Genomic DNA, 56,489 nt, shown 5'->3' with positions numbered 1-56,489 from the left:
GAACACCGGCGTGTGGGTCGCGTCGAGCTCGTCCGTGCGGAACGTCTTGCCGGGGCACACCACGTAGATGCCGCGGCCCTCGTCGAGCGAGTCGCGACGCTCGAGCGCCGCGCGCACCTGGACGGGAGAGGTGTGCGTCCTGAGAAGCAGCCCCGACGACGGCGGGTCGATGAAGAACGTGTCCTGCATCTCGCGCGCCGGGTGGTCCGGGTCGAAGTTGAGGGCGTCGAAGTTGAACCACTCCGCCTCCATCTCCGGGCCCTCGGCGACCTCCCAGCCCATCGACACGAACAGGTCGCACATGCGCTCCTGCATCGTCTCGATCGGGTGGCGCGCGCCGGGCTGCTGGCGCGAGGTCGGCAGCGTGACGTCCACGGCCTCCTCGACGAGCACGCGCGCGTCGCGCTCGGCCTCGAGCTCCGCGGTGCGCGCCGCGAGCGCGCGGCCCATGGCGGCGCGGGCGCCACCCATGGCCTTGCCGGCGGCGGCCTTGTCGGACGGCTCGAGCCCGCCGATCTGGCGGTTGGCGAGCGTCAGCGGCGCCTTGTCGCCGGTGTGGGCGAGCCGCGCCTCCTTGAGCTCGTCCAGGGTGGATGCCGCGGCGAACGCGGCGAGCGCGGCCTCGACGGCGGCGTCGACGCCGGCGGCGTCGAGCGGGGAGAGATCAGTCATGGGTGGCCCTTCACAGCCTCGAAAACAACCGGGGGAAGTCTAGCGGGAGCGCGGGCACGTCCGGCGGCTGGGCGCGGGACGATGCGGGCGCGGGGCATGCCGTCAGGCCCGGGGGGTCTCCCCGGGCCTAGAGAAAGAGGCGCACGGCGGCGCGACGCGTGACGCGGGCCAGGCTCGTGCTCATGACGCCACGGTAGCAGGACGATGCGTGGACCCGGTAGGACTGGCGGGCAGCCTCAGGCGTGGGAGCCCTCGTACGCGACGCCCTTGGTGGTGCGCTTGCCCGCCATCATCGCGTCGTCCGCGGCGCGCACGAGGGTCGGCAGGCGGTACTCGCCGGCGGTGGTGTCGACCCAGCCCGCGCTCACGCCCACCTCGAAGCGGTCTCCCACCGCCCGCTCGAGGGTCATGTGCGCGCTCGTGCGCAGCCTCTCGACCGCGGTGGCGGAGTCGTCGTCCGCGGCCAGCCACAGCACCGCGGCGAACTCGTCGCCACCCAGGCGGCCCACCACGTCCCGCGGGCCCGACGCCCGGGCGAGGCCGTCGGCGACGGCGCGCAGCGCATCGTCCCCCAGCTCGTGCCCGGCGCCGTCGTTGATGGACTTGAAGTTGTCGAGGTCGAAGACGGCGACCGCGACGACGGTGCCGCGCCGGCTCGCGGCCTGGAGGACGTCGTTGCCGCGCACCTCGAAGTGGTGGCGGTTGCTCAGCCCGGTGAGGGCGTCGGTGCGGGCGCGCACGGAGACCTCGCCCGCGGGGCGGCGCAACGCCCACAGCAGGAGGCTCATGATGAGGGTCACCACCACGATGACGACCGTGTAGAGGAGCATCGTGTGGTCGAGCGACGCGATCGCGGGCAGCACCTGCTCCGCGTCGACCGCGACCGTGAGGACCCACGGCAGGCTGTCGCCCACGGGGCGCTGGTACGTCACCACGTCGCCCATCGCGACGGTGCCCCGCGACGCCTGCTCGGTCGCCGCATCGTCCGGCAGGCCGAGCCCCGGGACGCCGGCGAGCGGCACGCCGTTCTCCCCCACCACGGAGGCGTCGCCGTAGCTGGTGGCGGGCGCGCTCAGGAGGAGGCGGGAGAACACCTCGGCGTCGAGGCGCACCGACACGACGGCGACGGTGGTGCCCGCGGCGTCGCGCGCCGCCATGGAGGCGTGGACCACGGTGCGGCCCACCTCGGGCACCTGCTCGGGGTCGCTCCAGACGACCCCGGTCGACCAGCGCGCCTCATCGAGCCACGCGCGCTCCGGGCGGGCGCGCCGCGGCGCCTCGCCGAGCGGCTCGGTCGGCTCGAGGGTCTCGTCGAGGACGGTCACGTCGGTGGTGCCGTCCGCGGCGATCGTGCGGAACACGAAGCCCGGCTGGCGGCGGTCGAGCTCGGCCTCGGAGCCGTCCTCCGCTGCCACGGTGATCGCGGCGATGGTGGACTGGCCGTCCATGAGGCGGCCGAGCTCCTCGAGCATGCGGTCCGGGTCCCCGAGGATGGTGCCGTCGACGCCGATCGCGCCGGCGACCGTCCGGACCGTGGCCTCCGCGGGACGGGTCGCGCCCTCGAGCTGCACCGCGGTCGCGTCGCCGACGAGCGTGGTGCCCTCGATCGCGGCGTGAGCCGAGTCCGCGCTCACGCTCTCGCGCACCACCACGGTGGTGAGGCCGATGATGACGAGCGCCGCCACCACGACGCCGAACGCCCACGGCAACGGGTCCGAGGGGCTGCGGACGGCGAGGCGGCGGGACATGTCCGGGGCTGGTGTCGGCTAGAAGAGGAGGTTCGGCACGCCGATCAGGGTGAGCGCCATCGCCATCACCACCGTGTTGATCACCGGCAGCCCGAGGCGCAGGCCCATGGGCATGTGCGGGTTCTTCACCAGGATGATGTTGGTGAGGAGCATCAGCACCGTGAGGATCGCGCCGACGAAGCCCCACAGGATCAGGACGACCGGCGCGAACATCGCGATCTTGACCGCGGGCTCGACGTGGGCGCCCATCTTGAGGATCGGCTCGCCGTCGAAGCGGAGGGTCTGGAAGCCCGGGATGACGCCGTTCGAGGACAGCGCGCCCGTCCTGCCGTTGCGCAGCGGGACGTCCCAGCGGCCCTTGCGGCGCTTCACCACCTGGCCGTCGATGCGGACCTTGTAGAGGATGCCCAGGACACCGTCGACCTCGACCTTGCCGCGCGCTCCGGGGATGTCGAGCCGGCGCGTGTTCTCCATGGGGCCTCCCTCAGTTCCCGGGGAGACTACCAGCCGAGCGCGACGTCCCCGCGGAGCCGGCGCCCTCGTCGTCGCCGTGCCCCGCCGGAGCATCGTCCACCGGGCGGGAGGACGCGTCGTCCGCCGGCCCGTCCGGCGCATCGTCCCGGGACGATGCGCTGCCCGCCGCGTGCCCGTAGGCGTACGTGCGGCCCTTGCGGACGCGCTTGCCGGCGACGAGCGCATCGTCCGCGGCGGTCCTGAGGCGGCCGGGCTCGTGGCCGACGTCGCCGGTGGTCGCGAAGCCGGCGGTGGCGCCGACCCCGGATGCGCCGGCGAAGGACTCGTGGATCGCGGTGGCGACGTCGTCGCGGAGGCGGCGCGCGAGCTCGATCGGCGAGCCGCGCTCGCCCAGGCGCATGACGACGACGAACTCGTCGCCGCCGACCCGCGCCGCGACGTCCCGCACGCGGACCGACTCGAGGAGCGCGTCGCCGACCGCCGCGAGGACCACGTCCCCCGCGTCGTGGCCGTGGTCGTCGTTGACCTGCTTGAAGTTGTCGAGGTCGAGCGCGATGAGGAGGACCGCGTCGCCGGTGTGCTCGGCGGAGCGCAGGATCGCGCGCAGGCGGCGGTTGTACTCGTAGCGGTTGGCGAGGCCGGTGAGGGCGTCGGTGGCGGCGCGCACGCGCATCGTGCGGATGGGGCGCCACAGGCGCAGCGCGACGGCCGCGGCGACCAGGACCATGAGGATCGAGATGACGGTCACCCAGGACGATGCGCGCTTGAACTCGTCGATCGACGGGGTGAGGTCGGCGGTGCTGGCGTCGAGGTGGAGGACCCAGTCCAGGCCCGTGTCGGGGTCCATGGTGCGCTCGAGGCTGACCGTGTCGTCGCGGGTGCGGATGGCGTCGCCCTCGTCGTCGAGCGTGCTCGGGGCGACCGTGGGGAGCCCGAAGTCCTCGGCGCCGGGGAGGCCGTCGGTCTCGTCGAGGATGGCCTGGAGCTCGTCGCGGCGGGCGGTGGGGGCCGCGACGATCGCGCCGTCGCCGGTGAGGATGAAGGCGCGGGCGTCGGCGCCGATGGGGATGTCCTCGAGGAGCGCGCCCAGCAGATCGAGGTCGAGATCCGCACCCACGACCGCGGCGACCTCGCCGCCGACCCGCACCGCGGTGACCGGGGAGACCACGATCTCGTCGGTGCGGACGGAGATGTACGGGTCGGTCCAGACCAGGCCGTCCGCGGCGAGGGCGTCCTGGTACCAGGGGCGCGAGGCCGCGGTGTAGGCGACCGTGGTGGTCTCGGTGGCGGTCTCGGTGAGGTCGGCGTCGTAGTCGACGACCTCGACGGCCGAGCCGCCGGCTGCGAGCGGGGTCACGTCGAGGCGCGTGTAGCCGGCGTCGGCGCCCGCGAGCGCGAGGAGGTTGCCGTCGGTGTCCGCGACGAAGATGGTGCCGACCGCGGGCTCGCGGTCGAGGCGGTCGGCGAGCGCGCGGACGAGGGCGTCCTCGTCCATGGTGCCGCCGTGGCGGACCAGCTCGGAGGCGGTGCCCTCGACCACGTCCTGAGCGGAGCCGGCGAAGTCGCCCACCCGCTCCGACATGAGGTCGCCGACGTACGTGTAGGTGTCCGCCGCGGCGGCCTGGAGGGCGCGGTCCGCGAGCACGGCGTTGAGGAGCGAGGTGGCCGCCTGGCCGATGAGGACCGTGGCAACGATGACCACGGCGACGATGACGCCGCGCGAGGGCGCCATCCGCCACCTCATGCTCCCGAACCACATGTCTCTATTGTCCGTTCCTTCCGGCGCTTGTCGGGCTGAACCAGGGGTGGTCTTCGTCACAGGGTGCCGTTGGAGCTTGGCCGTCGTCGCGCGCGACGCCTGCCTGTGTGTGGTCCCCGCCGCCTCGCTGTGCGTCGCCCGTGCCGCCGTCTCCCTGTGCGTCGCCCGTGCCGCCGTCCACCCCGTCGCGGCCCGCTCCCGCCGCCGTCCACCCCGTCGCGGCCCGCTCCCGCCGCCGTCCACCCCGTCGCACCCCTGGCCTCCGCGGTCCACGATTCGGCCCTGTGGAGAACGTCCGAATTGTCTGACCCTGGTGGTGGACTTGTCACATGGCGATCTCCACGGCCCGGCTCGAGACCTCGGTCGCCGGCGCGCGCGAGCTGGACGGCACGGACCCGGGGGCGCTGAGCAAGGACGCCCTGCTCGACGGCGAGGCCGTCGCCGCCGCGATCATGGCGGCGGCGAAGGTGGTCTACGCGTCGTTCGCCGCGGAGATCTCGCTGCGGTCCACGGGCGGGGCGATCGGGCTCGCGCGTCAGGAGGGCTACGCGTCCGCCGAGCGCATGATCGGGAGCCGTGCCGGGGTGTCGCCGGCCGAGGCGCGCCGGCTCATCGAGGCGGGGCTCGCGATGCTGCCGCCCGAGCCCACCCCGGATCCGGGGCCGGATCCGGATCCCGAGGACACGCCCGACCCTTCGCCGGACGACCCTGACGAGGGCTCGGGTGAGGGCTCGGGCGACGGACCGGACGACGACGAGGACCAGGATGAGGCGCCCCTCTCCCCCGTCGGCGAGGCGCTGCGCGCGGGACTCATCGGACCGGAGGCGGCGTCGCTCATCGTGCAGACGCTCGAGGGCATGGACGACGAGACGGCCATGGACGTCGAGGAGCGCCTGGTGAAGAAGGCTTTCCGGTTGGACATCCCGGACCTGCGACGTGCGTGCCAGCGTGAGCGCGAGGAGTACGACCACGCGCGCTTCCTCGCGGACGAGCGCCGCCGCCGGGAGGCGCGCCATCTGCTCGTGCGCCAGGACGCGGACGGAATGGTGACGCTCACGGGGCGTTTCGACGCCGCGACCGCGCTGCCCATCGTGGCGTGGCTCGACGCCCAGGTGAAGGACTCGTTCCAGCGTCGGCGCGACCGTGAGCTCGACGACAACCGCACCGCCGGCCAGGTCCGCGCGGACGCGCTCGCCGATCTCGCCCAGCACGGCCTCGACTGCTCGTCCATGACCACCGGCGTGAAGACCACCGTCGTGGTGCATGTGGACCTCGAGGACCTGCGCCGAGGCGCGGGGCTGGTCGAGACGGAGCACCTGTCGACGCGCCTCAGCATCGAGTCGCTCCGCGCGATGCTCGCGGATGCGGGCGTGATCCCGGCGGTCATGGGCGGCCCGTCGGTGCCGCTCGACCTGGGGCGCCGGGAGCGGCTCTTCACGCGCTATCAGAAGATCGCGCTGGCCCGCCGGGACGGGGGCTGCGCCTGGTGCGGGCGCCCGCCTGCCTGGTGCGACGCACACCACATCCTCGACTGGTCCAAGGGCGGCCGCACGGACCTGAGCAACGGGGTCCTCCTCTGCCGCTCGTGTCACGTGCAACTGCACGCCACGGGATGGGAGATCGTGGTGAGGGACGGCCAGGTGTGGTTCATCCCACCTCCCGACGTGGACCCGTCGCGGGAGCCACGCCTCGGAGGTAGCGCCCGGGTGTCGTCGGGCGATCCAGATCTCGGTAGCGGCGCGCGCTCGGGCAACGCACCTCCGGTGTCACCCACCGCGAGTCGTGGGGTGAGGGCGTCGACACCCACGCGGGGTGCGCCGACGGGGTTGTTCTGAAGGGCAGGCGCACGTAGGTTCGCGCCATGAGGCGAGCGGCGGCGGCGAACATGTGGTCGAATACCTGGGCGATCATTGCGATCGTCCTCGCGGTTCTGGCACTGACGCTGGTCGTGTGGAACCCCCGCATCGGCGGGACCTCGTACGGCGACTCCTACCGCTGCCTTGCACCCTGGGACACCGTGCTCAACGGCGCCTTCAACACGCCCGGCGGGGACCCGCCGCCGGACGCGCTCGACGTCGCGGCGCGCTGCCGCACCGCCGGGTCGCTAGCCTTCGCCGGGGCTGCCGCCGCGGCGGCCGGTGCGGCCGCCTCGCTCATGGCAGCGATGACGCTTCGCGTCGCGGGCCATGGTCGTGCGGCGCGCCACGCGACGCGCCGCACGAAGACCCGGACGCCCGCGGAGTCAGGCACCTGAGGGGAGCGCACGAGGCATGCGCTACAGGCTCTCCTCAGCCCGTCGGGGGAACAGCTCGGGAGAAACCGCTCAGGAGAAACAGCTCAGGCTCGCTGCGCGGTCGCCGAGGCGTAGAGGCAGACCGCCGCGGCCGTGCCGAGGTTGAGGCTCTCCGCATGGCCGTGGATGGGGATGCGCACCACGGCGTCCATGAGCGCGAGCTCGTCGGGGCGCAGGCCCCACGCCTCGTTGCCGAAGACCCACGCCGTGGGACCGGCGAGCGAGTCCGAGCCGCCCGCGCCGGCACCTGCCGTCGGGTCGCCGAGCAGGTCCTCGCCCGAGCCGTCGGCCGCGAGGACGGTGAGACCGGCACCGCGCAGGGCCTCGACGGCCTCCGCGAGCGGGGCGCGCGCCACCGGAAGATGGAACAGGCTTCCCGCGGTCGAGCGGATCACCTTGGGGTTGCCGGGGTCGACGGACTCGCCGGCGAGCACCACCGCATCGGCGCCCGCGGCGTCGGCGCAGCGGATCACGGTGCCTGCGTTGCCCGGGTCGCGGACGTTGGAGAGCACCGCGACCAGCCTCGGCGCCGCGGCGACCACGTCGTCGAGCGACGTGCCCGTCGAGTCGAGGACCGCGACCACGCCCTGGGCGTCCGCGCTCATCGCCTCGAGGACCGCATCGGTGCCGAGGTGGACGTAGAGCCCCGCCTCCAGCGCCTCCGACGTGATCTCGGGGTAGCGGAGCGACGCGTCGGGCGAGAGGTAGACGTCGCGGACCCGCGGGGCGGCGTAGCGCACGGCCTCGCGCACACCCTGCGGGCCCTCGACGAGGAGGGCACCCGCCCGCGAACGCGCAGAACGCCCCGCCAGGGCCGCGACTCTCTTGACCCGTTCCGCCTTCGGATTCGAAAGCGTGACGGAGAGGTCTGCAGGCCCGGCGGGGCGTTCTGTCATGCGGCGGGTGCCTTCCTGGAGAGGCGTCTTACGCGGCGGGCGCGTTGACGTCGGCCGGGAGGGCCTTCTTCGCCGTCTCGACGAGGGTCGCGAAGGCGGCCTCGTCGTTCACCGCGAGCTCGGCGAGCATGCGGCGGTCCACCTCGATACCCGAGGCCTTGAGGCCCTGGATGAAGCGGTTGTAGGTCATGCCGTTCGCACGGGCCGCAGCGTTGATGCGCTGGATCCACAGCTTGCGGAAGTCGCCCTTGCGCTTGCGGCGGTCGTTGTACGAGTAGACGAGGGAGTGGGTGACCTGCTCCTTCGCCTTGCGGTAGAGGCGCGAGCGCTGGCCGCGGTAGCCCGCAGCGCGCTCGAGGGTCGTCCGGCGCTTCTTCTGGGCGTTGACCGCCCGCTTGACGCGTGCCATTTCAGTTCTCCTAAAGGTACGTGTGAGAGGGCGGGGCTTACTTGCCCAGCAGCTTCTTGATCTTCTTCGAATCGGCGTCCGACAGGATCTGGTCCTGGGCCACGCGGCGCTTGCGCGAGGAGTGCTTCTCCTCGAACTTGTGGACGTTCATCGCCGAGGCGTGCTTCACCTTGCCGGTGCCGGTGAGCTTGAAGCGCTTCTTGGCACCCGAGTGGGTCTTGTTCTTGGGCATTGCTGCCTCTCCTTCTAGGTCTGGCTGGGCCCGGTGGAACCCAGCACGTTTCACGGGCGGCTGGCGCCCGAAGCCTGTGTGCGTCTCGCGACGGCTACTCGGCGGCGGTCTCCTCGACCTCCGCGGCGACCTCGTCGCCCACCTCGGCACCCTTGTGGGGCGCCTTGCGCTCGTCGCGCGCCGCCGCCTCGGCGGCCTTGCGCTCCTCGCGCACCTTGCGCTGCTCCTCCTTGGCCTCCGCCTTCTTCTTCAGCGGACCCAGGACCAGCGACATGTTGCGGCCCTCCTGGTTCGGCGCGTTCTCCACGACGCCGAACTCCTGGACCTCCTCCGCCAGCTTCATCAGCAGGCGGCGGCCCATCTCAGGACGGGACTGCTCGCGACCACGGAACATGATCGTGATCTTGACCTTGTCGCCACCCTTGAGGAACCGGACGACGTGACCCTTCTTGGTCTCGTAGTCGTGCTCGTCGATCTTCAGGCGGAACCGCATCTCCTTGATCTCGGTGTTCGCCTGGTTGCGACGTGCCTCGCGTGCCTTGACCGCAGCCTCGTACTTGAACTTTCCGTAGTCCATGAGCTTGACGACGGGAGGACGCGAGTTGGGCGCCACCTCGACCAGGTCGAGCTCGGCGTCCTGCGCCAGACGGAGGGCATCCTCGATACGGACGATGCCGACCTGCTCGCCCTTCGGACCGACCAGGCGGACCTCGGGGACACGGATGCGCTCGTTGATGCGCGGCTCGTTGATAGCGGCTCCTTACCGTTGCTTCCTGGAGACCTCCCGGCCGACACCTGCCCCAGAAACGGGAAAAGGCCCCTGCCCGAACACGAGCAGAGGCCACCGCAGCAACGACGGCCCGTCCATACGGCGGCCGCCGGAACCGAGACCCTGGTCCTCATGGTCCTAGGGTGGGAGGTGGACTCCACTTGCGTGTTGCGACACCTGCCGCAACCGGTCGATGCACCAGAATAGCAAGCATGAGCAGCAATGACCAGGCAGCAGGTCCCGGTCCCTCCGGATCGGACGGACCGGAGGCCCCCGACGAGCCCACCGCGACGCCCCTCGAACGACTTCCGGAGGACGATGCGGGGGTCACCGATGCGGCCCGCGACATCGCCGACGTCGGCGCCGTGGAACTTATCACCACCGTAAGCGTTCACCTCCTGAGTGCCGCCGCACTCCGGTGCGGTCTGGCGGAGGAAGGCGAGGACCTCAAGGACCTCGACGAGGCGCGGACGATCATCAACGCGCTTGCGGGACTCGTGACCGCCGCCGCACCCGATCTCGGGGACACTCACGCGCGCGTCCTCCGGGACGGGCTGCGAAGCGTACAGTTGGCATTCCGGGAGGCCTCGGTGGTCCCGGACAGGCCCGGGGACGGGCCCGGCGAGAAGTACACGGGGGCGGTCACGTAGTGACGACTGGGGAGGACAGCCGTCGAGACGGCGCGAGGGGTGACCTCGCGATCTCGGCGAGCCCTCCGGAGGGCCTCAGCAGGCCTCGCCTCCCCTTCCTCCCGGTGACGGACCCCGCCGCCGAGCCCACCGACCACGTCGACACCGACGAGATCCCCGTGGTGGGCGCGGCGTCCGACCCGTCCCGCGGATCGCTCCCGGCCGACCCGGTCCCCACCCCCGGCGGCACCCTGCGCATCGATGCCGCCCACCCGTTCGGCGAGGACGACGACGCCGACCCGGTGGTCGCCGACGAGGACGGGACCGACGACGCCCCGGACGTCGCGGCCGAGCACGCCGTCGCGCATCGTCCCCGCCCGGTCGGCCTCCTCATCACCGTCGCCCTCCTCACCGTGACGCTGCTCGCCGCCTCCGCCCTCATCGCCTACCTGTGGCGCGTGTCCGAGGCGTGGGAGGAGCGCGTGATCGAGATGACCGAGTACAGCTACGGCCTCGGCAGCGAGCTCGCGGACGAGCGCGGCACCCTCGCCACCACGCAGGAGCAGCTCGACCTCGTGTCGGACCAGCTGTCCGCGTCCAAGGACACGGTGAGCCGCCTGCAGGCCGAGAACGCCCAGTGGGGCGACGACGCCGCCTACGCGCAGGAGCAGATCGCGGGGCTGCAGGAGATCATCACGGACGCGACGTCCGTCGCGAACTCGCTCGGCCGGTGCATCCAGGGGCACGAGCAGCTCGCCGTGTACCTCGCGAACCCCGACGACCTCAAGCCCAAGGAGCTGCGCACCTTCGAGGAGAGCGTCGACGAGCTCTGCCAGGCCGCGGCCGATGCGAACCTCGTCTTCCAGCAGTCGGTGGCCCCGTGATCCGGACCCGGATCGCTGCACTCTCGCTGGCCGGCGCCTTGGCGCTCACCGGCTGCGCCGCGCTGCCCCAGGCGCCCGGCGCCATGCCCGACGACTTCGTGCCGGAGCCGTCCGCCTCGCCCGGCGACGTCGCCGTCGCGCTCTCCCCCGACGGCTTCTCCGCCGCGCAGCGCATGACGGTGCGCGTGCGCAACGTCGGCTGCGGGTTCATCGCGACCGGGACCGGCTTCGCGCTCGACGACCACACGCTCGTCACCAACCGCCACGTGGTGGCCGACGCCAAGCGCATCACCCTCACCACCTACGACGGCCGCTCGATCGCCGCGACCGCCGCCGCGACCACCACCGTCGCCGACATCGCGATCATCACCACCGAGGAGTCCCTGGGCTCGTCGTACGCGGAGCGCGCCGAGGAGGATCCCTCGGAGGGCGACGTCATCACGGTCGTCGGCTACCCCAACGGCGGCCGCCTCACCACGTCCGCCGGCGTCGTGCTCGGCGCCACCACCGACCCCCTCGACACCGCGGTCGGCACCGTGCTCGCGACGAGCGCGAAGGTCGAGCAGGGGTCGTCGGGCTCGCCAGTGCTCGACGAGGTCGGCCGCGTGGTCGGGGTCATCTACGCGAAGAACTTCTCCAACCAGAGCTTCATCGTGCCGATCTCGACGCTCAACACCCTCCTCAGCGAGGCGTCGCTGTTCGTGCCGGAGCCCACCTGCACGTCGACCAACCTGGGCGCCGCGTGAGCGAGCCGGACCCGCGCGCCGACGGGGCGGGCGCCGGCGTGCCCGATGAGGCGGCCGGGAGCGGCGTGCCCGCGCCCCCTCCGCCGCCCGCCGACCCCAACCCGAACCCCAACCCCACGCCCGCCCTCACGGACGTGCCCGCTGCCGCCCCCACGGACGTGCCTCCGCCCCCGCCGCCGCGCTCCCGGAGCCGCGGGCTCGCCGTCGGCCTCGCGCTCAGCCTGATCGCCGTGGTCGCGCTCGCCGTGCCGCTCGCGATGCTGGCCTCGGCCCGGTCGACGTGGGAGGGCCAGAACGCCGACCTCCGCGCCCATGTCGAGTCGCTCACCGACGAGGTGTCGGCCCAGAACGCCCGCATCGTCGAGCTCGAGCAGACCGAGGCGCAGCTCGAGACGCTCAAGGAGGAGTACTCGTCGGCGGTCAACCAGGGCGCCCAGGGCACCGAGCTCGTCGAGGAGCTCGAGGACATCGCCGACGCATACGAGAAGTGCGTCGAGGCCCAGGACGAGCACTTCGACGTCCTCCGCAACTCCGAGCTGTACGTGCAGTCGAGCATCGAGGAGTCCGAGCGGTCGATCGTCGAGTTCTGCGCCGAGGTGTCCGACGCGTACCGCGACTTCCGCGAGAAGCATGGCTGACCGGCGCCGCCTCGGCGCGGCCGCCCTCGCGCTCGCGTCCGGCCTCGCCCTCGCCCCCGCGCTCGCCGCCTGCGTCCCGCTCTCTCCCCCTCCGTACGCCACCCCGGCCCCGGTCGAGGCCACCGCCACCGCATCGTCCACCGACGGCTTCACCCACGCCGAGCGCATCGCGCTGCGCGTGTGGGCCATCAGCTGCGACGCCTACCGCAACGGCACGGCATGGATGCTCGACGAGACCCACGCCGTCACCAACCGGCACGTCGTCCGCGACACCACCCACATCGAGCTGACCGACTACCGGGGCCGCGAGTACCGCGCGGTGGCCGCCGAGTACTCCACCGACGACGACCTCGCGCTCATCACGATCGACGGTACCTTCCCGGAGGCGGGAACCGTGGGCGAGGACGAGCCCGCGCTGGGCGACGACCTCACCGTCACCGGCTACGCGCTCGGCGGGCCCCTCGCGTCCGTCACCGGGCCGTACGTCGAGCTGCGCGAGAACGAGCTCGACCCCGACGGCGCCGAGATCTACTTCCTCCAGCTGCTCGCGCGCGAGGGCAACTCCGGCTCGCCCGTGACGGACGCCGACGGCGACGTCGTGGGCGTGGTGTTCTCCTCGGACGGCGAGGAGTTCGCCGGCGCCGTCACCCTGCCGCGGCTCGAGGCCTTCCTCGCGGACGATGCGGAGCGCACCGAGGTCGACGCGTCCTGCTGACGCGCGGCGCCGGTCGCGACGGGGCTACACCTGCGCGAGCCGCAGCTCGACGCTGTCGACGCGCTGTGCGACCACGTTCGAGCGTGCGAGGTCGTGCTGGACGCGCTCGACCACGGCGTCCACCTCGGGCTGGGTGAGGCCCGGGACCAGGCGCAGGACGATGGCGACCTCGGCGCCGCGGCCGGCGACCGCATCGACGCCGCGCAGCGCATCGTCCAGCGTGACCGCCTCGGCGACGGCGGCGCGGATGTCCTCCGCCACCTCGCCGTCCACGACGGCGGGTCGCCAGGGCTCACCCTGCCCGAGCGCCCACACCGCGGGGCGCGGGATGAGCACGGTCTCCATGCCGGGGTTGAGCACGAGCGCGCTCCAGCCCTCGGCCACCGCGGCCAGCGCGGCGCGCGGCCCCTCGGCCGGGATGGGGCGGGCGCGGTCGCTCCACGCCTTGACGGCGTCGACGTCGGTGAACACGGGCAGCGCGGTGCGACCGTCGGGCATCTCGACGGCGACGACGCCGGTCGAGGCGACCTCGTCCTGCTCGAGGCCGTGCCGGCCGATGACGCGCTTCTCCCCCGACGCCATGACCGGGATGAGCACGCGCGCGTAGGCGAGCGCGTCGACCACGTCGGCGAGCGGCGTCTTGCCGTGCGAGAAGCGGATGAGGGCCTGCGCGAGGCGCGCGTCGGCGCTGCCGTCGTCGTCCGAGAAGATCGACTCCGGGATCTCCTTGCGGGGCTCGTCGTCGCTCATGGCCCCAGCCTAGAGGCACCCGCCGACGTGTCAGAGTCCGGCGAGGCCGTCGAGGTCCGCGATGATCGTGTCGGGACCGGTGAGCAGCCCCGGCTCGCCCTCGACCCGGGCCCAGCGGCAGCCGTACGCGTCGACGACGATGCGGGTGAGGTCGTCGCCGTCGGCCAGCGTGAGCAGGTACTCGGGCCCGAGCTCGAGCGTGCAGGGGCGCATGAGGTCCGCGGGCTCGAGCGCGTCGACCAGCTCCCGGACGCCGTCGAGGTCGTCGATGGGCGCGGGGCCCTCCGCGAGCGTCCACGCGTCGCCCAGCGCGTAGACGCACAGCCATGCGGAGTCGAAGGCGCCGATCTCCGGGGCTGCCGCTGCCGTCTCGGGCGTGCCGGGCTCCGGGGCGATCGTGTCGGGACAGGTGGGCGTCACGGTGGGGGCGGACGAGGCGCCCGGCGCGTCCGCCGCCGTGCACCCGGCGAGCAGCGCGGCCGCGGTCGCCGCGGTCACCGCCGCTGCCATGACCATGCCCGGCCCGCGCATCGTCGCCCCTCTCGCCACCTCCACCGTATCGAGGGGAGGCCTGCGGGGTGCGGCGGGAGCTAGGGGCGGCCGGCCACGTCGAGCGCCTGCGGCAGCGTGAAGTTGCCGTTGTAGAGCGCCTTGCCCACGATCGCGCCCTCGATGCCGGCGGCCGTGAGGGTGCGCAGCGCGGCGATGTCGTCGAGCGAGCTGATGCCGCCGCTCGCGACCACGGGCGCGTCGGTGGCCTCGCACACCTGCTGGAGCAGTTCGAGGTTGGGTCCGGACAGCATGCCGTCCTTCTTCACGTCGGTGACGACGTAGCGGGCGCAGCCCGCGGCGTCGAGGCGCGCGAGCACCTCCCAGAGGTCGCCGCCGTCGCGGGTCCAGCCGCGGCCGGCGAGCGTGGTGCCGCGCACGTCGAGGCCCACCGCGATGCGGTCGCCGTGGCGGTCGATCGCGCGGGCGGTCCACTCGGGGTTCTCGAGCGCCGCGGTGCCGAGGTTGACGCGCGCGCAGCCGGTGGCGAGGGCGCGCTCGAGCGACTCGTCGTCGCGGATGCCGCCGCTCATCTCGACCTTGACGTCGACCGCCTTGACGACGTCTGCCAGGAGGGACGCGTTGGAGCCGCGACCGAAGGCCGCATCGAGGTCCACCAGGTGGATCCACTCCGCGCCGCCGTTCACCCAGTCGAGCGCCGCCGACAGCGGGTCGCCGTAGCTGGTCTCGGAGCCCGCCTCGCCCTGCGTGAGGCGGACGGCCTGGCCGTCGGCGACGTCGACGGCGGGCAGGAGCTCGAGGCGGGGGGTGTCGGTCATGGCTTCCTCTCGGGAGGGGTGGACGATGCGAGGGTACCGGGGATTACAGCGTCTCGACCCAGTTGCGCAGCAGCTGGAGGCCGGCCTCGCCCGACTTCTCGGGGTGGAACTGCGTCGCCATGAGCGGGCCGTTCTCGACCGCGGCGACGAAGCGGTCCTCGTCGCCCTCGTGCCCGGCGGTCGACCACGTGACGAGCGGCGCCGCGAAGCGACCGGTGTCCTCGGTGGTGCCGAGCGGGAACTCGCGCGCGCCGTACGAGTGGACGAAGTAGAAGCGCTCGTCCTCGACGCCGCTGAAGAGCGTGGAGCCCTCCGGCGCCTCGACGGTCGCCCAGCCCATGTTGGGCACCACGGAGGTCTGGAGCAGCTCGACGGTGCCGGGCCACTGGTCGAGGCCCTCGGACTCGGTGCCGTGCTCGACGCCGCGCTCGAACATCACCTGCATGCCGACGCAGATGCCCAGCACGGGGCGGCCGCCGGACAGGCGCCGGCCGACGATCTGGTCGCCGCGCGCCTCCTTGAGGCCGTTCATGACCGCCTCGAAGGCGCCCACGCCGGGGACCACGAGGCCGTGCGCGTGCTCGGCGACCGTGCGATCGGAGGTGAGCTCGACGCGCGCGCCCACGTGCTCGAGGGCGCGGGTGGCGGAGCGGACGTTGCCGAAGCCGTAGTCGAAGACGCAGACGAGGGGCCGGGTCATGCGCCGATGTCCTTCCGAAGCGCGTTCGCCTCCTTGATGAGCTCGCGGTAGGCCTTGATGCGGCCGATGTGCGTGCTGTGGACCTTGTCCTCGTGGGTGTCGGCGATCTCCTCGAACGTGGAGGCACGCGTGAGGAGCGAGGTCACGACGCCGGGCGAGTCCGCGAGCGCCAGGCCCGCGGGGACCTCGCGCTCCATCGCCCCGGCCTTCCACACCTGCACGCGGACGTTCCCCTCACGGCTCTCCGCGACCAGGAACTCCGGCCCCTTGATGAAGCCCGACACCGCCCGGGCGGCCTTCTCCACGTGCTCCGGGGACGCATCGTCCAGCACCGCGATGGGGCCGCCGCTGGTCTCCAGGACGTGGCCGCGGATGCCGTTCACCGCGCACAGCGCGGTGAGGAAGCGGGGTCGCGGGATCGGCGTGAGGATGATCGCGACGTCGGTCACAGGGCTCCCTTGGTGGAGGGGATGCCCTGGACGCGCGCGTCCTTCTCCACCGCGAAGCGGAGGGCGCGCGCGAGCGCCTTGAACTGCGCCTCGACGATGTGGTGCGGGTCGCGGCCCGCGAGCACGCGCATGTGCACGCAGATGCCCGCGTGGTGGGCGATCGACTCGAGCGCGTGGCCCGTGAGCGAGCCCGCGAAGTTGCCGCCGATGAGGTGCGTGGCCTGGCCGACCGGCTCGCCCACGTGGACGAAGTACGGGCGCCCGGACACGTCGACGACGCACTGCGCCAGCGCCTCGTCCAGCGGCACCAGGGCGTCGCCGAAGCGGGAGATGCCGGCCTTGTCGCCGAGCGCCTGCTTGAGCGCCTCGCCGATGCAGATCGCGACGTCCTCGACGGTGTGGTGCGAGTCGATGTGCACGTCGCCGGTGGCGCGGACCGTGAGGTCCATGAGGGAGTGCTTGCCGAGCGCGGTGAGCATGTGGTCGTAGAACGGCACGCCCGTGCTGATCTCGGTGCGGCCGGACCCGTCGAGGTCCAGCTCGACCAGGACGGACGACTCGCTCGTGGTGCGCTCGATGCGACCGGTGCGGCTCATGCAGTGACCTCCAGCAGCGCGCTGCGGAACAGCGCCATCTCCTGCGGCGTGCCGATCGACACGCGCAGCCAACCCTCGGGGCCGGTGACGCGGATGAGGACCCCGCGCGCGAGCAGGCCCTGGAATACCCTCTCACGATCCTCGAACGGGCCGAACAGCGCGAAGTTCGCGTCCGTGTCCGCGACCGTCCAGCCCTGGGCGCGTAGCCAGGCGACGGTCTCGTCGCGCTCGGCGCGGATCTCGTCGACCTGGGCCTGGAGCTCGCGGTGGTGCGCGAGCGCCGCGCAGGCCGTCGCCTGGGTGACGGCGCTGAGGTGGTACGGCAGGCGCACCACGCGCAGCACGTCGATGAGCTCCTCGTGCGCGGCGAGGTAGCCGAGCCGGCCGCCCGCGAGCGCGAAGGCCTTCGACATGGTGCGGCTCACCGCGAGGTTCGGGTGGGCCGGCAGCAGCGACGCGGCGCTGGGGACGCCGCGGCGGCGGAACTCGGCGTAGGCCTCGTCCACCACGACGACGCAGCCGCCCTCGACGTCGCCCGCCGCCGCGAGCAGCGCCTCGACGTGCGCGAGCGGGAGCGCAGTGCCGGTCGGGTTGTTGGGGCTCGCGACGATCACCATCGCGGGTGCCGTCTCGCGGATCGCGGCCACCGCGGCGTCGATGTCGAGCGTGAAGTCGTCGCTGCGCGGGAAGGTGACGTACCCGGTGAGGGTGTCGCGCGCGTACTCCGGGTACATCGAGTAGGTGGGCGCGAAGCTCAGCACCGTGCGGCCCGGGCCGCCGAACGCCTGGTGCAGGTGGAGCATGACCTCGTTCGAGCCGTTCGCGGCCCAGATGTTGCGCGCCTCGAGGAAGTCGACGTGGCTCTCGGCCGCGAGGTACGCGGCGAGGTCCTGACGGAGCGAGAGGAAGTCGCGGTCCGGGTAGCGGTTGAGGCCCTCGGCCGCCTTGCGGACGGCGGTCGCGATGGCGTCGACGACCGAGTTCGGGGGCGCGTACGGGTTCTCGTTGACGTTGAGGCGCGCGGTGACCTCGAGCTGCGGCGCACCGTACGGCTCGAGCCCGACCAGGTCGGGGCGGATCGGCAGGGTCATGGGGCGATTCTAGTGAGCGCGCGCGGCGGGGCATGCGCCGCATCGTCCCTGCGCACCGCGCCCTCGCGAGGCCGCCCCCGGGTGCCCCTAGATCTGCCCCGCGAAGGTGAGGACCAGCAGCGCCGCGTTGAGCGCGACGATGAGCGCGACCACGGTCCATGCGACCACCTGGGTGGTGCGCGAGTTGACGTGCTCGCCCATGAGCTCGCGGTCGGAGGTGAGGCGCACCAGCGGGATCACCGCGAACGGGATACCGAGGCTGAGCACCACCTGCGAGATGACGAGCGCCCACGTGGGGTTCGCGCCCGCGCCGAGCAGCAGGAGTGCCGGGATGAGCGTCACCGAGCGGCGCACCCACACCGGGATGTGGCGGTGCAGGAGGCCGCCCATGATCGCCGAGCCCGCGTAGCAGCCCACCGAGGTCGACGCGAGGCCCGACGCGAGCAGGCCTACCGCGAAGGCGCCCGCGATGATCGGGCCGAGGGCGGACTCGATGGCGGCGTGGGCGCCCTCGATCGAGTCGGTGCCGGAGACGCCGCGCAGGCTGCCCGCGGCGAGCAGCAGCATCGCGATGTTCACCGAGCCCGCGATCACGAGGGAGGCCGCGACGTCCCACTTGCTCGCGTGCAGGAGGCGGCGCAGGCGGGGCTTGTCGTGGCCCACGCCGTGGCGGTCGCGCGCCAGCGAGCTGTGGAGGTAGATCACATGCGGCATCACCGTCGCGCCGAGCATCGAGGCGGCCAGCAGCACGGTGCCCGGACCCTCGAACCGGGGCACGAGGCCGGCGGCCGCGCCACCCCAGTCGGTGTCGGAGACCACGAGGCCCGCCATGAAGCCGATCGCGATGATCGCGAGCAGGAACATGATGACGAGCTCGAACTGGCGCTGGCCGTGCCGCGACTGGACCGCGAGCAGCGCAAGCGACACGAGCCCGACGATGAGGCCGCCGATCACCAGCGGCAGGTCGAAGAGCAGGTAGAGCGCGAGCGCGCCGCCGATCACCTCGGCGAGGTCCGTCATCGCGGCGACGATCTCCGCCTGACCCCAGTAGGCGAGGCGGCCGCGGCGGCCCAGGCGGCCGCGCAGCAGCTCGGGCATCGAGCGCCCGGTCACCAGGCCGAGCTTGGCGGACGTGTACTGGATGAGCACCGCCATGAGGTTCGACACGACGAGCACCCACACGAGCAGGTAGCCGTACTCGGCGCCCGCGGTGAGGTTCGCGGCGACGTTGCCGGGGTCGACGTAGGCGACGGCCGCGACGAAGGCCGGGCCGATCAGGGTGACGATGCGTCGGATGGGGCCGCGCGTGCGCTCGGCCTCCTCGCGGTTGCGCTCCACCAACGTGTTCGACACCCGTCGCTCCCCTCTCCTGCGGCCGGCCGATCTGCTGCCCGGCCCGGAGTGCCCGGACCGATGCGCGACGGCGGGTCGGGCGCCGTCGCACGAAAGTTAGGCTAGCCGAACTTTGACCGGGCGTGGGACGCGGCGGTGCGCGTCGTGCCGATGCGCGGCATCGTTCGCGCTGATGGCTCCGCGGGCGGGTGCGGGTGCGGGTGATACTCGGGGGACGATGCGCGGGCCCTGTCGGTGCCCCGCCCTACCCTGGTGGCCATGGTTCCCGAGGCCGCCCCCGTCACCGCCGCATCGTCCCTCCGCGACGACGCCGAGGCCGCGCTGCGGCGCCTGGTCGGGCGGGAGGACGCCGCCCTGCGCGACGACCAGTGGACGGCGGTCGACGCGCTCGTGTCGCGGCACGAGCGCGCGCTGGTGGTGCAGCGCACCGGATGGGGCAAGTCCGCCGTCTACTTCGTCGCGACGCGGCTGCTGCGCGACCGCGGCGCCGGGCCGACGGTGATCGTGTCGCCGCTGCTCGCGCTCATGCGCGACCAGATCACGGCGGCCGCGCGCGCCGGCATCCGCGCGGCGACGGTGAACTCCGCGAACGTCACCGAGTGGGGCGAGGTGCACGCCGCGATCGCGCGCGGCGAGATCGACGTGCTGCTGTGCTCGCCCGAGCGGCTCAACAACCCGGCGTTCCGCGACGAGGTGCTGCCACGGCTCGCGGCCGACGCGGGACTCGTGGTGATCGACGAGGCGCACTGCATCTCCGACTGGGGTCACGACTTCCGGCCCGACTACCGTCGCATCCGCACGCTGCTCGCCGACCTTCCCGCGGGCATCCCGGTGCTCGCGACCACCGCGACCGCCAATGCGCGCGTGACCGCGGACGTCGCGGAGCAGCTCGGGGTGACGGGTTCCGAGGCGTCCGCCGAGGTGCTCGTGCTGCGGGGACCGCTCGATCGCGAGTCGCTCCACCTGGCCGTGCTCGACCTGCCCGACCCGGCCGCGCGCGTGGCGTGGCTCGCGCAGTCGCTCGGGACGATAAAGGGCTCGGGGATCGTCTACTGCCTGACCGTCTCCGCGGCCGAGGAGGTCGCGTCGCAGCTGCGCGCCGCCGGGCTCGAGGTCGCCGCCTACACGGGGCAGACGGACCCGGCCGAGCGCGAGCGGCTCGAGGGCGAGCTCAAGGACAACCGGGTGAAGGCGCTGGTGGCGACGTCGGCACTGGGGATGGGCTTCGACAAGCCGGATCTCGCGTTCGTGGTGCACCTGGGAGCGCCCTCCTCACCGATCGCGTACTACCAGCAGGTGGGCCGCGCGGGCCGCGGCGTCGACCGCGCCGTCGTGGTGCTGCTGCCGGGCAAGGAGGACCGCGCGATCTGGGAGTGGTTCGGCTCGCAGGCCTTCCCACCCGAGGAGACGGTGCGGGCGACGCTCGCGGCGCTGGCCACCGACGCGGCGACGTCGATCCCCGCGCTCGAGGCGCGGGTGGACCTGCGCCGGTCACGGCTCGAGGCGATGCTCAAGGTGCTCGACGTCGACGGCGCCGTGAAGCGCGTGCAGGGCGGCTGGATCGCGACCGGCGAACCATGGTCCTACGACGCGGAGCGCTACGCCCGCGTGGCCGCCGCGCGGCGCGCCGAGGAGTCGACGATGCTCGCCTACCAGCGGCTCGAGCCGGGCACGGCGGGCGCGTGCCGCATGGCCTTCCTGCGCGGCGTGCTCGACGACCCCGAGCTCGCGGACGGCTGGGCATGCGGACGATGCGACGCGTGCGGCGGCGTCGAGCTGCCGGAGGCGCCGAGCGTCGAGGCGGTCGAGGCCGCGCAGGCGGGGCTCGACCGCGTGGGCGTCGAGGTGGTCGCGCGGCGGCAGTGGCCCACCGGGCTCGGCGCGCTGGGGCTGGACCTGCGCGGACGCATCCCGGCCGACGAGCAGGCGGCGCCCGGGCGGGCGGTCGCCCGTCTCGACGGGCTTGGCTGGTCGGTGCAGCTGCGGGAGCTGCTCGAGTCCCGGGACGCCGACGGTGCGCTCATCGACGGCGAGACGCCGGTGCCGCTGCGCAGCGCCGCGGTGCGGGTGCTCCAGGACTGGGAGGCGATCTGGGACGGCGACACCTCCCGGACCGTGATCGACGGGGTGGTGGCGGTGCGGTCGGCGTCGCGGCCCGTGCTGGTCGACCATCTCGCGCGCGGGCTGGCGCGGTGGCTGCAGGTGCCGTTCGTCGGAGCGGTGGCGCCCGTGCCGGGGCGCGAGGCACCCGAGCGGCACGACGTCAACTCCGCGATCCGGCTGGCCGGCGTGGTGCGTCGGCTCGGGCTGGAGCTGGAGCCGTCGCCCGATGCGGGCGAAGTACTCGCCGGGCAGCGCGTGCTGCTCGTGGACGACCTCACCGACTCCGGGTGGACGCTCACCGTCGCGTCACGCCTGCTGCGACGCGCAGGAGCGGAAGCCGTGCATCCATTCGTGCTGGGGGTGCGCTGACGTCAGCCCGCGTGCGGCAACGCCGGTGCGGCGGGGCCCGTGCCGGGACAGCGCGGCCCGGTCGCCCGGCGCCCCGCAGCCGTCGAGGCGTACGCACCCGCCCGACGGCGGAGCGCCCGCGCGTCAGCCTTCGAGGCGTGCGCACCTGCCGGATGGCGGAGCGCCCGCGCGTCAGCCTTCGAGCCGCGCCCTGATGGCCGCGCCGTGCGCGGGCAGGTCCTCCGCCTCGGCGAGCGCGACGACCTTCTCCCCCACCGCCGCGAGAGCGTCGGCGCTGTAGTCGATGTACGAGACGGCCTTGAGGAAGGCGGTCACGCCGAGCCCGGACGCGAAGCGCGCCGTGCCGCCGGTGGGCAGCACATGGTTCGAGCCGGCGAGGTAGTCGCCCAGCGGCACCGGCGAGTGCTCGCCGATGAAGATCGCGCCCGCGTTGCGGATGCGCCCCGCGACCTCGCGCGCGTCCGCGGTGTGGATCTCGAGGTGCTCGGCGCCGTAGGCGTCCGCGACGGCGACGGACTGGTCGATGCCTGACGTCAGGATCACCGCGCTCTGGCGGCCGGTGAGCGCCTCCTTGGTGCGGGCGAGGTGCCTGGTGGCATCCGCGAGCGCGCCGAGCTCGCGCTCGACGTCCTCGGCCAGCTCGGGCGAGTCGGTGATGAGCACCGAGCCCGCCATGGGGTCATGCTCGGCCTGGCTGAGCAGGTCGGCGGCGACGTAGCGCGCGTTGGCCGTCCGGTCCGCGATCACCGCGATCTCCGTCGGACCGGCCTCCGAGTCGATGCCGACCAGACCGTTGACCGCGCGCTTCGCGGCCGCCACGTAGACGTTGCCGGGACCCGTGATGACGTCGACGGGGTCGCACAGGCCCTCGACGCCATGCGCGAGCATCGCGATCGCCTGGGCACCGCCCACCGCGTACACCTCGGCGACGCCGAGCAGCGCGCAGGCCGCGAGGATCGTCGGGTGCGGCAGGCCGCCGAACTCGCGCTGCGGCGGGCTCGTCACCGCGATCGACGGCACGCCGGCCGCCTGCGCCGTCACGACGTTCATCACCACCGAGCTCGGGTAGACCGCGAGGCCGCCCGGCACGTAGAGGCCCACGCGGCCGACCGGGATCCAGCGCTGCGACACGGTAGCGCCGTCTGCCAGCTCGACATCGACCGGCGGCGGCACCGTGGCGCGGTGGAAGCGGCCCACGCGGTCGATGGCCTCCTCGAGGCCCTCCCGCACCGCGGGGTCGAGCGTCTCGAGCGCGCGCGAGATCTCCTCGGCGGGGACCCGCAGATGCGGCGGGACCACGCCGTCGAAGCGTTCGCCGAGCTCGCGCAGCGCGGCCTCGCCGCGCACGCGCACGTCCTCGATGATGGGCTCCACGACGGCGAGCGCGTCACCCACGTTGACGTCGGCGCGCGGCACGACGGCGAGCAGCTCGCGGGCGGAGAGGTCCTGGTCGCGCAGATCGATCCTGGAAAGCACGGGTCGAGTCTACTGATCCGAGCGGGCCGCGCCCTTGCCGATCCATCCGAGGTGCGTGTGCTGGAAGCCGTCCCCGAGCTTGAGCCCGTAGCCGAGCGCCCGATCCGCCCCGACGTGGAAGGCCCAGCACAGCGCCAGGAGGCCCATCCAGCGCAGGTCGGCGAGCAGCGCGATCGCCCCCAGCGCCGCCGGCAGGGCGTAGTTGTGGGCCGCGTTGTAGAGCGCCGCACCGGCCCGGGCGCCCACCGCGTAGCCCGCCATGCTGAGGTCGAAGGTGAGGAAGAGCGCGAGCGGCCACCACCACGCGAGGTCGAGCACGATCACCGCGACGTAGGCGGCCGCGGCGACGACCGCTCCCTCGAGGCGCTGCCAGGCGATCGGGGTCATGGACCCAGCGTCGCCGACTTCCCCGCAGGAGTCGAGAACCTCTCAGAACCGTCGCTGGCTTCCCCGCAGCGGGCGGGTGGGGTCGCGGGGTAGGTGGGTGGGGGCGGGTGGGGCCGCGGGGCGGGCGCGGGGCGGGATGCGGCGTCCTGGCGGGACAGCCAGGACCCGCTACGCCGCCCCGCTCAGGCAGCTGGGCCCGAGCGCCGCCTTGAGGTCGCCGTACAGCGCCGACGAGCGCGCCACGCGGAACTCGTCGCCGAGCCTCATGGTGAGCGGCTTGTCCGGGCCCGTGAGCACCATCCGCACCTCGATCGAGCCGGGGTGCGAGCGCAGGATGCCCTTGACCTGCTCGACCAGCGGCGGGGTCACGCGGGACGCCGGCACCGTGATGGCCACCGGGGAGTTGTCCTGCTGGTTGAGGTTGGGGATCCGCACGTCGACCGCGGAGAACTGCAGCCCGCCGTCGCCGCGCTCACGGCAGCGCACCTTGATGGCGATGACCGCATCGTCCGCGAGGTCGCGCGCGTACGTGTCGTAGACCTTCGCGAAGAAGGACACCTCGGTCTCGCCCGTCATGTCCTCGAGCGTGACGATCGCGTACGGGTTGCCGGACTTCGCGATGCGGCGGTCGACGCGGGTGACGAGGCCCGCGAGAACGATCTGGTCGTTCTCCTTGACGCCGTTCGTCGGCGTCGCGTTGAGGATCTGGTGCGAGGCCTCCGAGCGGATGACGTGGTCGAGGCCCGACAGCGGGTGGTCGGACACGTACAGACCGAGCATGTCGCGCTCGAGGTTGAGCTTGGTCTTCTTGTCCCACTCGTCGAGCGTGGGCACCTCGACGGTGACGCCGCCGCCCAGGTCCTCGGCGTCGGCGAAGAGGTCGAACTGTCCCGTCGCCTCCTGACGCTTGACGCCGATGACCGAGTCGATCGCCTGCTCGTGGACCGCGTTGAGCGCGCGGCGCGAGTACCCCATCGAGTCGAAGGCGCCCGACTTGATGAGCGAGTCGATGGTGCGCTTGTTGCACACCGTCGCGGGCACCTTGTCGAGGAAGTCCGCGAACGACGTGAACGCGCCCTTCTCCTGACGCGCCTTGACGATCTCCGCCACCACGTTCGCGCCGACGTTGCGGACCGCGGTGAGGCCGAAGCGGACGTCCTCGCCGACGGCCGCGAAGGTCGCCTTCGACTCGTTGACGTCCGGCGGCAGCACCGTGATGCCCATGCGGCGGCATTCGGCCAGGTAGAGCGCCGACTTGTCCTTGTCCGTGCCGACCGAGGTGAGCAGCGCCGCCATGAACTCGGTCGGGTAGTGCGCCTTGAGGTACGCGGTCCAGAACGACAGCACGCCGTAGGCGGCGGTGTGCGCCTTGTTGAAGGCGTAGTCGGCGAACGGGAGCATCGTCTCCCACAGGGCGTTGATCGCCTCGATGGAGAAGCCGCGCTCGAGCGCGCCGTTCTTGAAGGGCTCGAACTCCTTGTCGAGGATCTCCTTCTTCTTCTTTCCCATCGCCCGTCGGAGCAGGTCGGCCGCGCCCAGCGTGTAGCCGGCGACGATCTGCGCGATGCGCTGCACCTGCTCCTGGTAGACGATGAGGCCGTAGGTGATCCCCAGCACCTCCTTGAGCGGCTCGTCGAGCTCGGGGTGGATGGGCGCGATCGCCTGGCGGCCGTTCTTGCGCTCCGCGTAGTTGGTGTGCGAGTTCATGCCCATCGGGCCCGGCCGGTACAGGGCCAGGACGGCGGAGATGTCCTCGAAGCTGTCGGGCCTCATCTGGCGCAGCAGCTGGCGCATCGCGTTGCCGTCGAGCTGGAACACGCCGAGCGTGTCGCCGCGCGCGAGCAGGTCGAACGCGCCCTCGTCCGCGAGCTCGAGCTCCTCGAGGACCAGCGGCTCCTTGCCGTTGTCCACGATGTTCTCGAGCGCATCGTCCAGGATCGTGAGGTTGCGCAGGCCCAGGAAGTCCATCTTGACCAGGCCGAGCGTCTCGCACGTGGGGTAGTCGAACTGCGTGATGACCGCGCCGTCCTGCTCGCGGCGCATGATCGGGATGATGTCGATGAGCGGGTCCGACGACATGATGACGCCGGCCGCGTGCACGCCCCACTGCCGCTTGAGGCCCTCGAGGCCCTGCGCGAGCTCGAACACCTGCTGCGCCTCGGGGTCCTGCTCGAGCAGCGCGCGGAAGTCCTGGCCCTCGTGGTGGCGCGCGTGCGCGGTGTCGGTGACGCCGATGAGCGGCATGTCCTTGCCCATGATGGCCTCGGGGTAGGCCTTCGTGAGCTGCTCGCCGAGCGAGAAGGGCTTGCCGAGCACGCGCGTCGAGTCCTTGAGCGCCTGCTTGGCCTTGATGGTGCCGTACGTGACGATCATGGACACGCGGTCCTGGCCGTACTTGTCCGTCACGTACTGGATGACCTCGCCGCGCCTGCGCTCGTCGAAGTCGATGTCGAAGTCGGGCTTGGACTCGCGCTCCGGGTTGAGGAAGCGCTCGAAGTAGAGCTGGTGGACGATCGGGTCGATGTCCGTGATCTTCATCGCGTACGCGGCCATCGAGCCCGCACCGGAGCCTCGGCCCGGGCCCACGCGGATCCCGTTGTCCTTGGCCCACTGGATGAAGTCCGCGACGACGAGGAAGTAGCCGGGGTACCCCTTGCCCGCGATGACCTCGATCTCGAAGTTCGCGCGCTCCTGCACGTGCGCGGGGATCTCGGGGCCGAAGCGCTCGTGGAGGCCCTTCTGGACCTCCTTGACGAACCACGAGTGCTCGTCCTCGCCCGGCGGGCAGTCGTAGACCGGCATGTAGTCGGCCTTGGTGTTGAACTCGACCTCGCACTGCTCCGCGATGGCGAGGGTGTTGGTGAGCGCCTCCGGGTAGTCGCCCCAGATCTGCCACATCTCCTCGGCGGACTTGACGTAGTAGCCGTCGCCCGAGAACGCGAAGCGCTTGCCGCCCTGGTCGTACGTCGGCTCGCTCAGCGTCGAGCCGGACTGCACGCACAGCAGCGCCTCGTGCGCCGTCGCGTCCTCCTTCTTCGTGTAGTGGAGGTCGTTGGTGGCCACCAGCGGCGCGCCGATCGCCTTCGAGATGCGCAGCAGGTCCTCGAAGACCCGCTTCTCGATGTCGAGACCGTGGTCCATGAGCTCGACGTAGTACGAGTCCTTGCCGAAGATGTCCTGGAACTCCGCGGCCGCCTTGAGCGCCTCGTCGTACTGGCCCAGGCGCAGGCGCGTCTGCACCTCGCCCGACGGGCAGCCCGTGGTCGCGATGATGCCCTTGGAGAAGCGCTGCAGCAGGTCGCGGTCCATGCGCGCCTTGTAGAAGTGCCCCTCGAGCGACGCGTACGACGCGAGGCGGAAGAGGTTGTGCATGCCGGCGGTGTCGCGCGCCCACATCGTGGCGTGCGTGTACGCGCCGCCCGAGCTGACGTCGTCGCCCTCCTGACCGCGCTCGCCCCAGCGCACACGTGTGCGGTCGCCGCGCGCGGTGCCGGGCGTGAGGTACGCCTCGAGGCCGATGATCGGCTTGACACCCGTGGACTGCGCCTTGTTCCAGAACTCGTAGGCGCCGAACAGGTAGCCGTGGTCGGTGGTGGCGATCGCCTTCTGCCCGAGCCGCTCGGCCTCGGTGAAGAGGTCGCCGATCTTCGCCGCTCCGTCCAGCATCGAGTACTCGGTGTGGACGTGGAGATGGACGAAATCCTTGCCGGGCATGGGGATGATTCTAGGAGCCCCGGCCGACAGCGAGGGGACGATGCGGCGGCCGGTCGGGAGTGTCGGCGCAAGTTGGGAGAATGTCCGGGTGAGCGAGGAGACCAGGCCCCGGCGGAACCGGCGCGGACGCGGACGGCGGGACGATGCGCGGGGCGCCGGCGCCGCCCGCTCGCCCGAGCATCGTCCCCGGGTGAGCAGGCGCGCGCTCGAGGCCGCGGCGGCCAAGCGCGCCGCCGTCGAGGTCCCCGCGATCGCCTACCCCGCCGAGCTGCCGGTCTCCGCGCGCCGCGAGGAGATCGCCGCCGCGATCCGCGACCACCAGGTGGTCATCGTGGCGGGCGAGACCGGCTCGGGCAAGACCACGCAGCTGCCCAAGATCTGCCTCGAGCTCGGGCGCGGCCGCGCCGGCCAGATCGGGCACACGCAGCCGCGCCGCATCGCGGCCCGCTCCGTCGCGGAGCGCATCGCGGAGGAGATCGGCACGGAGCTGGGAGGGATCGTCGGCTACCAGGTGCGCTTCACCGACCAGAGCTCGGACACCACGCTCGTCAAGGTGATGACGGACGGCATCCTGCTCGCCCAGATCCAGCGCGACCCCGACCTCCTCGCGTACGACACGCTCATCATCGACGAGGCTCACGAGCGCAGCCTCAACATCGACTTCCTGCTCGGCTACCTCACCAACCTGCTGCCGCGCCGCCCCGACCTCAAGGTCGTCATCACCTCCGCGACCATCGACTCCGAGCGCTTCGCCCGCCACTTCGCGGCCGGCGGCCCGCTGCCCCAGCCCGCGCAGGTGGACGATGCGGCGGTCGCCGACGAGCGCGCGCACGACCCCCGGATGGCGCCCGTGGTCGAGGTCACGGGTCGCACCTACCCGGTCGAGATCCTCTACCGCCCGCTCGAGGGGGCGACCAAGGGCGAGGAGAAGGATCTGGTCACCGGCATCGTCGACGCGTGCGACGAGCTCATGACGTGGGGCGACGGCGACGTCCTCGTGTTCCTGTCGGGCGAGCGGGAGATCCGCGACGCCGCCGACGGCCTCGAGGCGCACCTGGGCGACCGTGCCCGCGGTCCTCGCCACCCGCGCCGGGTGGAGATCCTGCCGCTGTACTCGCGCCTGTCCGCCGCGGAGCAGCACCGCGTCTTCGAGCGGCACTCCGCCCGGCGCATCGTCCTCGCGACCAACGTCGCGGAGACCTCCCTCACCGTGCCCGGCATCCACTACGTGGTCGACCCGGGCACCGCGCGCATCTCGCGCTACTCCAAGGCCACCAAGGTTCAGCGGCTCCCCATCGAGCCGATCTCGCAGGCGAGCGCTCGCCAGCGCTCGGGCCGCGCCGGACGCCTCGCGGACGGCATCGCGATCCGCCTGTACTCGGAGGAGGACTTCGAGTCCCGGCCGGCCTTCACCGAGCCCGAGATCCTGCGCACCTCGCTCGCGGCGGTGCTGCTGCAGATGATCTCGGTGGGCGTCGTCGAGTCCCCCGAGGACGTCGCACGCTTCCCGTTCGTCGAGCCGCCGGACACGCGCGCGATCCGCGACGGCGTGCAGCTGCTGTCCGAGCTGGGCGCCATCAGCACGGCCGGCGGCCGGACGTCGCTCACCGCGGTGGGCCGTCAGCTCTCCCGGCTCCCGATCGACCCGCGTCAGGCCCGCATGATCGTCGAGGGCGCGCGCCACGGCGTCGCGCGCGAGGTCGCCGTGATCGCGGCCGCCCTCAGCATCCAGGATCCCCGCGAGCGCCCGGCCGAGCGCCGCGAGGAGGCGGACCTCCTGCATCGTCGCTTCGCGGACCCCGGCTCCGACCTGCTGTCCTACCTCAACCTGTGGGAGCACGTCCGCGAGCGCCAGCACGCGCTGTCCGGCAACCAGTTCCGTCGCCTGTGCCGGTCCGAGATGCTCAACTTCCTGCGCATCCGCGAATGGCAGGACCTGGTCCAGCAGCTGCGCGAGGCCGCCAAGTCCCTCGACATCGCGATGGCGTACCGCAAGCCCTCGCCCGTCGAGGACCCCGAGGGCACCGGCGCGCTGCGTCACGTGTGGGACGACGACGCGATCCACCGCTCGATCCTCGCGGGCCTCCTGTCGCAGGTGGGCGCGCAGGACGTGCTGCAGCTCAAGGCCAGCTCCTTCTCCCACCTCAAGGGCGAGGCGCGCGCCAAGGAGATGCGGCGTGCCCGCAAGCGCGCGTCGAACGAGTTCATCGGGGCCCGCGGCATCCGCTTCGCGATCAGCCCCGGCTCGCCGCTGTCGAAGAAGCCGCCGGAGTTCGTCATGGCGGCGGAGCTGGTCGAGACGAGCCGCCTGTGGGCGCGGGACGTCGCCCGCATCGACCCGGCATGGGCCGAGGAGCTCGCAGGAGACCTCGCCAAGCGCACCTACTCGGAGCCGCACTGGTCCTCGAGGCGCGGCGCCGCGATGGCGACCGAGAAGGTGCTGCTCTACGGCGTGCCCATCGTCGCCGACCGCCCCGTGCTGTGGGCCAAGGTGGACCGCGAGGGCGCGCGCGACCTCTTCATCCGGCACGCGCTCGTGCAGGGCGAGTGGACCACGCACCACGGCTTCTGGCGCCGCAACCAGCGCGTCCTCGAGGAGGCCGCCCAGGTCGAGGCGCGGTCGCGCACGCGCGGCGTCATCGCCGACGAGGACACCCTCTACGGCTTCTACGACGCGCGCCTGCCCGAGTCGATCGTGTCGGCGGCCCACTTCGACCGCTGGTGGAAGGGCGCGCGCCTCGAGGACCCCGAGCTGCTCACCCTCACGCTCGACGAGCTGGTCCCCGACCACGCCGCGGTCGACCCGGCGGAGTTCCCCGAGCGCTGGCCGCAGCTCGACCTCGAGCTGCCGCTCACGTACCAGTTCGAGCCCGGCACCGCGGCGGACGGCGTGACCGTCCACGTCCCGGTCGGCGTGCTCGCGCGGGTGATCCCCGAGGGCTTCGACTGGCTGGTGCCCGGCATGCTGCCCGAGCTCGTCACCGCGACCATCCGGGCGCTGCCCAAGCCCGTGCGCCGGCTGCTCGTGCCCGCGCCCGACGCCGCACGCGACATCGTCGCGTGGATGGGCGGGAACCTGCCCGCGTGGGAGGACGTGGTGCGGGCCGGCGACATGGCCGAGCCCTTCCGCGAGGCGTTCACGCGCGCGGTGCGCGACCTCCGCGACGTGGACATCCCCGACGACGCGTGGGACGGACTCGAGGAGCGCCTGCCCGCCCACCTGCGCATGACCTTTCGGGTGGTCGAGCCGCGCGGCCGCGGCGGAGACCGGATCCTGGACGAGTCGCATGACCTCGTGCTGCTCCAGCGCTCCCTCGCGCCGCAGGCGGAGGCCGCGGTGCGCACGGCGGTGCAGCGGGCCGCGGACGCGGCGGCACGCGGTCGCGGGGGCCGCGGCCGGGGGGACGATGCGCACGGCGCCGCGCCGGCGGCCGTCGCCGCGGCCGCGGGCGGGGCGGGTGGTCCCGCTCCCCGACCGGCGAGCGCCGCCGTCGCCGAGGTCGAGTCGCTCACCTCGTGGCCCGACCTCGAGGTGCTTCCCGACGAGGTCGAGGGCACCGTGCACGGCGTGGTCGCGCGCGGCTACCCCGCGATCGTGGAGGAGAAGGGGCCGCGTGCCGCCCTGCGCGTCCTTGCCGACGAGACGGAGCGCGACGCCGCCCACGCGCGGGGCGTGCGCCGGCTGCTGGTCGCCGAGGTGGGGCTGCCGGTCAAGCGGGTCACCACGCGCTGGTCCCCCGCCGAGTCGCTCGCGCTCGGGGCGTCGCCGTACCGCTCGACCGAGGCGCTCGTCGACGACCTTCAGATGGCCGCGGTCGCGACGCTCGCGCCGGGCGCCGGGGCCGTGCGCGACCGGGCGTCGTACGAGGCGCTGCGCGCGGAGGTCCGGGCGAGGCTCGAGGACGCCGTGCTGGACGTCGCCCGCCAGGCCGCCGCCGCGCTCACCGCGGCGCGCGAGCTCGACGTCGCGGTACGCGGCGCGACGTCGCTGGCGCTGCTGTCGACGCTGCAGGAGCTGCGCGAGCAGTCGGCGGCGCTCGTGGGCGACGGCTTCGTCCGCGCCACGCCCGCCGACCGCCTCCCCCACCTCGCGCGCTACCTCAAGGCCGCCGCGCATCGTCTCGAGAAGGCCCGGCTGGACCCCGCGAAGGACGCCCAGCTCGCATGGCAGGTCTCCCAGGTGGTCGAGGCCTACGACACCGTGCGCGCGGCCCGCACCAAGGGCCGCCCCGACCCCGCGACGGTCGCGGCGCTGGACGCGGTGCGATGGATGGTCGAGGAGCTGCGGGTGTCGCTGTTCGCACAGCGCCTGGGCACCGACGGGCCCGTGAGCGAGCAGCGCATCCGCAAGGCGCTGGCCGCGATCGGCTAGGTTGCGAGGCATGACCGGCGACGACACCGCAGCCCCGCACCCCGACCCCGCGCCCGAGGCACCCCGCACCTCCCCCGAGTGGGAGGCGTGGACGATCCGCGGCGTCGCGGCGCTCGCCGTGGTCGTGGCCCTGGTGCTCGCGGCGGTCGCGTGGGGTGCGGTCGTGCACGGCCACCCCGCGTACGCGGTGATGCTCGTCCTCACGGTCGTGGCGGGCGGGCTCACGCTGTGGCGGTGGCGGCGTCCCCGCCGGGCGGGCGGCGCCGGCACGCTCCTCCTGCGGATGCTCGGCGTATTCGCGGGCCTCGCCTGGGTGGCGCTCGTCGCGTGGCTCAAGCCGTTCGGCGCCACCGAGCCCGCGCTGTCCGCGATGGCGACGGACGGCGCGGTGACCGTCACCGAGAGCGCGACGCGCATCGTGATGGAGCCCGCGGGCGAGGCAGCCGACGTGAGCCTGCTCTTCCAGCCGGGCGCGCGGGTCGACGCCCGCGCCTACGCCGCGCACCTGCGGCCGCTCGCGGAGGCGGGCCACACCGTGGTGATCGTCAAGGAGCCGCTGGGAATCGCCTTCCTGTCGATGGGCGCGCTCGCCCCCGAGATGGACGAGCGCGGCGGCACCTGGGTGGTCGCCGGGCACTCGCTCGGCGGCACGGTCGCCGCCCTCGAGGCCGAGCGTGAGAGGCCCGCCGGGCTGCTCCTGTGGGGCTCGTACCCGGCGGGCGACATGTCGTCGTACGAGGGCGCGGTCGCCTCGGTGTCGGCCTCGGAGGACGGCCTCGCGACGCCTGCCGACATCGACGCCTCGCGCGCGGACCTGCCCGGGGACGCGGTCTTCACCGAGGTGGAGGGCGCGGTGCACGCGCAGTTCGGGTCGTACGGCGCGCAGCCGGGCGACGGCGTGCCGACGATCTCGGACGACGAGGCGCGCGACGCCATCGTGGCGGCGAGCCTCGCCTTGCTCGACGCGACCGGCTGACCCCCGCCGCAGCCAGCGGCACGCTGCTCGGAGCAGCGACCTTCGGCACCCTCCTGGGAGGTCCTCGGCGCCCGCTCGGGGCCTCCAAGGCAGGCGGCCGATGCGTCACGCGGCGTCGAGGAGGTCGTCGAGGGTCAGGGCGTCGGGGCGCAGGCGTGTCGGGGCGTCGGGGCGCACGCGTGTCGGCGCGTCGTGGCGTACGCGTGTCGGCGGGCGGGTGCACACCTCGTGTCCGCGTATTTCAACGCAGGCGTGAACAGGCCTCGCGGCGGGCAGCGGAACCGCCCCTCCGGCGGGGCTGTTCAAGCGATTCCTGAAATACGCGAACACGACGTGCACGCGAGCGCGCCGCACGGGGCGGTGCCGCCACTGCACCGCGCAGGACGTCGTGGCGCGGGGGCCGCTCCGGCGATCAGCCTCGCAGCGCCTCGAGGGCCGCCGCGAGGTCGTCCGGGTAGTGCGAGGTCACCCGCACCTCTCCCCCGCGCGTCGGGTGCTCGAACGCGAGCTCGTGCGCGTGCAGCCACTGGCGCGTGAGGTTGAGGCGCTTCGCGAGCGTCGGATCCGCGCCGTAGGTGAGGTCGCCCGCGAGCGGGTGGCGCATCGCGGCCATGTGGACGCGGATCTGGTGCGTGCGGCCCGTCTCGAGGTGGATCTCGAGCAGCGAGGCGCTCGGGAACATCTCGAGCACCTCGTAGTGGGTGACCGACGGCTTGCCGCCCTCGACCACCGCGAACTTCCAGTCGGAGCTGGGGTGACGCCCGATGGGGGCGTCGATGGTGCCCTCGGTCGGGTCGAGGTGCCCCTGCGCGACGGCGTGGTAGATCTTCTCGACGGTGCGCTCCTTGAAGGCGCGCTTGAGCACCGAGTACGCGGGCACGGTGCGGGCGACGACCATGAGGCCCGACGTGCCGACGTCGAGGCGGTGGACGATGCCCTGGCGCTCCGGCGGGCCGGCCTCCGCGAGCCGGTATCCGGCGCCGGTGAGCGCGCCGACCACGGTCGGGCCGGTCCAGCCCGGCGACGGGTGCGCGGCCACGCCGATGGGCTTGTTCACGACGACGATGTCCTCGTCCTCGTACGCCACCTCGAGGCCGCCCTCGATCGGCGGCTCGGGAGCCGCGGGACGCTCCTCGGGGATGTCGACGGCGAGGATGCCGTCGCCGAGGCGGTCCGAGCGGCCGACGCTGCGGCCGTCGAGCATCACGTTGCCGTCGTCGAGCAGGTCCGCCGCCTTGGTCCGCGACATGCCGAGCATGCGCGAGAGCGCGGCGTCCGCGCGCTCCCCCACGAGCGCGTCGGGGACGGGCAGGTAGCGGGTCTCAGCCACGGCGCGACGCGCCGCCCGTGTCGGCGTCGGTGTCGATCCCCGCATCGTCGAGGGACGATGCGGCGGCGTCCGACCCGGTCCCGGTGGCGTCGGCGTCGGCGGACGTCGACGCGGACGTGTCCCCCGCATCGTCCCCGGCGTCGCCCTCGGCGGGCTCGAGGATCGGCTTGGAGAACAGGCCCGCGCCCACGATGGCGATCGCGGCGCCGACGATCGCGATGTCGGCGACGTTGCCGACGAACTGGTCCGCGTAGTTGATCATGTCGACCACGTGGCCCTCGCCGAAGGACGGCTGCCGGAAGATGCGGTCGATGAGGTTGCCGAGCGCGCCGCCGAGGGCGATGCCGAACACGGCGGCCGCCCAGGGGCGCTGCGCGCGCCGCCCGTACACGACGATGCCGACCGTGACGAGCGCCGCCACGATCGTGAGGATCCAGGTGGTCTCGTCCCCGAGGCTGAACGCCGCGCCCGAGTTGAAGACCAGCTGGATGGACAGCAGGTCACCCAGGACCGGGTGCTCCACGTACGGCTCGAGGGTCTCGAGCGCCCACTGCTTGGTGAGCTGGTCGACGACGACCACGCCCGCGGCGTACAGCCAGAAGGCCGGCCTCCAGGTCAACGGCGCTCCTCGCGCTGCTTGCACGTGACGCACAGGTTCGCGCGCGGGAACGCCATGAGGCGCGCCCGACCGATGCCCTGGCCGCACGACTGGCAGGCGCCGTAGGTGCCCGCCTTGATGCGGCGCAGCGCGTCGACGCTCTGCTCGAGCATGTCGCGCGTGTTGTTGACGATCGACATCTCCTGCTCGCGCTCGAGCGCGGTCGACCCGGCGTCCGCCTGGTCGTCCCCGGCGCCCTCGGACGTGTGCAGGAGGTCGTCGAGCTCGTGCTCGGTGACGCCCAGCTCGGTGACGAGGCGCTCGACGTCGGAGTTGAGCACCTCCACGATCTGCCGGAGGTCCGTGATCTTCCAGGCGTCGTCGCCGTCACGCACGGGAAGCTTCTTCGCATCCGCCGGCTTCAGCTCGGCGGGGTCCACCACCACGATGGTCACATCGGTGCTGCTCATGACTGTCCTCGTCTCTGCCTGGTGAAAGGAGGGTAGTCCCCTCCGGAGCACATAGCAAAGCGCCGCGCCCGAAGGCGCGGCGCGTCGCGTGTCGGAAGCGTCAGTCCCGCTTCTCCTCGTCGCCCTCGGACGGCTGGCTCCAGGGGCTCTGCGGCGTGTACGGCGTGCCGTACTGCGTCGCCTGCGGCTGGTACGGCTGCTCCGCGAGCTTGGGGGTCATGCCGGTGACCGGGGCGAACGGGTGCGGCTCCTCCGCGTCCTCCTCGGCGGCCTCGTCAGCGGCCTCCTCGGACTCCTCGGCGGCGGCCTCGGGGGCCTCCTCACCCTCACCCTCGCCCTCGTCCGCGGACTCGGCCGGCGCCTCCGCCGCGAAGTCCTCCTCGGCGGCCTCGGGCTCGTCGTCGACGAGCTCCTCGCCGACGAACGACGCGACCGGCGCGGGGGCGGTGCCCTCGGCGTGGTCGAGGTCGCCCAGCAGGTTCGACAGGTACGACTTGAGGCGGGCGCGGTAGTCGCGCTCGAACCGGCGCAGGTCGTCGATCTTCGTCTCGAGCAGCGAGCGCTCGGTCGTGAGCTCGTCCATGCGGGCCTGCGCGTCGGTCTCGGCGCGCTCGACGATGGACTCGGCCTTGGCCTTGCCCTCCTCGACGAGGCGCTCCTTCTCCTCCTCGCCGGCGGCGACGTACTCGTCGTGCAGCTTCTGCGCCATCGCGAGCATGCCGGTCGGCGTGGGCGGGTTGACGTCGGTCGCGGCCTGGAGCAGGCCGGTCTCCTGCGTGGGCTCGGCGGGGGCCGGCGCGACGCCGCCCTCCTGCACCTTGGCGGCGAGCTCGTCGCGCTCCTGGGTGAGCTGCGCGATCGTGGCCGCGACCTCGTCGAGGAAGTCGTCCACCTCGTCCTGGTCGAAGCCCTCGCGGTACTTGGTCTTGGAGAAGGCCTTGTTGAGGACGTCCTCGGCGGTCAGCAATGCCATGTCGACTTCCACCTCACGCGGGTCGGGGCCGGTCTCCCGGCCTTGCGGATACTTCGTCACTGTACCGACAGATGTATCGGCACGCACTTGAGACTTGCGAGTCAGCGGCTCATCGCGACCGCGCTCACCACCTGGTAGAGCAGCGAGACCGCGAGGAACACGATGAGGAACGCCAGGTCGATGCGCACCTGCCCGAGCGACAGCGGCGGGACCACCTTGCGCACGGCCTTGATCGGCGGGTCGGTGACGGTCAGGACGCCCTCCACGGCGACGAGCGCGGCACCGGTGGGGCGCCAGTCATGCGCGAAGGCCATCACGAGGCTGACGATGACGCGGCCGAGCAGCGCCATCATGAACAGGAAGAGCACGAACTGCAGCGCGCCGAAGAGGAAGGACACGCTGCGAGCCTACCGCGCGGCTCAGGACTGGTTGTAGAAGGCCTGGTCCTGGACGGGCTCCTCGTCGATGCCGATCTCGACGTGCGCGGGCGAGAGCAGGAACACCGACGTGGTGACGCGCTCGATCGAGCCGTGGAGTCCGAAGGACAGGCCCGCGGAGAAGTCGACGAGACGCTTCGCGTCGGCGTCGGTCATCTCGGTGAGGTTCATGATCACCGGGATGCCCATGCGGAAGGCCTCGCCGATGAGGCGCGCGTCGTTGTAGCTGCGCGGCTTGATGGTCTGGATGCGGCGCAGGTCCTGCGCGGGCGCGGCGGCACCCTCGCGCGGCGCGCGGGTCTGCTTGGCGGGCGCGGCCTTGGGGCCGTGCTGCGCCTGCTTGACCTCCGACACGTCGTGCAGGTTCGTCACGGGGGCGAGGTCGGGCTCGGCGTAGCCGTACTCCTCCTGCTCGCTCACGTCGAAGCCGAGGTACTGGATCGCCTTGCGCATTGCGCTCATCATGACCCCCTGGTCGTGGTGCCGTTCAACGCCTTCACGGTAGGGCCGTGACGGGCCTGGTCAGCGGACCGACACGCCGCAGACGACGACGCCGGCGTGACGTCCCGTGACGCCGTCGCGACGATGCGAGAACAGGCGCGCGTCCTCGATGGTGCACACGCGCTGGCGCAGCACCGAGGTGAAGCCGAGCTCGCCCAGGCGGGTCTCGACGGCACGCGGCAGGTCGAGCGCGGGCGTGCCCGCCCGCGTGGTCGAGCGGGCGGTGGCGTGGCGCGCGGCGACGGCGTCGCGCATGTCCGCGGGCACCTCGTAGCAGCGCCCGCAGGCCGCGGGCCCGATGCTGGCCGACATGCCCCCGCGCGCGCGCCGCTGCGCGGGCGTCCGCAGGTCGAGCAGCCCCGCGACGGCGGCGTCCACGGCTCCCAGGCGCACGCCCTCGCGCCCGGCGTGCACCGCGGCGACGGCACCGGTCGCCGCATCGTGCATGAGGATCGGCACGCAGTCCGCCGCGATGGCACCCAGCGCGACGCCGGGCGTGCGGGTGACGAGCACGTCGGCGACCTCGGGGTCCTCCCCCGGGTAGGTCACCTCGGCCACGCGGATGCCGTGCTCGGCGTGGAGGAAGGACACGGGCGCGCCCGCCATGACGGAGACGGCCGCGCGGTTGCGCGCGACCGTCTCCTGGTCGTCACCCACGTGGGTGGCGAGGTTGAGCGACTCGTACGGGCCGGCCGAGAGGCCGCCCGCCCGGGTGGTGAAGAACGCGCGAACCGGCAGCCCGGCGTCGAGCACCCCTCCCTACCGGAGGAACTCGGGCACGTCGAGCGTGTCGGCTGCCGGGCGGGCCGGCGGCGTCAGCGGGATCGCGTCGGTCGCGGGCGCCGGGTCCTTCGCCTCGCCCGTCGGGCCGGCGGGGATGACGTCGGTCTCGACGGGGGCGTCGATGGGCTCGAGCTCCTCGGCCTTGGGGGCCGGGGTCGACTCGATGGCGCCCAGCGCGCCGGCGTGCGCGCGGTGCGTGGGGGCGCCGCCGTCGAAGCCGGCCGCGATGACGGTGATGCGGAGCTCGTCGCCCAGCGAGTCGTCGATCACGGTGCCGAAGATGATGTTCGCCTCCGGGTGCGCGGCCTCGCGGACGAGGCGGGCCGCGGTCTCGACCTCCTTGATGCCGAGGTTCGAGCCGCCCGAGATCGACAGCAGCACGCCGTGCGCGCCCTCGATCGACGCCTCGAGCAGCGGGGACGCGATCGCGCCCTCGGCGGCCTCGAGCGCGCGGGACTCGCCGCGGGCGCTGGCCACGCCCATGAGCGCGGTGCCCGCGCCCTGCATGACGGACTTGACGTCGTTGAAGTCCACGTTGATGAGACCCGGCGTGGTGATGAGGTCCGTGATGCCCTGGACGCCGCCCTGGAGCACCTGGTCGGCCGCGGCGAACGCGCCGAGCACGCTGAGCTGCGTGTCCGAGATGTCGAGGAGGCGGTCGTTGGGGATGACGATGAGGGTGTCGACCTCGTCGCGCAGGGTCGCGATGCCGTTCTCGGCCTGGTCCGCGCGGCGGCGGCCCTCGAAGCCGAAGGGGCGGGTCACGACGCCGACGGTGAGCGCGCCGAGCGAGCGCGCGATGCGGGCCACGACGGGCGCGCCGCCGGTGCCGGTGCCGCCGCCCTCGCCCGCGGTGACGAAGACCATGTCGGCGCCGCGCAGGGCCTCCGCGATCTCGTCCTCGTGGTCCTCGGCGGCCTTCTTGCCGACCTCGGGGTCCGCGCCGGCGCCGAGGCCGCGGGTGAGCTCGCGACCGATGTCGAGCTTCACGTCCGCGTCGGACATGAGGAGCGCCTGGGCATCGGTGTTGATCGCGATGAACTCGGCCCCCTTGAGGCCGACATCGATCATGCGGTTCACGGCATTGACGCCGCCGCCGCCCACGCCGACGACCTTGATGTGCGTGATGTAGTTCTGCGGTGCGGCCATGTGCCTGTCCCTTCAACCTTAACCCTCAAGTTGAGGGTTATAGTTATGTCAAGTCGTTCATTGACGAAGGTACGGTCGAGCCGGTCCGATACGGACGGCGACACGCGCGTGTCGCGAAGAATTATCGGCGCGCGTGGCGCGCCCCCGTTCAGCCCGGAGGACGTGCCCGGTTCGGCGCGCGTGGCGCGCCCCCGTTCAGCTCGACGTGGTGGTCGGCAGCGTGGGCGCCGACACGTCGATCTCGGTGACGTCGTCGGCCTGGCCCGAGTCGAGCAGCACCTGGAGCACGCGGGCCTTGAGCGCCGAGTCCTCCGCGCTCCCCCAGTCCACCTGCGGCCCGTTGCGCAGCACGAAGGTCACGGTGTCCTCGGTGGTCGCCGAGATGTCCTGGACGCGGTTGCGGAGCTTGACGGGCAGCTGGTTGACGACCCCGAGCACGGACTCGAGGATGCGCTCGTTGCCCTTGCCGACGGGGACCGTGACGACGGGCAGCCGCTCGGGCGTCGCGTCCGAGCGGCCCACGCGGGTCGCCTCGGAGTCGAGCAGGTCGTAGCCGCCCTCGCCGTCGGGCACGGCGGCGACGGGCTCGCGCGACGTCAGCTCGATGAGCAGCCCGCGCGGCCACACGCGCTCGACGGACGCGTCGCGCACGCCGGGCACCTCCCGCAGCTCGTCGGCGACGCGGGACGAGGCGAGGGTCGCGAGCGAGCGGCCCTCGTTCGCCTCGACCACCGCGGCGACGTCCGCGGGATCCACCACGGTGCCGTAGCCGGTGACCTCGACCTGCTCGGGGTCGAGCGCGAGCACGGGCGAGGCGAGCACTACCCACGCGAGCGCGCCCGCGAGCGCGACGTAGCCCGCGCGGCGGGCCCACACGATCGCCGACAGGCGGCGCTGCGCGGCGGCCTGCTCCTTGAGCCGCGCCTGGAGCCGCAGCGTGACGTTGCCGAGCTGCTCGGCGGCCGCCTCGGCGCCACGCGTCGTGCGGCGCTTCACGAGGCCGCGCCAGCGCGAGCCGCGTGCGGGCTCGGCCGCCGGCTCCGCGGCGCGCGCGGGCCGCCGGCGGTCGGCGTCCCGGCGCCACGGCCGCGCGAGCTCGTCGGACTCCGCGGTCACCGGCACACCCGTGGAGCGGGGCCGCGTGCCCGTGGCGACGCTGCCCGACCGCGGGCGCTCGGTCGCACCGGTCGAGGCGGCCGGTGCGTTGCCCTGCTCCCGGCGGGCGGCCGGGCGTGGGGGACGGCGGACCTCAGACATCGCGCTCCGCGAGGCGGGCGAGGATCCAGTCGGCGGCCAGGGTCACCGTCCCCGAGCCCACGGTGTAGACCGTGTCGCCGGGCCGCGCCGCGTCGGCCGCGAGCCGGGCGGCGTGCTCGAGGTCGTCCGCGAGCGTGAGCGTGGACCCCTCGGGCATGACCGCATGCGCGGCGATCGAGGCCGAGGAGACGCCGGGGATGGGATCCTCGCGGTCGCCGTGGACGGGCGCGAGCACCACGTCCGCGTCGGCGACCGACAGCGCGCGGCCGAAGCTCTCCGCGTGCATCTGCGTCCGGGTGAACAGCGCCGGCTGGAAGAGCACCACGATGTGGCCCGCTCCCCCGTCCCGGGCCGCGCGCAGCAGAGCGGCCACCTCGGTCGGGTGATGGGCGTAGTCGTCGATGACGCGCACGCCGGCGGCGTCGCCGCGCAGCTGGTAGCGGCGCCCCGTGCCGGCGAACGTGGAGAACGATGCGGCGGCGGCCTCGGGGTCCGCGCCCATCTCGACCGCCGCGAGCCACGCGGCGGTCGCGTTGAGGCGGTTGTGCGCGCCCGGCGCGCTCACCGCGAGGGGAACCTCGCGGCCCTCGTAGGCGAGGGTCTCGGGGCCCACGACCGCATCGGCGCCCGAACTCGGCGAGCCGTACGTGAGCACCCGGACGCCCGCGGCGCGGGCCTCGTCCGCGAGCCGCCGGACCACCGCATCGTCCACGCACGCGATGACGGTGCGGGACTGCGCGGCGAAGTCCGCGAAGGCGCGGTGGAGGTTCTCGACGGTGCCGTGGAAGTCGAGGTGGTCGGGCTCGATGTTGAGCAGGATCGCGACCTCGGGGTGGTAGCGCAGGAACGAGCCGTCCGACTCGTCGGCCTCGAGCACCGAGATCCCGGCCGAGCCGGCGTACCCGCCGGCCACGGCACCCTCGATGCCGAAGACGCGCGCGCCCACCGCGAAGCCCGCGTCGATGCCGCTCGCGTGGAGCGCGTGCGCGACCATAGCGGAGGTGGTGGTCTTGCCGTGCGAGCCGGCGACGGCGACGAGGCGCTGGCCCTCGAGCGCGCGCACGAGCGCCTCGGAGCGGTGCCACACCGGGATGCCCAGCTCGCGGGCGCGCGCCAGCTCGACGTTGGTCTCGCGCACCGCGGTCGACACCACGACGGCGGCGGCGCCGTCGACGAGGGCCGCGTCGTGGCCCAGCTGGACGTCCATGCCCGCGTCGGCGAGCGCCTGGAAGTAGGCGGTCTCGGCGAGGTTGGTGCCGGACACCGTGTAGCCGCGGGCGGCGATGAGCCGTGCGACCGCGGACATGCCCGAGCCGCCGACGCCGATGAAGTGGATGCGCTCGCTCACAGGGCCCCCTCGATGAGGTCCGCGAGGCGCGCGGCGCCGTCCGCGATGCCGATGCCGCGGGCGGCCTCGCGCATCGCGTCGCGCGCGTCGGCGTCGAGCAGCATGCGCTCGGCGTGCAGCGTGAGGCTCGTGGGCGTGAGGTCGGCGTCCCGGACGAGCACCGCCGCGCCCGCCTCGACCGCGGAGGCGGCGTTGAGCGCCTGCTCGCCGTTGCCGTGCGGCAGCGGCACGTACAGCGCGGGCAGCCCGAGCGCCCCGATCTCGCACACGGTGGCCGCGCCGGAGCGGCACACGACGCCGTCGGCGGCGGCGAAGGCCGCGGCCATGTCGTGCGCGTACTCCGAGACCGCGTACATGCCGCGGTCGGACGAGGGCAGCTCCGCGAGGGCACGGTACGCGTCCTCGGTCTTGCCCTTGCCGGTGAGGTGGATGACGTGGACGCCGTGCGACACGAGCGTGCCGATGGCCTGCGCGAGAGCGGCGTTGAGGCTCGCCGCGCCGAGCGAGCCGCCGAACGCGAGCAGCACGTGGGCGTCGGGGGCCCAGCCGCGGGCCGCGCGGGCCGCGGCGGCGGCGCGCGCGCGGCTGTCGGGGTCGGCGAGCGTGCGGGCGAGCGACTCGAGCTCGGGCCGCAGCGGCAGACCCGTGACGGTCGCGTGGCGCAGCGGCGTGCCCGGGAAGGTCACGGCGACGTGCTCGGTGAGGCGCGCCCCCAGCCTGTTGGCGATGCCGGGCTTGGCGTTGGCCTCGTGCACGACGATCGGCAGCCCCTTGCGCCGCGCCGCCAGGTACACGGGCGTGGACACGTAGCCGCCGAAGCCCACGACCGCATCGGCCTCGAGGCGGTCGATCGCGTCCTCGCACGCGCGGATCGCGCCGCGCAGGCGCAACGGGAAGCGCAGGGCGGCGCCGTCGGGGCGGCGCGGGAACGGCACCTTCTCGATCTCGACCAGCTCGAGGCCCGCGCGCGGCACGAGGTCCGCCTCGAGGCCGTCGGGCGTGCCCACGGCGGTGACGTCGTGGCCGCGCTCGAGCAGGGTCGCGGCGGTCGCGAGCAGCGGGTTGACATGGCCGGCGGTGCCCCCGCCGGCGAGCAGGAGGCTAGCCACGACGGCGCCCCCTGGACAGCACGGCGAGCGAGCGGCGCACCACGGACGGGCGGGCCGCGAGCGCCTCGGCCGCGCCGGGCTCGTGACGGGCGAAGGACAGCAGGGCGCCCATGGCGGCGAGCGACATGATGAGGGACGAACCTCCGGAGGAGACGAGCGGGAGCGGGACGCCCGTGACGGGCAGGAACTCGAGGACGACCGCGATGTTGACGACCGCCTGGATGACGATCCACGCGCCGATGGCGGCGCCGGCGATCTGCACGAACCTGTCGGTGCTGCGGGTGACGATGCGCGTGACGGCCACGAGGATCATGGCGAAGGCCGCGAGGATGAGCAGGGTGCCGAGCAGGCCGAACTCCTCGCCGATGATCGCGAAGATGTAGTCGTTGTCGGAGGCCGGCAGCCAGCCCCACTTCTCGCGGCTCATGCCGGGCCCGAGGCCCCACAGCCCACCCGAGGCCAGGGCCCACGTGCCGTGCGTCTGCTGCCAGCAGGCGTCGCCCACGCACTCGCCCGTGAACCACTGCTCGATGCGCGCGACGCGCGACTTCGCGGAGAACACGAGCGCGACGAGGCCGAACGCGCCGAGCACGCCGACCATCCCGAAGAAGCGCGCGGGGACGCCGGCCACCCAGAACGCCACCAGGACGATCACCACGAGGATCATCGCGGTGCCCATGTCCTTGCCCGCGAGCACCAGCCCGATGACGGCGGCGGCCATGAGGCCGCCGGGCAGCATGATGTCGCGCGGGTTGGTGAGCCGGTGGCGGAAGCGCGACAGCACCACGCCGAGGTACAGCGCGAGGCCCAGCTTCGCGATCTCCGAGGGCTGCAGGCTGAAGCCCGCGATGCGGATCCACGCCTTGTTGCCGCCGACGGCGTACCCGGTGACGAGCACGACCACGAGCAGCGCCATGGAGCCGTAGAGCACGAGCGGGGCAGCGCGCCTCCAGAAGGCGATGGGCATGCGCGAGCCGATCACGAGCGCGGCCATGCCCACGGCGAGCGCGATGAGTTGCGTGAGGAAGCCCGCGTACGCGTTGCCCGCGGCGGTCCGGATCGACGCGATCGACGAGCTCGACAGCACCACCGCGAGGCCCACCAGCACCAGGATCCCGGTCGCCGAGACGAGCAGGTAGTACGAGGCGAGGGGCGAGCGCCAGGCGCTGACGGTACTCTCGGGCCGTGCCGCGGTCGCCGTCATGCCACCTCCTAGCGGTCCCACGCCTCCACCGCCCTGGTGAACGCCTCTCCTCGGTCCGCGTAGCTGCGGAACTGGTCCATCGATGCGCACGCGGGTGACAGGAGCACGGTGTCCCCCGGCTCCGCGAGCCCCCGGGCGGCCTCGACCGCCCGGCTCATCACATCCTCCCCCGGAGGAACCGGGACGACCGGGATATCCGGGGCGTGTGTCGCGAGGGCCGCGGCGAGCGGCTCCTGGTCGACGCCGATGAGCACGGCCGCCCGCACGCGGCCCGCGATCGCCTCGACGAGGGCGCCGAACTCCTGCCCCTTGGCGAGGCCTCCCGCGATCCACACGACGGACCCGTCCGCACGCCCTCCGAAGGCGGCCTCGACCGCGTGCGCGTTGGTGGCCTTCGAGTCGTCGACGTAGGCGACGCCGTCGAGGTCGCGCACCCATGCGGTGCGGTGGTGGTCGAGCCGGAAGGACCGCAACCCGTCGCGCACGGCCTCCGGCGGCACGCCGACGGCGCGGCACAGCGCGGCCGCGGCCAGCGCGTTGGTGACGAGGTACGGGGGCACGTCGCCCGCGACGAGGTGCGCGAGGTCGTCGACCTCGCCCAGCTCGGCGGCCTGCCGGTGCCGGTCGGGCACGAAGGCACGGTCCACGAGCAGCCCCTCGACGAGGCCCAGCTGCGAGGGCCCGGGCGAGCCGAGCGTGACGCCGATCGCGCGGGCACCCTCGACCACGTCCGCCTCGGCCACCATCGACTCGACCAGCGCATCGGCCGCCGGGTACACGCATGCCACCTGGACGTGCTGGTACACCTTCGCCTTGTCGGCCCGGTACGCCTCGAGGCTGCCGTGCCAGTCGGTGTGGTCGTCGTCGGCGTTGAGGCAGACGGCCGCGTGCGGCGAGATGGTGTGCGCGAAGTGCAGCTGCAGGCTCGCGATCTCGACGGCGACCAGATCGGACTCCTCGCGCGCCGCGTGGATCACCGGGACGCCCATGTTGCCGCACACGCGCACGTCGAGCCCGCCCGCCCGCGCGATCGCGCCGACCATCTGCGTGGTCGTGGTCTTGCCGTTGGTGCCGGTCACCATGACCCACGGGATGCCGGGGCGGCGCACGCGCCACGCGAACTCCATCTCGGACCAGATCTCCAGCCCGGCGGCCTCGCACGCGCGCACCGCGGCGGAGTGGGGCGCGAAGCCCGGCGACGCCATCACCACGTCGAACGAGGCGAGGTCGACCTCGGAGACGTCGCGATGGTCGGCCGCGCCGTTCGCGTCGACGGTGACGGCCGTGCCGCCGAGCTCGCGCGTCACCTCGGCCGCGGAGGTGCCGGCGATGCCGACCCCCAGGACGAGGACGCGACGGCCCTCGAGGGTCGTCAGGTCGGTCACAGCGAGGCCACCCACTCCGCGTAGAAGATGCCGACGCCGAGGCCGGTGAACATCGCCGCGATGATCCAGAACCGGGTCACGATGGTGACCTCGCCCCAGCCCATCAGCTCGAAGTGGTGGTGCAGCGGCGCCATCTTGAACAGGCGTTTGCCGCCGGAGATCTTGAAGTAGCCGATCTGCAGCACCGAGCTCGCGACCACCAGCACGAAGAGGCCGCCCACGATCACGCCGAGCAGCTCGGTGCGCGTCACGATCGTCATGCCCGCGATCGCGCCGCCGATGGCGAGCGAGCCGGTGTCGCCCATGAAGATCTTGGCCGGGCTCGCGTTCCACCACAGGAAGCCCAGGCAGGCGCCCGCGATGGCGCCGGCCAGGATCGCGAGGTCCCACGGGTCGCGCACCTCGTAGCACGTGGAGCCCGCACCGGGGGTGCCGCAGGCCTGGTTGATCTGCCACAGGTTGATGAGGATGTACGCCACGAAGAAGATCACGGCGGTGCCGCTCGCGAGGCCGTCGAGCCCGTCCGTGAGGTTGACCGCGTTGGACCAGGCCGTGATGAGGAGGTTCGACCACACCACGAAGAGGATGAGGCCGATCGCCGGCCCCCAGATCGCCAGGTCGAGCTTGGTGTCGCGCAGGAACGAGATCGCGGTGGACGCGGGCGTGACGCCGCGGCCGTCGGGGAACTGCAGCGCGAGGATGCCGAACGAGATGCCGACGACCCCCTGGCCGAGGAACTTCCACCGGGCGCGCAGGCCCAGGGATCTCTCGCGCGAGATCTTGATCGCGTCGTCGAGGAAGCCGACGAGGCCGAGCCCGACCATGAGGTAGACCACGAGGATGGACGATGCGCTGGGCGCGCGGCCGACGAGCAGGTTGCCTCCCAGCCACGCGAGCACCGCGGCCAGGATGATGACGACGCCTCCCATGGTGGGGGTGCCGCGCTTGACGTGGTGGCTCGCCGGTCCGTCCTGGCGGATGAACTGGCCGAACTGACGATGCGTCAGGTACCGGATGAGGACCGGGGTCGCAAGAAGCGACAGCAGCACTCCGAGCCCTGCCGCGAAGACGACGGCCTTCATCCGACTCCTCCCACGAGCTGGTCCGCGAGCTCCCACAGCCCGGAGCCGTGGGAGGCCTTGACGAGGACGGTGTCCCCGGGGCGCAGCGTCTCCTCGAGGAGCGCGCGCGCCTCGCCGATTGTATCGACGTACGCCGCCTCGTCGCCCCACGAGCCCTCGCGGACGGCGGCGACGTACGCGGGCCGGGCGCCCGCGCCGACGATGATCGCGTGGTCGATGCGCAGGCGCACGACGTCCGTGCCGATCTGCTCGTGGATGGTCGCCGACGCGTCCCCGAGCTCGCGGATCTCGCCGAGCACGGCGACGGTGCGGCCGCCCTCCGCGACGAGCTTGAGCGCGCGCAGCGCCGCCCGCACGGACTCGATGGAGGCGTTGTAGGCGTCGTCGATCACGGTCACCCCGTCGGCGCGCTCCGTGACGGCCATGCGGTGGGCGGAGACGGGCCCGGCGGCGGCGACGCGCTCCCACGCCTCCTCCGGCGCGAGACCGCACTCGAGGCACACCGCCAGGGCGGCGAGCGCGTTCGTGACGTGGTGCTCCCCCACGAGCGCGAGGGTGCGGCGCTCCAGCTCGACCTCCGGGTCGCCCGCGAGCACCACCTCGAGCGACGCCCGCCCGCGCACCGTGGTGACGTCGCGGGCGGCGAGGTCGCCGTGGCCGATGCCGAACAGGACCGCGCGCGCGGCGAGCGAGGCCATGGGCGCCACCCGCGGATCGTCCGCGTTGAGGATCGCGACGCCGCCGGGCAGGAGGCCCGTGACGATCTCGCTCTTCGCGACCGCGACGTCGTCCGGCGAGGCGTACTCGCCCATGTGCGCGGTGCCGACGGTGAGCGCGACCGCGACGTCGAGCGGCGCGATCGACGTGAGGTAGTCGATGTGGCCGAGCCCGCTCGCGCCCATCTCGAGCACGAGGTGGCGGGTCTCGGGGCCCGCGCGCAGCACCGTGAGCGGCATGCCGATCTCGTTGTTGAAGCTGCCGACCGGAGCGACCACGGCGGGCAGCGCCTGCGACAGCAGGTCCTTGGTGGTGGTCTTGCCGTTGGATCCGGTGATGCCGATCACGGTGATCTCGCCCTCGGCGCGCAGCAGCGCGAGGTAGGCGCGGGCGAGCGCGCCGAGCGCGGCCTGCACGTCGGCGACGAGCACGTGGGGCGCGTCGACGGGCTCGGACACGAGGCACAGCGCCGCGCCGGCCGCGACGGCCTGCGGGACATAGTCGTGGCCGTCCACCCGCTCCCCCACGAAGGCGACGTAGAGGAAGCCCGGCTCGATGGCGCGGGAGTCCTTCTCGACACCGGTGACGAGGGTGTCGACGTCGGCCGCGAGCGTGCCGCCGACGGCGTTCGCCACCCACTGCGCGGTGACCGGCCTCACGCGCGCTCCTCGCGGACCGTGGCGAGGGCGGCGAGGAACGCGCCGGCATCGGTGTAGGGGTGGTGCACTCCGTCGATCTCCTGCGTGGTCTCGTGCCCCTTGCCGGTGGCGATGATGGTGTCCTCAGGTCCCGCCATCCGGACGGCGGCCTCGACGGCGGCCGTGCGCGGGAAGACCTCGTGGACGTCGCGGCGGTCGGGCCGCTCGGCGTCGACGCCCTCGAGGATGCGGGCCCGGATGTGCTCGGGCGGCTCGGTGCGGGGGTTCTCGTCGGTGACGATGACGACGTCCGCGTGGGTCGCGGCGGCGGTGCCCAGCCCGGGTCGCTTGGAGTCGTCGCGCAGGCCGTCGCAGCCGAACACGATGATGATCCGGCCGGGCGTGACGAGGCGCATCGCGTCGAGCACGCTCGCGATGCCGTCGGGCGTGTGGGCGTAGTCGACCACCGTCATCGGGGTCTCGGCGTCGCGCGTCGTGACGATCTCCGTGCGGCCGGGCACGGGGCGCGCGGTCTCGACGCCGCGGATGGCGTCCTCGAGCGGCACGCCGAGCGCGTGCGCGGACACGATCGCGCCGGTCGCGTTGGAGACGTTGATGAGGCCCGGCAGCGGGATGTCGACGTCGTGGCGTGTGCCGTCGGGAGCGACGAGCACGAAGCGCATGCCACCCCGCTCGGTGGGCCACGCGTCGACCGCGTTCCAGTCGGCACGCGGCGAGCCGGGGCGGGTCGCCACCGTCTCGACGGGCACCGTGACCTCGTCGACGAGGCGCCGCCCCCACTCGTCGTCGACCAGGACGACGGCGCGCTCCGCGAACTCGGGGGTGAAGATGCGCGCCTTCTCCTCGAAGTACTCCTCCATCGTGTGGTGGAAGTCGAGGTGCTCGTACGAGAGGTTGGTGAAGAGCACCACCGCGAAGCGGGTGCCGGTGACGCGCTCGAGCGCGATCGCCTGGGATGAGGCCTCGGCGACGGCCGCCGTCACGCCGGCCTCGCGCATCCGCGCGAGCAGCCCCTGGAGCATCGGCGCCTCGGTGGTGGTGCGCGCGGCGGGCGCGGCCTCGTCGCCGATGCGCATCTCGACGGTGCCGAGCAGGCCCACGGTGTCGTGGACGGCGCGCAGCGCGCCCTCGGCGAGGAAGGCGGTGGTGGTCTTGCCGTTGGTGCCGGTGAGGCCGATGAGCGGGACGTCCCGCGACGGGTCGCCGTAGACCTCGGCGGCGGCCAGCCCGCAGGCCCGGCGCGCGTGCGTCGTGACGAGGACGGGCACGCCGGTGGCACGGGCCTCGGCGGCGCCCTCGAGGTCCGTGAGGATCGCGGCGGCCCCGTTGGCCACGGCCTGCGCGGCGAAGCGCGCGCCGTGGACGTTCTCGCCCGGCAGCGCGCAGAAGAGGTCGCCCGGCTCGACGCCGCGCGAGTCGACGGTGGCGCCCGTGACCCGGACGTCGGGTCCGTGCAGGTCTGCGCCCACGCGCGCCTCGATGGCGGTCAGCAGGGCGCCGGCGACGCGGGAGGGACGCATCGAGAGGTCCGGCATTCTCACTTCCAGGTGGTCGGGTACAGCGTGGGCTCCGACGCGGACGGCGGCACCCGCAGGGACTGCAACGCAAAGGTTGCCACATCCTTGAAGACGGGGGCGGCGGTGGTGCCGCCCCAGATCTCGGTCTTCGGGTCGAGGAGGATGACGGACACGACGATACGCGGATCGTCCGCCGGCGCGATGCCGACGAAGGACGCGACGATGGACGTGAGGCGGCCGTCGGCGCCCGCGGCCTGGGCGGTTCCGGTCTTGCCCGCGACGCGGTAGCCGTCGATGCGTGCGAGCACGCCGGTGCCGCCGTCCTGCGTGACGTCCTCGAGCATCGTCAGCACCTGGGTCGCGGTGGACTTCGACACGACGCGCTTCGGCTCCTCGGTCTCGCGCGCCGTGAACGTGCCGTCCTCGTCCTGGTAGCCCTTGACGACGGTGGGCTGCACCTTGAGCCCGTCGTTGGCGATGATCGAGAAGACCTGGCTGGTCTGCAGCGCGGTCACCGCGAGGCCCTGACCGAACGTGGTGGTCCACTTCTGGCGGCCGTCCCAGTCCTCCCAGCCGGCCAGGATGCCGGCGGACTCGGCGTTGAGCCCCACGCCGGTGGTCTGCCCGAAGCCGAACTTCCTGAGGTACTTCCAGCGGGTCTCCGAGGTCATCATCTCGCCCACCTGGACGGTGCCGGTGTTGGACGACGTCGCGAGGATGCCCGACAGCGTGAGCTTCTGCGTCTCGTGCTCGTGCGAGTCCGTGAAGGTCTGGTCGTTCTCGGTCGTGTACTTGTACGGCGCCTTGAACTGGGTCAGCGGCGTCGCGATGCCCTCCTCGATCGCGGCGGCCATGGTGATCACCTTGGCGGTCGAGCCCGGCTCGAACACGGTCGACACGGACCGCGCGCCGCGGTCGTCGGCCTCCGAGGCGCCGGGATCGTTCGGGTCGACGCTGTCCGAGTCTACGAGCGCGAGGATCTCCCCCGTCTGCGTGTCCTGGACCACCACGGTGGCCTGGCTGGCGCCGGTCGCGGAGATCGCCTCCTGGGCGCGCTGCTGGGCGTACCACTGGATGTCGCGGTCGATCGTGAGGACCACGTCCTGGCCGGGCACCGCGGCGGTCTCCTCCTGGACGCCGGTGGGGATGAGGTACGCGCCGGTCGAGTCGCGCTCGTACGTGAGCGAGCCGGACTCGCCCTCGAGCTCGTCCTCGTACGCCGCCTCGACGCCGGTGAGGCCCACTGTGCCCGTGCCCTCCGCCGAGCCACCCATGAAGCCGACGACGTTGCCCGCCAGCGTGCCGTTGGGATAGACGCGCTTGGAGACCTGCTCGGGCTCGATGCCGAGGATCTTCTCCGCGGCGATGAGCTCCCACGTCTCGGGCGAGATGTCCTTGACCAGGTACGCGAACGTGCTGTCGCCGATCATCTTGGCACCCAGCTCGGCGGCATCGGCGTCGAGCAGCGGTGCGAGGATCTCGGCGGCCCCTGCGGGCCCCGAGGCGACCACCTCGCCGTCCTCGGTGCGCACGAACTCCTTGATCTTCTGCTGGTTGACGCCCACGTTGTAGCGCTCCACCGAGGTGGCGAGCACCACCCCGTTGCGGTCGACGATGTCGGCGCGCGGGACGGTGAGCTCCTTGGTGACGAGGCGCTGCGACAGCGCGTCGGACGCGATCGACTGCGAGTTGACCGCCTGGATCATCACCAGCCGGGCCGCGAACACGACCAGCACGGCGAGCAGGACGCCCGTGATGATCCGCTGTCGCAGCCGCGGGTCCGCCAGGCGGGGCGCGCGGGGCGAAGGCATGCGGTCTACTTCTTCCCTGTCTCGAGGACGATGCCGTCCGATAGTGACACGAAGCCGAGGGCCGAGGCGGGAGCCATGCCGAGCACCGATGCGCGTCGGGCGAGCTCCTCCGGAGAGGCGTTCGTGTCGAGCGTCTCCTGCAGGGCGGCCTGCTGGACGTGCAGGTCCCTGATCTGGATCTTGAGGTCGCGGCGCTCGTAGGCGCCCTCCGCCATCGTCGTGTTGATGAGGAGCACCGCGGCGAGCGCCGCGAGCACCACGCCGACGCACGCGATGGCGAACGGCACGAGCGAGCGCGCCGTCTCGGGGGCCGCGACCGCACGCAGGTGGCGCCGGGGCGCCGCCTCCGGCCGGGGGGCGTGGGCACGCTGCTGACGCACGGGTGCGGCGCTCATGCGAGCCTCCTCAGGCGCTCGGGCGGGGTGGGACGGAGCCGCTCGGCTGCGCGCAGCCGGACGGGCTTGGAGCGGGGGTTGGCCTCGGCCTCCTCGGCGGACGCCTTCTCGGCGCCGCGGGTGAGGAGGCGCAGGTAGGGCTGGTCGGCCTCGGGGACCACCGGCAGCCCGGGCGGCGCCTGGGACTCGGCCCCGGCGGCGAACGCGCGCTTGACGATGCGGTCCTCGAGCGAGTGGTACGACTCCACGACCACGCGGCCGCCGACGCCCACGCCCTCGATCGCGGCGGGGATCGCGCGCTCGAGCACCTCGAGCTCGCGGTTGACCGCGATCCGCAGCCCCTGGAAGGTGCGCTTGGCCGGGTTGCCGCCGCCGGGCGAGCGGGTCGCGGCGGGGATGCAGGCGCGCACGAGGTCGACGAGCTCGGCCGAGCGGGTGATGGGGGCGGTCTCGCGGCGGCGCACGATGGACCGGGCGATCTTGGAGGCGAAGCGCTCCTCGCCGTACTCGCGGAGGATGCGCGTGAGCTCGCGCTCGTCGGCGTCGCGCAGGAGGTCTGCCGCGGACACCGGGTCCTCGGGGTTCATCCGCATGTCGAGGGGCGCGTCCTGCGCGTACGAGAAGCCGCGCTCCGCGTCGTCGATCTGCAGCGAGCTGACCCCGAGGTCGAGCAGGATGCCGTCCGCGTGGTCGGCGCCCGCGGCCGCGAGCGCGCCGGCGATGTCGTCGTACTCCGCGTGGTGGGCGATGAAGCGGTCGCCGAAGCGCGCGAGCCGCGCGCTCGCGAGCGCGATCGCGTTCGGGTCGCGGTCGATGCCGACGACGCGGGCCTGCGGGCAGCGCTCGAGGATGCCCTCGGTGTGGCCGCCCATGCCGAGCGTGCCGTCGATCGCGACGGCGCCCTCGTGGTCGAGCGCGGGCGCCAGGAGGTCGACGCAGCGCTCGAGCATCACCGGCGTGTGCCGCGACGCCGCGGCGTCCCGCGCATCGTGCTCCTGCTCGCCCATCGACCCTCCTCACCGGGTCCGGCCCGTGCCCCGTGGTCTCCCTCCGAGCTCCTCTGGCGGGGGGAAGTCCGCCAGAGCGATCCGGGAGGAGGCCACAGGGCACGCGCTCTCACTACATGTCGTCGAAGATCTCCGCCGCCGTCTCCGCATACGCGTCCTCGCCGGCCTCGAGGTACTGCTCCCACCGCTCCGCGTCCCAGACCTCGACACGCGAACCCATGCCCACCACGGCCACCTCGCGCTCCAGCCCCGCGTAGCGGCGCAACGGCTGCGACAGCAGGATCCGGCCCTGCTTGTCGGGGATGTCGTCGCTCGCGTGCCCGAGGAAGCTGCGCAGGTAGTCCCGCGCCGCCTTGTTCTCGAGCGGCGCGCGGCGCAGCCGGTCGTGGATGTGCGCGAACTCGTCCAGCGGGAAGAGGAACACGCAGCGGTCGAGACCGCGGGTTGCGACCAGCCCTGACGACAGGCGGCCGCGGAACTTCGCCGGGAGGATGAGCCGCCCCTTGTCATCGAGGCGGGGCGTGAACGTGCCGAGGAACACGCCCGTGGGGCCAAGCCCGAACGTCGTGGTCTCAGACATCGGCCCTCCCCTCAGGCTCCCCGTCCCTCCCAGTGCCTCCACTTTACTCCACTTCTCTCCACCTGTCTCGGGAATTGCGCAGAAAACTTGCTGAGTTCACATAAAAAGCCAGGTAGATCGGGTGGAGTGTGGTGGAGGGAAATTGCCTCCCCACGGCGCATTCTGCTCAACTAGGCTCGGAGCAAGGGAGAGGGGAACCATGACGACGACCGTCCCGACCGCCGCGCAGCTCGCCGAGGTCGCCGACCTCGCCCGCCGCGTGCGCGAGCAGCTGCACACGGTGCTGTCCGGCCTGGACGATGCGGTGGACGCGACGCTCGCGACGATCCTCGCCGAGGGCCACCTGCTCCTCGAGGACGTCCCCGGGGTCGGCAAGACGACGCTCGCGCGCGCCCTCGGACGCGCGCTCGACACCACGGTCGGCCGCATCCAGTTCACGCCGGACCTGCTGCCGTCGGACGTCACCGGCGTGAGCGTGTTCCGCGGCGACGAGCACCGCTTCGAGTTCCGCCCGGGTCCGGTCTTCGCGAACATCGTCGTCGCCGACGAGATCAACCGCGCCTCGCCCAAGACCCAGGCCGCGTTGCTCGAGTCGATGCAGGAGAAGGCCGTCACGGTCGACGGGGAGACGCGCCCGCTGCCCAGCCCCTTCCTCGTCGTGGCCACGCAGAATCCGATCGACATGGAGGGCACCTATCCCCTGCCCGAGGCGCAGCGCGACCGCTTCATGACGAGGATCGCGGTCGGCTACCCCAGCCCCGGCGACGAGATCGCCATGCTCGACGCGCACGACGGCCACGACCCGCTCGCCGAGGTGCGGCCCGTCGCGACGGCGGCCGACCTCGAGCGCGCGATCGCGACCGTGCGGGGCATCTACGCCTCGCCCGCGGTCAAGCAGTACCTCGTCGACGTGGTGCGCGGCACGCGCGGCAGCGCGGACCTGCGCCTCGGCGCGTCCCCGCGCTCGAGCCTCCAGCTGCTCGCCGCCGCGAAGGCGCGAGCCGCGATGGCCGGCCGCGACCACGTGCTGCCCGACGACGTCAAGGCGCTCGCCGCGCCGGTGCTCGCGCACCGCGTCATCCCCGCCGCGCAGGCGCGTGCGGCGGGCCGCTCGGCGGAGGCGGTCATCCACGACATCCTCGCGCGCGTCGCGGTGCCCGCGGCACGCGCCCCCGAGGCGCTGTCGCGGGGATGAGGCGCGGACCGGCTCCCGAGCGCCGCGCGGAGGGCGCCGAGACCGTCGTGACCCCGCGCGGGGTCGGGCTCGCCGCGGGCGGCGGCGCGCTGCTGCTCGTCGGCATCGGCTTCGCCTCGGCCCCGCTCGTGCTCATCGGCGCGACCGTGGTCGCCGCCGTGGGTGTGGCCGCCGCGTGGATCCTCGCCCAGGTGCTCGCGACCCGCGCCCGGGTCGACGCGGTCACCCGCAGCGTGACCCCGGCGACGCTCAGCGCCGGCACCCCCGGGGACGTGGTGGTGCGCGTCGCGGCGCGCGGCGCCCTCGCGCGCGGCCTCCGTCTGCGCGAGCAGGCGGCCGCCGAGCTCACGGGAGGCGCGGGCACGCGTGCGGCGATCGCGCGGCGTCCCGGCTCGGTCGAGCTGCGCTACCGCCTCTCCCCGACCCGGCGCGGGCGGTGGCTCCTGGGTCCCGCGCTGGCACGCACCGCGGACCCGTTCGGGCTCGCGTGGTCCGACCGTGCGGTGGGCGGATCGCTCGAGGTCGCCGTGTGGCCGGTCGTCGTCGACCTCGCCGCGAGCGCGGGCGAGCTCATGGGTACCGCCGACCGCGCGCATGCCGGCGCACGCACCCCCGCCGCCGACGACGCCTCGCTACGCGACTATCGCGACGGCGACGACCTCCGCCGCGTGCACTGGGCGTCCTCCGCCCGCCGCGGGACGCTGCTGGTGCGCTCCGAGGAGCAGCAGGGGCGCACCGCCGCGACCGTCCTGCTCGGCCTGCCGCCGGCGCAGACCGGGCTCGAGTGGGCCATCACCGCCGCCGCATCGGTCGCGCTGTCGGTGGTCGAGGCCGGCCACCCGGTGAAGCTCGTCGCGGGCACGCTCGAGACCGTCGTGCAGGACACGCACGGACGCGCCGCCGAGTCCGCCCGCGCAACCATCCTCGATGCGACCGTCGACCTCTCCCCCACGCACGACACCGCCGAGGCGGACCGGCTCATCGCGGCCGGGGCCGCCCGCCTCGATCCCGGGCACCAGGACGTGGTGGTCGCGGTGATCGAGCCCTCGGGCCCCGTCGCGCTGCGCGCGCTCGCACCGCTGGGCGAGTCGGGACGCGCGTGGGCGCTCGTGCGCGCGCCGCTCGCGGCACGGGCGCGGGCCGAGCGCACCGTCGAGTCCCTGCGCGCCACCGGCTGGCGCGCCGCCATGACCCTCGAGCCCGAGCCGCTCGAGGAGGCCTGGGCGCGCCTGCTCGCGGAGGAGGACGCGTGAACGGCGGCCGCTGGCGGCTCCTCGCCACCCCCCTCATCGCGATCGCTGCGGGGCTGGGGGTGGGCGGGCTGTCGGGCCTCGTCGTCTTCGGCGACTGGCTGCGTCCCACCGGCGCGGTGCTGGGCGCGACGGCCGCGGTCGTCGTCCTCGCGCGGCTCGCGACCGGCAGGCCCTTCCTCCCGAGCGTCGCGGGCGCGCTCGCCGGCGCGTGGCTCATCGTCGTCGCCTACGTGCCCGGACCGGACGGCGGCACCACGTGGCTCCCCCGGGGCGAGACCCTCGACGGGCTGCGGGTGGTCGCGGAGCGCGCGTACTGGTACGCCCAGACGAGCGTGGCGCCCGCGGAGGTCGAGGCCTCGCTGGCCGGCGCGATCACGCTCGCCGTCGTCGCGCTGTTCCTCGCGGTCGACGCGCTGGCGGTCGGCGCGGGCTTCGCCGCATCGTCCGGCTTCCTGCTCCTCGCGCCGTGGCTGCCCGCCCTCACGCTCGAGCGCCGCGTGCCCACACTCGCGCTCGCGGGCGCGCTGGGCGCGTGGCTCGCCGTGATCGCGCTGTCGCGGCGCAGCGATCGGGGGACGTGGCGAGCGCGTGCACGGGACGGGGCGTCGCCCGCGGCCCCGGGCGCCGCCCTCGCCGCCACGGCCGCCACGCTGCTCGTCGCGCTCGTCGCGGCGCCGCTCGCGATCGGCGGGCCGGGATGGGGCGCGATGCCTCGGCTCACGCTGCCTGCCTCGCTCGGCGGGAACTCGCGGCTCGACCTCGAGATCGACCTGCGCAACTCGCTCACGGAGCAGTCCGCCGAGCCCGTGCTCACCTACACGTCGGACTCGGGACGCATGGACGTGCTGCGCGCATACTCGTTCGGGACGTTCGACGGCACGAGCTGGGACCGCGACCCCGTCGGCGACACCGCGCCCGCGACGGGCGTGCTGTGGCCCGAGGACACGGGCAGCCCGCTCATCGCCGAGCCTGGGACCCTCGCGATCCGGTTCGGCGCCAGCGCCGAGTCCCGCGTGTTCGTGCCGGCCGTCCCGCGCACCCTCGCGGCCGGCAGCGAGTGGCGCTACGACGCGTCGACCGACGAGGTGCTGATCGATCGCCCGGAGGGCACCACCGACCTGCGGTACACCGTCCGGCTGGCGGTGGACTTCCACACCGAGGAGACGCTTCGCGCCGCCGACGCGCTCGTCGCCGCCGGCGG

At 73.3% G+C, this 56,489-nt stretch carries 52 protein-coding genes (2 of these 52 running past the window's edge); 13 read left to right on the top strand and 39 right to left on the bottom strand.

Annotated features, from left to right (window positions below):
* From pheS to QQX09_RS10200, 4 genes are all read right to left on the bottom strand, one after another.
* Positions 1 to 672, bottom strand: partial view of a phenylalanine--tRNA ligase subunit alpha gene (pheS, locus tag QQX09_RS10215; protein ID WP_301134228.1) — the 5' portion only. Its footprint begins 414 nt before the window's first position; only the first 672 of its 1,086 coding nucleotides appear in the window; the start codon lies at positions 670 to 672; the stop codon falls past the left edge of the window.
* Positions 673 to 908: 236 nt separating this feature from the next.
* Positions 909 to 2,420 carry a GGDEF domain-containing protein gene (locus QQX09_RS10210; protein ID WP_301134225.1) on the bottom strand — a complete coding sequence of 504 codons (1,512 nt, stop codon included), beginning with the start codon at positions 2,418 to 2,420 and terminating at the stop codon, positions 909 to 911.
* A gap of 18 nt (positions 2,421 to 2,438) precedes the next feature.
* A complete protein-coding gene (locus tag QQX09_RS10205; RefSeq protein WP_301134223.1) occupies positions 2,439 to 2,894 on the bottom strand; it encodes a hypothetical protein in 456 nt (151 codons plus the stop codon).
* 10 nt (positions 2,895 to 2,904) lie between these two features.
* A complete protein-coding gene (locus tag QQX09_RS10200) occupies positions 2,905 to 4,653 on the bottom strand; it encodes a sensor domain-containing diguanylate cyclase (protein ID WP_301134220.1) in 1,749 nt (582 codons plus the stop codon).
* A 329-nt stretch (positions 4,654 to 4,982) separates the two neighbouring features.
* Here QQX09_RS10200 and QQX09_RS10195 point away from each other — a divergent pair, with 329 nt between their 5' ends.
* Both QQX09_RS10195 and QQX09_RS10190 read left to right on the top strand, forming a co-directional pair.
* On the top strand, positions 4,983 to 6,488 hold the full coding sequence (locus QQX09_RS10195; RefSeq protein ID WP_301134218.1) for an HNH endonuclease: 1,506 nt from the start codon (positions 4,983 to 4,985) through the stop codon (positions 6,486 to 6,488).
* A gap of 26 nt (positions 6,489 to 6,514) precedes the next feature.
* Positions 6,515 to 6,907 (top strand): hypothetical protein, encoded by a 393-nt coding sequence (locus QQX09_RS10190; protein WP_301134217.1) that lies wholly within the window; start codon positions 6,515 to 6,517, stop codon positions 6,905 to 6,907.
* Between the two features lie 83 nt (positions 6,908 to 6,990).
* Here QQX09_RS10190 and QQX09_RS10185 read toward each other — a convergent pair whose 3' ends face one another.
* From QQX09_RS10185 to infC, 4 genes are all read right to left on the bottom strand, one after another.
* Positions 6,991 to 7,842 (bottom strand): TrmH family RNA methyltransferase, encoded by an 852-nt coding sequence (locus tag QQX09_RS10185; protein ID WP_301134215.1) that lies wholly within the window; start codon positions 7,840 to 7,842, stop codon positions 6,991 to 6,993.
* 28 nt (positions 7,843 to 7,870) lie between these two features.
* Positions 7,871 to 8,251 (bottom strand): 50S ribosomal protein L20, encoded by a 381-nt coding sequence (gene rplT, locus QQX09_RS10180; protein ID WP_301134212.1) that lies wholly within the window; start codon positions 8,249 to 8,251, stop codon positions 7,871 to 7,873.
* Positions 8,252 to 8,288: 37 nt separating this feature from the next.
* Complete coding sequence (gene rpmI / locus QQX09_RS10175; RefSeq protein WP_062294442.1) at positions 8,289 to 8,483, bottom strand: 50S ribosomal protein L35; 195 nt, start codon at positions 8,481 to 8,483, stop codon at positions 8,289 to 8,291.
* 94 nt (positions 8,484 to 8,577) lie between these two features.
* Complete coding sequence (gene infC, locus QQX09_RS10170) at positions 8,578 to 9,186, bottom strand: translation initiation factor IF-3 (RefSeq protein ID WP_367307558.1); 609 nt, start codon at positions 9,184 to 9,186, stop codon at positions 8,578 to 8,580.
* 278 nt (positions 9,187 to 9,464) lie between these two features.
* Here infC and QQX09_RS10165 point away from each other — a divergent pair, with 278 nt between their 5' ends.
* The 5 genes from QQX09_RS10165 (at position 9,465) to QQX09_RS10145 (ending at position 12,864) form a co-directional block, all read left to right on the top strand.
* Positions 9,465 to 9,902, top strand: coding sequence for a DUF1844 domain-containing protein (locus QQX09_RS10165; RefSeq protein ID WP_301134210.1), 438 nt, complete (start codon positions 9,465 to 9,467; stop codon positions 9,900 to 9,902).
* Between the two features lie 104 nt (positions 9,903 to 10,006).
* Entirely contained in the window at positions 10,007 to 10,765 is a 759-nt protein-coding gene (locus QQX09_RS10160; protein ID WP_301134208.1) for a hypothetical protein, read from the top strand.
* Positions 10,762 to 11,511: a S1 family peptidase gene (locus tag QQX09_RS10155; protein ID WP_301134205.1), complete on the top strand. Its 750-nt coding sequence runs from the start codon at positions 10,762 to 10,764 to the stop codon at positions 11,509 to 11,511. Before QQX09_RS10160 ends, QQX09_RS10155 begins: the two co-directional genes overlap by 4 nt.
* Complete coding sequence (locus QQX09_RS10150) at positions 11,508 to 12,149, top strand: hypothetical protein (RefSeq protein ID WP_301134203.1); 642 nt, start codon at positions 11,508 to 11,510, stop codon at positions 12,147 to 12,149. The genes QQX09_RS10155 and QQX09_RS10150 overlap by 4 nt, the downstream gene beginning before the upstream one ends.
* The gene (locus QQX09_RS10145) at positions 12,142 to 12,864 is read left to right on the top strand and encodes a S1 family peptidase (protein WP_301134200.1); all 723 of its coding nucleotides are present in this window, start codon (positions 12,142 to 12,144) and stop codon (positions 12,862 to 12,864) included. Before QQX09_RS10150 ends, QQX09_RS10145 begins: the two co-directional genes overlap by 8 nt.
* A gap of 24 nt (positions 12,865 to 12,888) precedes the next feature.
* On the opposite strand, the gene QQX09_RS10140 is transcribed toward QQX09_RS10145, so the two are convergent.
* From QQX09_RS10140 to QQX09_RS10105, 8 genes are all read right to left on the bottom strand, one after another.
* Positions 12,889 to 13,614, bottom strand: a complete 726-nt coding sequence (locus QQX09_RS10140; protein ID WP_301134198.1) for an SseB family protein — start codon at positions 13,612 to 13,614, stop codon at positions 12,889 to 12,891.
* 30 nt (positions 13,615 to 13,644) lie between these two features.
* A complete protein-coding gene (locus tag QQX09_RS10135; protein ID WP_301134195.1) occupies positions 13,645 to 14,145 on the bottom strand; it encodes a hypothetical protein in 501 nt (166 codons plus the stop codon).
* Between the two features lie 59 nt (positions 14,146 to 14,204).
* Positions 14,205 to 14,942 (bottom strand): bifunctional 1-(5-phosphoribosyl)-5-((5-phosphoribosylamino)methylideneamino)imidazole-4-carboxamide isomerase/phosphoribosylanthranilate isomerase PriA, encoded by a 738-nt coding sequence (gene priA / locus QQX09_RS10130; RefSeq protein WP_301134193.1) that lies wholly within the window; start codon positions 14,940 to 14,942, stop codon positions 14,205 to 14,207.
* A 43-nt stretch (positions 14,943 to 14,985) separates the two neighbouring features.
* On the bottom strand, positions 14,986 to 15,642 hold the full coding sequence (gene hisH / locus QQX09_RS10125; RefSeq protein ID WP_301134191.1) for an imidazole glycerol phosphate synthase subunit HisH: 657 nt from the start codon (positions 15,640 to 15,642) through the stop codon (positions 14,986 to 14,988).
* Complete coding sequence (locus tag QQX09_RS10120; protein WP_301134189.1) at positions 15,639 to 16,091, bottom strand: hypothetical protein; 453 nt, start codon at positions 16,089 to 16,091, stop codon at positions 15,639 to 15,641. Before QQX09_RS10120 ends, hisH begins: the two co-directional genes overlap by 4 nt.
* Positions 16,088 to 16,687: an imidazoleglycerol-phosphate dehydratase HisB gene (gene hisB, locus QQX09_RS10115; protein ID WP_301134187.1), complete on the bottom strand. Its 600-nt coding sequence runs from the start codon at positions 16,685 to 16,687 to the stop codon at positions 16,088 to 16,090. The genes QQX09_RS10120 and hisB overlap by 4 nt, the downstream gene beginning before the upstream one ends.
* A complete protein-coding gene (locus tag QQX09_RS10110; protein WP_301134185.1) occupies positions 16,684 to 17,778 on the bottom strand; it encodes a histidinol-phosphate transaminase in 1,095 nt (364 codons plus the stop codon). The genes hisB and QQX09_RS10110 overlap by 4 nt, the downstream gene beginning before the upstream one ends.
* 87 nt (positions 17,779 to 17,865) lie before the next feature.
* Positions 17,866 to 19,116 (bottom strand): Nramp family divalent metal transporter, encoded by a 1,251-nt coding sequence (locus tag QQX09_RS10105; protein WP_301134380.1) that lies wholly within the window; start codon positions 19,114 to 19,116, stop codon positions 17,866 to 17,868.
* 273 nt (positions 19,117 to 19,389) lie between these two features.
* Here QQX09_RS10105 and QQX09_RS10100 point away from each other — a divergent pair, with 273 nt between their 5' ends.
* Positions 19,390 to 21,603: a RecQ family ATP-dependent DNA helicase gene (locus QQX09_RS10100; protein WP_301134183.1), complete on the top strand. Its 2,214-nt coding sequence runs from the start codon at positions 19,390 to 19,392 to the stop codon at positions 21,601 to 21,603.
* 171 nt (positions 21,604 to 21,774) lie between these two features.
* Here QQX09_RS10100 and hisD read toward each other — a convergent pair whose 3' ends face one another.
* The 3 genes from hisD to dnaE all read right to left on the bottom strand — a co-directional run bounded on the left by hisD (position 21,775) and on the right by dnaE (position 27,180).
* On the bottom strand, positions 21,775 to 23,079 hold the full coding sequence (hisD, locus tag QQX09_RS10095) for a histidinol dehydrogenase (protein WP_301134181.1): 1,305 nt from the start codon (positions 23,077 to 23,079) through the stop codon (positions 21,775 to 21,777).
* A 9-nt stretch (positions 23,080 to 23,088) separates the two neighbouring features.
* Positions 23,089 to 23,466: a DUF4260 family protein gene (locus tag QQX09_RS10090; protein ID WP_301134179.1), complete on the bottom strand. Its 378-nt coding sequence runs from the start codon at positions 23,464 to 23,466 to the stop codon at positions 23,089 to 23,091.
* Between the two features lie 168 nt (positions 23,467 to 23,634).
* Positions 23,635 to 27,180 carry a DNA polymerase III subunit alpha gene (gene dnaE, locus QQX09_RS10085; protein ID WP_301134177.1) on the bottom strand — a complete coding sequence of 1,182 codons (3,546 nt, stop codon included), beginning with the start codon at positions 27,178 to 27,180 and terminating at the stop codon, positions 23,635 to 23,637.
* On the opposite strand from dnaE, the gene hrpA reads away from it, so the two are divergent.
* Positions 27,179 to 31,552 carry an ATP-dependent RNA helicase HrpA gene (hrpA, locus tag QQX09_RS10080; protein ID WP_436969062.1) on the top strand — a complete coding sequence of 1,458 codons (4,374 nt, stop codon included), beginning with the start codon at positions 27,179 to 27,181 and terminating at the stop codon, positions 31,550 to 31,552. The two genes, dnaE and hrpA, sit on opposite strands and share 2 nt — an antisense overlap.
* A 10-nt stretch (positions 31,553 to 31,562) precedes the next feature.
* Positions 31,563 to 32,528 carry an alpha/beta hydrolase gene (locus tag QQX09_RS10075; RefSeq protein ID WP_301134173.1) on the top strand — a complete coding sequence of 322 codons (966 nt, stop codon included), beginning with the start codon at positions 31,563 to 31,565 and terminating at the stop codon, positions 32,526 to 32,528.
* Positions 32,529 to 32,940: 412 nt separating this feature from the next.
* Here QQX09_RS10075 and QQX09_RS10070 read toward each other — a convergent pair whose 3' ends face one another.
* The 20 genes from QQX09_RS10070 to mraZ form a co-directional block, all read right to left on the bottom strand.
* Positions 32,941 to 33,858, bottom strand: a complete 918-nt coding sequence (locus tag QQX09_RS10070) for an RluA family pseudouridine synthase (RefSeq protein WP_301134170.1) — start codon at positions 33,856 to 33,858, stop codon at positions 32,941 to 32,943.
* A complete protein-coding gene (gene lspA, locus QQX09_RS10065) occupies positions 33,851 to 34,477 on the bottom strand; it encodes a signal peptidase II (RefSeq protein ID WP_301134163.1) in 627 nt (208 codons plus the stop codon). The genes QQX09_RS10070 and lspA overlap by 8 nt, the downstream gene beginning before the upstream one ends.
* Complete coding sequence (locus QQX09_RS10060) at positions 34,474 to 34,926, bottom strand: TraR/DksA family transcriptional regulator (protein ID WP_301134160.1); 453 nt, start codon at positions 34,924 to 34,926, stop codon at positions 34,474 to 34,476. The genes lspA and QQX09_RS10060 overlap by 4 nt, the downstream gene beginning before the upstream one ends.
* A 100-nt stretch (positions 34,927 to 35,026) precedes the next feature.
* Positions 35,027 to 35,899, bottom strand: a complete 873-nt coding sequence (locus tag QQX09_RS10055) for a DivIVA domain-containing protein (protein WP_301134158.1) — start codon at positions 35,897 to 35,899, stop codon at positions 35,027 to 35,029.
* Between the two features lie 101 nt (positions 35,900 to 36,000).
* Positions 36,001 to 36,297, bottom strand: coding sequence for a YggT family protein (locus tag QQX09_RS10050; protein WP_301134155.1), 297 nt, complete (start codon positions 36,295 to 36,297; stop codon positions 36,001 to 36,003).
* A 21-nt stretch (positions 36,298 to 36,318) separates the two neighbouring features.
* Complete coding sequence (locus tag QQX09_RS10045; protein ID WP_367307557.1) at positions 36,319 to 36,798, bottom strand: cell division protein SepF; 480 nt, start codon at positions 36,796 to 36,798, stop codon at positions 36,319 to 36,321.
* A 60-nt stretch (positions 36,799 to 36,858) separates the two neighbouring features.
* Entirely contained in the window at positions 36,859 to 37,590 is a 732-nt protein-coding gene (locus tag QQX09_RS10040; protein WP_301134151.1) for a purine nucleoside phosphorylase YfiH/LACC1 family protein, read from the bottom strand.
* A gap of 6 nt (positions 37,591 to 37,596) precedes the next feature.
* Positions 37,597 to 38,769, bottom strand: a complete 1,173-nt coding sequence (gene ftsZ / locus QQX09_RS10035; protein WP_301134150.1) for a cell division protein FtsZ — start codon at positions 38,767 to 38,769, stop codon at positions 37,597 to 37,599.
* 195 nt (positions 38,770 to 38,964) lie between these two features.
* Positions 38,965 to 40,026: a cell division protein FtsQ/DivIB gene (locus QQX09_RS10030; protein WP_301134147.1), complete on the bottom strand. Its 1,062-nt coding sequence runs from the start codon at positions 40,024 to 40,026 to the stop codon at positions 38,965 to 38,967.
* Positions 40,019 to 41,374: a UDP-N-acetylmuramate--L-alanine ligase gene (murC, locus tag QQX09_RS10025; RefSeq protein ID WP_301134145.1), complete on the bottom strand. Its 1,356-nt coding sequence runs from the start codon at positions 41,372 to 41,374 to the stop codon at positions 40,019 to 40,021. Before murC ends, QQX09_RS10030 begins: the two co-directional genes overlap by 8 nt.
* Complete coding sequence (locus QQX09_RS10020; RefSeq protein WP_301134142.1) at positions 41,371 to 42,483, bottom strand: UDP-N-acetylglucosamine--N-acetylmuramyl-(pentapeptide) pyrophosphoryl-undecaprenol N-acetylglucosamine transferase; 1,113 nt, start codon at positions 42,481 to 42,483, stop codon at positions 41,371 to 41,373. The genes murC and QQX09_RS10020 overlap by 4 nt, the downstream gene beginning before the upstream one ends.
* A complete protein-coding gene (locus QQX09_RS10015; protein ID WP_301134139.1) occupies positions 42,476 to 43,687 on the bottom strand; it encodes an FtsW/RodA/SpoVE family cell cycle protein in 1,212 nt (403 codons plus the stop codon). Before QQX09_RS10015 ends, QQX09_RS10020 begins: the two co-directional genes overlap by 8 nt.
* 8 nt (positions 43,688 to 43,695) lie before the next feature.
* The gene (murD, locus tag QQX09_RS10010) at positions 43,696 to 45,072 is read right to left on the bottom strand and encodes a UDP-N-acetylmuramoyl-L-alanine--D-glutamate ligase (protein WP_301134136.1); all 1,377 of its coding nucleotides are present in this window, start codon (positions 45,070 to 45,072) and stop codon (positions 43,696 to 43,698) included.
* Entirely contained in the window at positions 45,069 to 46,154 is a 1,086-nt protein-coding gene (gene mraY / locus QQX09_RS10005; RefSeq protein WP_301134134.1) for a phospho-N-acetylmuramoyl-pentapeptide-transferase, read from the bottom strand. Before mraY ends, murD begins: the two co-directional genes overlap by 4 nt.
* Positions 46,151 to 47,530 carry a UDP-N-acetylmuramoyl-tripeptide--D-alanyl-D-alanine ligase gene (locus QQX09_RS10000; RefSeq protein ID WP_301134132.1) on the bottom strand — a complete coding sequence of 460 codons (1,380 nt, stop codon included), beginning with the start codon at positions 47,528 to 47,530 and terminating at the stop codon, positions 46,151 to 46,153. Before QQX09_RS10000 ends, mraY begins: the two co-directional genes overlap by 4 nt.
* A complete protein-coding gene (locus QQX09_RS09995) occupies positions 47,527 to 49,065 on the bottom strand; it encodes a UDP-N-acetylmuramoyl-L-alanyl-D-glutamate--2,6-diaminopimelate ligase (protein WP_301134131.1) in 1,539 nt (512 codons plus the stop codon). The genes QQX09_RS10000 and QQX09_RS09995 overlap by 4 nt, the downstream gene beginning before the upstream one ends.
* A 2-nt stretch (positions 49,066 to 49,067) precedes the next feature.
* Positions 49,068 to 50,858, bottom strand: coding sequence for a peptidoglycan D,D-transpeptidase FtsI family protein (locus QQX09_RS09990; protein ID WP_301134128.1), 1,791 nt, complete (start codon positions 50,856 to 50,858; stop codon positions 49,068 to 49,070).
* A 5-nt stretch (positions 50,859 to 50,863) separates the two neighbouring features.
* Positions 50,864 to 51,253 (bottom strand): cell division protein FtsL, encoded by a 390-nt coding sequence (gene ftsL / locus QQX09_RS09985; protein ID WP_301134126.1) that lies wholly within the window; start codon positions 51,251 to 51,253, stop codon positions 50,864 to 50,866.
* On the bottom strand, positions 51,250 to 52,260 hold the full coding sequence (gene rsmH / locus QQX09_RS09980) for a 16S rRNA (cytosine(1402)-N(4))-methyltransferase RsmH (protein ID WP_301134124.1): 1,011 nt from the start codon (positions 52,258 to 52,260) through the stop codon (positions 51,250 to 51,252). The genes ftsL and rsmH overlap by 4 nt, the downstream gene beginning before the upstream one ends.
* A gap of 112 nt (positions 52,261 to 52,372) precedes the next feature.
* Positions 52,373 to 52,840 (bottom strand): division/cell wall cluster transcriptional repressor MraZ, encoded by a 468-nt coding sequence (gene mraZ, locus QQX09_RS09975; protein WP_301134121.1) that lies wholly within the window; start codon positions 52,838 to 52,840, stop codon positions 52,373 to 52,375.
* Between the two features lie 199 nt (positions 52,841 to 53,039).
* Between mraZ and QQX09_RS09970 the strand changes: the two genes are divergently transcribed.
* The 3 genes in view from QQX09_RS09970 to QQX09_RS09960 are tightly spaced (each overlapping or abutting the next) and all read left to right on the top strand, a layout consistent with a single transcriptional unit that may run on beyond the window.
* The gene (locus tag QQX09_RS09970; protein ID WP_301134119.1) at positions 53,040 to 54,035 is read left to right on the top strand and encodes an AAA family ATPase; all 996 of its coding nucleotides are present in this window, start codon (positions 53,040 to 53,042) and stop codon (positions 54,033 to 54,035) included.
* Positions 54,032 to 55,288: a DUF58 domain-containing protein gene (locus QQX09_RS09965; protein WP_301134117.1), complete on the top strand. Its 1,257-nt coding sequence runs from the start codon at positions 54,032 to 54,034 to the stop codon at positions 55,286 to 55,288. The genes QQX09_RS09970 and QQX09_RS09965 overlap by 4 nt, the downstream gene beginning before the upstream one ends.
* Positions 55,285 to 56,489, top strand: partial view of a transglutaminase TgpA family protein gene (locus QQX09_RS09960; protein WP_301134115.1) — the 5' portion only. Its footprint extends 949 nt past the window's final position; 1,205 of the gene's 2,154 nt are visible here — the first part of the coding sequence; the start codon lies at positions 55,285 to 55,287; the stop codon falls past the right edge of the window. The genes QQX09_RS09965 and QQX09_RS09960 overlap by 4 nt, the downstream gene beginning before the upstream one ends.

The organism is Demequina litoralis, assembly GCF_030418455.1.
GTDB lineage: Bacteria > Actinomycetota > Actinomycetes > Actinomycetales > Demequinaceae > Demequina > Demequina litoralis.
Note: the sequence above shows the minus strand (reverse complement) of the source record. Positions and strands in the feature narration are given on the sequence as shown.

Coding starts and splice junctions, on each gene's coding strand:
- QQX09_RS10210 (WP_301134225.1), bottom strand. CDS start 2,420: ATGTCCCGCCGCCTCGCCGTCCGCAGCCCCTCGGACCCGTTGCCGTGG.
- QQX09_RS10205 (WP_301134223.1), bottom strand. CDS start 2,894: ATGGAGAACACGCGCCGGCTCGACATCCCCGGAGCGCGCGGCAAGGTC.
- QQX09_RS10200 (WP_301134220.1), bottom strand. CDS start 4,653: ATGTGGTTCGGGAGCATGAGGTGGCGGATGGCGCCCTCGCGCGGCGTC.
- QQX09_RS10195 (WP_301134218.1), top strand. CDS start 4,983: ATGGCGATCTCCACGGCCCGGCTCGAGACCTCGGTCGCCGGCGCGCGC.
- QQX09_RS10190 (WP_301134217.1), top strand. CDS start 6,515: ATGAGGCGAGCGGCGGCGGCGAACATGTGGTCGAATACCTGGGCGATC.
- QQX09_RS10185 (WP_301134215.1), bottom strand. CDS start 7,842: ATGACAGAACGCCCCGCCGGGCCTGCAGACCTCTCCGTCACGCTTTCG.
- rplT (WP_301134212.1), bottom strand. CDS start 8,251: ATGGCACGCGTCAAGCGGGCGGTCAACGCCCAGAAGAAGCGCCGGACG.
- rpmI (WP_062294442.1), bottom strand. CDS start 8,483: ATGCCCAAGAACAAGACCCACTCGGGTGCCAAGAAGCGCTTCAAGCTC.
- QQX09_RS10165 (WP_301134210.1), top strand. CDS start 9,465: ATGAGCAGCAATGACCAGGCAGCAGGTCCCGGTCCCTCCGGATCGGAC.
- QQX09_RS10145 (WP_301134200.1), top strand. CDS start 12,142: ATGGCTGACCGGCGCCGCCTCGGCGCGGCCGCCCTCGCGCTCGCGTCC.
- QQX09_RS10140 (WP_301134198.1), bottom strand. CDS start 13,614: ATGAGCGACGACGAGCCCCGCAAGGAGATCCCGGAGTCGATCTTCTCG.
- QQX09_RS10135 (WP_301134195.1), bottom strand. CDS start 14,145: ATGCGCGGGCCGGGCATGGTCATGGCAGCGGCGGTGACCGCGGCGACC.
- priA (WP_301134193.1), bottom strand. CDS start 14,942: ATGACCGACACCCCCCGCCTCGAGCTCCTGCCCGCCGTCGACGTCGCC.
- hisH (WP_301134191.1), bottom strand. CDS start 15,642: ATGACCCGGCCCCTCGTCTGCGTCTTCGACTACGGCTTCGGCAACGTC.
- hisB (WP_301134187.1), bottom strand. CDS start 16,687: ATGAGCCGCACCGGTCGCATCGAGCGCACCACGAGCGAGTCGTCCGTC.
- QQX09_RS10110 (WP_301134185.1), bottom strand. CDS start 17,778: ATGACCCTGCCGATCCGCCCCGACCTGGTCGGGCTCGAGCCGTACGGT.
- QQX09_RS10100 (WP_301134183.1), top strand. CDS start 19,390: ATGGTTCCCGAGGCCGCCCCCGTCACCGCCGCATCGTCCCTCCGCGAC.
- QQX09_RS10090 (WP_301134179.1), bottom strand. CDS start 23,466: ATGACCCCGATCGCCTGGCAGCGCCTCGAGGGAGCGGTCGTCGCCGCG.
- hrpA (WP_436969062.1), top strand. CDS start 27,179: ATGGGGATGATTCTAGGAGCCCCGGCCGACAGCGAGGGGACGATGCGG.
- dnaE (WP_301134177.1), bottom strand. CDS start 27,180: ATGCCCGGCAAGGATTTCGTCCATCTCCACGTCCACACCGAGTACTCG.
- QQX09_RS10075 (WP_301134173.1), top strand. CDS start 31,563: ATGACCGGCGACGACACCGCAGCCCCGCACCCCGACCCCGCGCCCGAG.
- QQX09_RS10060 (WP_301134160.1), bottom strand. CDS start 34,926: ATGAGCAGCACCGATGTGACCATCGTGGTGGTGGACCCCGCCGAGCTG.
- QQX09_RS10055 (WP_301134158.1), bottom strand. CDS start 35,899: ATGGCATTGCTGACCGCCGAGGACGTCCTCAACAAGGCCTTCTCCAAG.
- QQX09_RS10045 (WP_367307557.1), bottom strand. CDS start 36,798: ATGAGCGCAATGCGCAAGGCGATCCAGTACCTCGGCTTCGACGTGAGC.
- ftsZ (WP_301134150.1), bottom strand. CDS start 38,769: ATGGCCGCACCGCAGAACTACATCACGCACATCAAGGTCGTCGGCGTG.
- QQX09_RS10030 (WP_301134147.1), bottom strand. CDS start 40,026: ATGTCTGAGGTCCGCCGTCCCCCACGCCCGGCCGCCCGCCGGGAGCAG.
- QQX09_RS10015 (WP_301134139.1), bottom strand. CDS start 43,687: ATGACGGCGACCGCGGCACGGCCCGAGAGTACCGTCAGCGCCTGGCGC.
- mraY (WP_301134134.1), bottom strand. CDS start 46,154: ATGAAGGCCGTCGTCTTCGCGGCAGGGCTCGGAGTGCTGCTGTCGCTT.
- QQX09_RS09995 (WP_301134131.1), bottom strand. CDS start 49,065: ATGCCGGACCTCTCGATGCGTCCCTCCCGCGTCGCCGGCGCCCTGCTG.
- QQX09_RS09990 (WP_301134128.1), bottom strand. CDS start 50,858: ATGCCTTCGCCCCGCGCGCCCCGCCTGGCGGACCCGCGGCTGCGACAG.
- ftsL (WP_301134126.1), bottom strand. CDS start 51,253: ATGAGCGCCGCACCCGTGCGTCAGCAGCGTGCCCACGCCCCCCGGCCG.
- rsmH (WP_301134124.1), bottom strand. CDS start 52,260: ATGGGCGAGCAGGAGCACGATGCGCGGGACGCCGCGGCGTCGCGGCAC.
- mraZ (WP_301134121.1), bottom strand. CDS start 52,840: ATGTCTGAGACCACGACGTTCGGGCTTGGCCCCACGGGCGTGTTCCTC.
- QQX09_RS09970 (WP_301134119.1), top strand. CDS start 53,040: ATGACGACGACCGTCCCGACCGCCGCGCAGCTCGCCGAGGTCGCCGAC.
- QQX09_RS09965 (WP_301134117.1), top strand. CDS start 54,032: ATGAGGCGCGGACCGGCTCCCGAGCGCCGCGCGGAGGGCGCCGAGACC.